Origin of the sequence: Streptomyces inhibens, from assembly GCF_003389455.1 — a bacterium.
Lineage (GTDB): Bacteria > Actinomycetota > Actinomycetes > Streptomycetales > Streptomycetaceae > Streptomyces > Streptomyces inhibens.
In genome coordinates this window covers 1-54,010 of sequence record NZ_QUAC01000049.1, presented here as the reverse complement: position 1 = coordinate 54,010, position 54,010 = coordinate 1, and the positions used below count along the sequence as shown (strand labels likewise).

The window sequence follows — 54,010 nt, the reverse complement described above, 5'->3', positions numbered from 1 at the left end:
GGCCGGCTGCGGGCCCGGCTGCGCCGGCTGCCGCGCTGGTGGCCGCTGCCGCTGTGTGCGCTGCTCGGCGCGGCCGGCGGCGCGTCGTACGGGCTGCTGGAGCCGCCTCGGTACGCCGCGACCAGCTATGTCGTGGTGGTACCCGCCAAAGGCTCCGACCCGGCCGGCGCGCTCGGCCTCACGCAGGCCTACGGCCGGGTCGCGACCGGCGGGGAGGTGCTCACCGACGCACACCAGGCCTTCGGCGTACCGATTGCCGCGCTGCGCGTCGGGGTGCGCGCGACGGCCTCGCCGGACGCCCCGGTGATCGAGATCACCGGCACCGCGCACGATCCGCGCACCTCGGCGAAGCTCGCCAACGCGGTGGCCCGCTCGCTGACCCGGACCGGCAACGACACGGCCGCCCGCACCGGCGCCGCGCTCCTGGTCCTCTCCCGCGCCTCGGCGCCGGCCGACCCGGTCTCCCCGTCCGTGCCGCTGTCCATCGGGGTGGGCGGCTGCGCGGGCGGTCTGCTGGGCGGGCTGCTGCTGCTCGTACGGCCGCGGGAGCGACAGCAGACAGGGCTTTCGGCCGGGTGCGCGGGGGTGGTCCCGGCGCCGGCACCGGCCGCCTCGGGGGCCGTACCGGCGGCCGGGGAAGCCGTGCGATGACGACCACGCTGTGCCGCGACCCGGAGCGGTGCAGGTGATTCCGGGCAGATAGGTGTGGCCGACCCGGACGTCCGTACCGCCGAGCCACTGCTGCCGCCGGTGCGGCCGACGGTGGACACGAGAGGACCGGCGGCGAGATAGCCCATCGGCGCATTCCGTCCCCCACACGGTCCATCGAAGTGAAGGCTTCCCCACCATGTCATCGTTCGATACCGATGTGCCCGTACTGCTGCTCCGCCTCGATCCCCATCCCTTTCATCACGGCACCCTCGGCGCGATCAGATCACTGGGCCGGGCGGGGATCGAGGTCCATGCCGTGGTCGAATCGGCGCGCGGTCCGGTGGGCCGGTCCCGGTATCTGCACCGGGCATACGAACTCCCGGCCGGGACGGTGGCGTACGCCCCGCTGCTCGACATGCTGCGCGATATCTCCGACGGCATCGGCAGACCGGCCGTCCTCCTTCCCCTGGACGACCGTGGCGCGATCGCCGCGGCCCGGCTCGCCGGCCGGCTGCTGGGCCGTTATCTGCTCCCCGCGCCCGGCCCGCCCGATGCCCGCGCAGCCGCTCGCCGTGCCTCAACAGCCGTGACGGCAGCGGGCCCTGACATTGACGACCGCACGATGAGAAAGAGCAGGAAACATCCATGTACGACCTGGTGGTGGTGGGCGCCGGCCCCTACGGACTCTCGATCGCCGCGCATGCGGCGGCGGCCGGACTGCGGCTACGGGTCCTGGGCCGGCCGATGGCATCGTGGCGCGACCACATGCCCGACGGCATGCTCCTCAAGTCCGAGCCCTGGTCCTCCAACCTGTCCGACCCGGCCGGCAGCCACACCCTGGCGGACTACTGCGCCGCCCACGACCTGACCGCCGAGCACGGCGTCCCGCTGCCGCTCGACACCTTCACCGCGTACGGCAGATGGTTCGGCGAGCGGGCGGTGCCCCGGATCGAGGAGGTCACCGTCACCGCCGTACGCCCGGACGACGACGGCTTCCAGGTCGAGACGGACACCGGGGAGCTGATCCCGGCCCGGAACGTCGCGCTCGCCGTCGGCGTGATGCCGTTCGTCAACCGCCCCTGGCCGCTGCTCGAACTGCCCCCGGAACTCGCCTCGCACAGCAGCGACCACCGCGATCTGCGCCGCTTCGCCGACCAGGACGTCACCGTGATCGGCTCCGGACAGGCCGCGCTGGAGACCGCGACCCTGCTGGCCGAACAGGGCGCGCGGCCCCGCGTCGTGGCCCGCGCCGACCGGCTGCACTGGAACACCGCGCCGCAGCCGCTGGAGCGCGGCTTCCTGCGCGCGCTGCGCGACCCGCACTGCGGACTGGGCACCGGCTGGCCGAACTGGGTGTGGTCGGAGATCCCCTGGGCGGTGCGCCGGCTGCCCTCGGCCACCCGGGTGCAGATCGCGGAGACCGCGCTGGGCCCGGCCGGCGCCTGGTGGCTGCGGGAGCGCTTCGAACCCACGGTGCCGGTCCTGCTGGGCCACCGGATCCGGGCCGCGGCTCCCCATGGCGAGGGGGTACGGCTCCATCTCACCCATACGGATGGCCGCACCGAGACCCTGGAATCCGACCATGTGGTGGCGGCGACCGGCTTCACACCCGACCTCGGCCGGCTGCGGCTGCTCCACCCGCGGGTGCGCACCACGCTGCGGACGGTGGGCGGCAGCCGCGCCCCCGAGCTGAGCTCCGGCTTCGAATCGTCCTGGCCCGGCCTGTTCTTCGCGGGGCTGCTGACCGCGCCGTCGTACGGCCCGTCGATGCGCTTCGTGTACGGCGCGGCCTTCACCGCGGCGCGGCTGCTGCGCGGCGTACAGCGCCGGCTCGGTGACCGGCGCGGCACCGCCACCATTCCCCGCCCGGCCAGGAACGGCGTACCGGTCGCGGCGAGCGGTCCCGCACCGGACACGACGGCCGGCGAACCCGCGCACTGACGGGGTCGCGCCCCGTCCCACGCCTGAGGGGCCGCCCCCGGGCGGCCCCTTTGCGGAATCAGGTCTGACGAGTCAGGTCTTGCAGGTCAGGTCCTACAGGTCACGCGCTCACTGGCAGCGGTCGACGGCCTCGATCGTCCGGGCCGCCTCGCCGAGCGCCGCCCGCAGCACGGCGGGGTCGGTGGCGGCGGTGCCCGCGCCCTCCGGGGACACCAGCCAGCCGGTGCCGGTCACCGGGGGCTCCACCGTGGCCCCTTCGTCGCACAGTGCGCCCAGCGCGATCCCGCGCCCGTAGGTCTGGGTGCATGCGCTGCCCGGCACGTCCCAGCCGTCCGCCGTGCCCGGGGGCACCAGAAAGCCGAGGGTGTCGCAGGCACCGTCGTGCAGGACCGGGCCGACGCCGTCCCGCAGCCGCAGGATGTCCACGGCCTCCAGCCCCTGCCGGGCGGGCACCGTGACCAGGTCACAGGGCTGTGCCACCACGACGGGTGCCCCGCCGCCCGGGACGACCTGCCCCCGCCCGCCGCCGGCCTGGCCCGCGGACCCGCTGCCGCCCCTGCTCACGCCGGTCTCCCACACGGAGAACCCCTCCTCCTGCACGCGCCACCCTTTACACCGAGTTCAACGGTCAGGCGCGTCAACAGCTACGGCGGCGTAACGCTGCAAAGGATGGCAGTTCATGGCAGATCACGCGCGAGACATCCGATTTGTAGCCAAACTGTGCGTATCGGAGCCGTCACAGCCGGTACGGTCGTCCCGCCGCACCGCCAGGAGCGGCATCGCCACAAGATGGCACGGAGAGGGCACGGAGAGGGTCCGCCATGGCGTCGCCAGCAGCAAGATCAGCGTCGTCCCGCACCGTACCCGCTCGCCCGAACATCGCCTTTCGACAGCTGCGCGGCCGGCTGTCACCCGGCGAGTTCGCGGCGGCGGTCCGACGGTCCGCCCGTGAGATCGGCGAGCAGGTCTCGTGCGACGCCCGCTATGTGGGGCGCGTCGAGTCCGGGGAGATCCGGTGTCCGAACTACGCCTACGAGCGGGTGTTCCGGCACATGTTCCCCGGGCTGACGCTGCCCGACATGGGGTTCGCGCCGCGCGAGGCGGTACGCGGACGGGGGGCGCGTACGGCGGCGGTCAGCGCCGTGCCCCTGGCAACCGACCCCGACCACCGCGATACCTGTATCCAGATCTGCGAGGAGAGCGACGTGCTGCGTCGCGCGTTCATCACCGGCGGCCCGGCGGCAGCCCTGGGCATTGCCGCCCTGCACCCCATCGAGGCCGCTGCCGCCGCCACATCCGCCCCTTTTCCGGGCCCGCGTACGCCGCCCGGTGGCCGGGCCGGTGCGGCCGAGGCCACCGCCGTCGAGCAAGCCGTCCGCCAGATCCGACTGCTGGACGACCGGCACGGCGCGGAGGGCATCTACCGCCGCGCCACCCAGCCGCTGCGCGCCGCCTACGAGCTGCTGGACTCCGATGTGCAGCGCCGCTCGGTCTCCGACCGGCTGCACGCCGGGGCGGGTGAACTCGCCATCACCGTCGGATGGCTGGCGCACGACTCGGGCCGTTTCGACGACGCCCGCTCGCACTACGCCGAGGCGCTGGCCACCGCCCGGGTCTGCGGCGATGCCGCCCTGGAGGCGCACGCCTTCTGCAATACGGCCTTTCTCGCCCGCGATGCCGGCCGGCCGCGCGAGGCGGTGCGCGCCGCGCAGGCCGCGCAGCAGGCCGCCAAACAGCTCGCCTCACCGCGGCTGTTGTCGCTGCTGGCGTTGCGGGAGGCGGGCGGCTGGGCGGGGCTTTCGGACCGGGCCGGCTGTGAGCAGGCGCTGGCCCGGGCCGAGCGGCTGTTCGCGGTCGGGCCGCGGGACGGCGACCCGGAGTGGATGACGTTCTACGGCGAGGCCGAGCTGGCGGGCCTGGAGGCGCAGTGCTGGGCGGCGTTGGGCGACGCGGAGCGGGCGGCGGACTACGCCCGCCGGGCGGTGGCTCTGCAGGATCCGCACTTCACCCGCAACATCGCCCTGTTCACCGCGGAGCTCGCGGCCGATCTGGCGGCCTCCGGTGCGCCGGAGGAGGCCGCCGTGGCCGGGATGCAGGTGCTGGCGCTGCTGGAGCAGGTCCGCTCGGCCCGTATCCGTACGATGCTCGACGGCACGGCCCGCAGGCTGCGGGCCTACCGGGACAGCGCTCCGGTCGCCGGGTTCCTGGCGCGGCACGCGGAGTCGGCGGACGCCCCGACGGCCCGTCAGCAGGCCTGAGGCGCGGCCGCCGGCGGCTCCGTCAGCCGAGGTGCCCGGTGTCGTTCCAGCGCTCAATCGCCGGCTCACCGTAGGCCCAGCCGAGCACCGACAGGGACGTCGGCTCCAGCCGGATCCGGGCGCCGAAGGAGATGTCCAGGCCCAGCCAGCGGGCGCCCAGGGCGCGCAGGATGTGGCCGTGGGCGAAGACCAGCACATCGCGGTCGGCCGACCGCGCCCAGGCGACGACCTCGTCCGCCCGCGCGGCGACCTCGGCGAGCGTCTCCCCCTCGGGCACGCCGTCGCGCCAGATGAGCCAGTCCGGCCGGCCGGCCTTGATCTCGGCCGGTGTCAGGCCCTCGTACGCGCCGTAGTCGACCTCCATCAACGCGTCCCACTCGTGCGCCCGGTCGCCGAAACCGGCCAGTTCGCAGGTCTCTTTCGCGCGCACCAGGGGGCTGGTGCGGACCTCGACGCCCGGCAGACCGTCCCAGGGGGCGCGGTGCAGCCGCTCGCCCAGCAGCTTGGCGCCGCGCCGGCCCTCGTCCAGAAGCGGGATGTCCGTACGGCCGGTGTGCCTGCCGGAAAGGGACCACTCGGTCTGCCCGTGCCTGGCCAGGAATATGCGCGCTGCCATGGGTCGTACCTCTCGCCGATTTCTCGGCTGATCGTTGCTCGATGCGGGCGGCATTGACCGCGGGCTTTCCATCATCGCGCATCGGGTCGATTTGTCCCTACCCGCCCCCGCCCCACCCCGGCTCCGGGGGGGGGCGGGCCGCCTGGATACGACTGCTGATCAGCGAGGTCAGCGAGTAGCTCCCTCCGGCCACAGCACCCGCACGGGCGTCCCAGTCCTGTGGGCATAGGCGACGACGTCCGCCGTTCCGCCGTAGCCCCACGCCGACTTTCCGTCCCAGACCGCCAGCAGCTCGTCCGCCAGACCGACCAGAGTCTCACTGCCCGCCATGTGCGCGGCGGAGTCGGAGGTGACAAGGCCGGTTTCGTGAATGTCGGCCGCCCGGCGCATCAGGCCGTCGTAGACCGGGTGATGCCAGTCCGGCAGTCCCGCTCGATACTCCGCGGCCGGGACTACCGCCTCCAGCCGCCCACCGCGCCGCAACACCACTTCCGCGAACCAGGCATCCGGGCCGTCCGCGAGACACGAGACCGCGACCAGCTCCGCCGGGTCGTACTCGCTCACCATCTCCGCGAGGAGCGCTCTCACCCGCTGCTCAACCTCGGCACTGAGCCCGCGGTGCCCTGTGATCCCCACCCGCATGTGCGCCTCTCCTACAGGTACGCGCCGTGTAGGCGCTCGTCGAAATCCCGCACTACCTTGGGCGGCGCGGCCGTGGTGAAGCACCGGCGCACGGCACGCGCTCTCTCCACGATCCGACCGGAACGGTACTGGAGCCCGGTATCCAGTGCGCGCGAGGCGAGCGCGAACGCGGCCTCGATCCGTCCGCCGGCGAGATGCCCGGCGGCGATGTCCAGCACCAACAGTGCTCGCTGCTTTGCGTGCCCGGTGGCCAGAGCGTCGACGTCATCGGACAACACCCATTCGGGGAGGCCGAGCCGGGCCCCGCAGGTGACCCGGCAGGCAGCCACTTTCCCCGGGTCGAATGTGAACACCCATGGTCACGGGGGTGGTTCCTCCGGCAGCGATTCGGCCGCCGCCCGGCTCGCGGTCAGAGCCTTGTCGGCGTCCCGCCGGTCACCTCCCGCCGCGTGGGCGAGGGCTTCGACCGAGGACAGCCATGCATCGGCCACGGCCGGGCACCGTTCGCTGAGGGCCTGCCGCGCCCGCCTGGTGAGGTTCAGAGCCTGGGCGGCGTTCCCGGCATGCGCCTCGAACTGGGCCAGGCTGCCGGTCTGGTAGGCGGTCAGGAGCGGGTCACCGGCCGCACGGGCGGCTTTGATCGCCGAGCCATACCAGGTGCGGGCGCTGCCGAAGTCCCCCATGTCCCACGACAGCCACGCGGCGAGGCTGGCAGCCTCGCTCCCGACGGCGGCGAGCAGTGTTCGCCGCTCCCGGGCAGCGTCCCGTGTCATGGTCTGGATGAGGCGCATATGCGCGTGCACAGGTTCAGCGAGGTCCCGAGATGGAGTCGAGCCGTCGAGTCTGCGATACGCGGACGTGCTCAAGCGCAGGGCGGCGGCCCGCCCCCCGGTCTCGTCCGCGGCCGCGGGCAGACCGGCCAGTGCGGGGGCCGCGGCCGCCGCCACGGCTCCACCGAGGAATTTTCGTCGGTACACGTTGTCACCGTTCAACTGACCATGTGGGCGACCGTCCGCGAGTCCCACCAACTCCGGCGGAATCCCGAGATGTGCGGACGCCGCCGTCAGGATGTCCGTGCTGTATGCGCTCGTGCCCCGCTTCTCCAGACGGGATACGGCGGACTGCGACAGACCCAACGACTCGCCTAGTTGCGTCTGCGTCATGCGTCGTTGTGTCCGAGCCAGCTCGACAACCCGTCCGTAGTCGCCTGCCCGGGATGCGTCCCGGATCGGTCCCGTCTGCCAGTTCACGGCACACCCCTCACGCTACGAGTCCTTGCGGCTTCGGGCGCCTGCCCGTACCCGCTCAGCGCATATCCGTATGCACTGGCCGCATGCGTGATGGTTACACAACGCCCAGTAACCGTTCACTGGTTGTCGGCACCAACTCGGCTTGCTTGCAACCGGGTTCGAGAGCCGCAGCAGCCCGCCCCTGCCCACCGCGTCGGGGACGGTCCGCCCACCTCCTCCGTCCCTCGACCACGACGAGGCACCTATGACCACCCACACTGCACAGCCCCTCGGACTGGGGCACTGGTCGCACCCGCTGCTCGGCCGTCTGGTGATCGACCACGCCCACGGCGACCTCATCGGAATCCTCCGGGCCATCGCCCCCGATCCCAAGGACAGCAACCCCGGGCTGGCGCTCCGGATCCCGGACGCGCCACCGGTGGCATGGCTGGCCCCGAAGGGCGGCGGCCGGGAATGGACGACGGACCCGACGGCGATCGAGGCAACGCGATGAGCACCCAACGGCCGCAGGTCGGCGATGAGGTCGAATACGGCGACGGGCACCGCGCCCTGGTGACTGACATCCGCAAAGGCCACGTGTGGCTGCGGGCGAACGGACGCCAGGAGTGGGAAGCCCCGGCCGAGGTCACACTCACCGTGGTGCGGACGCGGATCGAGCGCATCGCGGAGGGCGATCTGTGGTGAGCGGCGTACGGCACCGCAGGCACAGGCGTCCGATGTCGTACGAGCGGGCCCTCAGGAAGCCGCACGGGAACGGGTCCGCGGCACCGAAACCGGACCGACGGCAACGGCGGATCCGCGACTGGGCGCCCCGCATGTCAGTGCCGGATGCGAGACTTCCGCAGGTGAACGTTTCCCGCGACAGTCGACCCGCGTCGGCCGCCCCTCCGGGGGCGCCGCCGATGCCGACGCCGAGCCTGCGGGTGGGGGCACCTCCCAGCGTTAGCTGGGGGAGGCTCACCGAGCTGCGCGGTCCCGGTGTTCGCCCCCGCTCCCTGGACGCCCGCGCGCTCGCCGCGCTGGCCGCCAACCCCGGCTGCCGGCGCCGCGCGCTGCTGGACGGCGCGGGCATCGACAAGGGCGCGCTGGCCCAGGCGCTGGGTTCGCCCGCGGCATACGGCCAGTCGCAGTTCGCGATAGTCCGGGGCAATGCGTTCGAGGCCCGGGTCAAGGGCGACGGCGGCACGGAGCTGCTGCGGCTGCTGCACGAGCGCCTGGCGCCCGGTACCCCGCCGCCCGAGCCGGAGACGGTCGCCACCCCCGATCTGTCCGCGGCCGGTCCCGAGGGCCGGGCGGCCCGTACGGCGCTGGCGCTGCGCGAGGCGACCGCGGCCGGCGGCTGGGCGCTGCTGGACCATCCGATGCTGGCCGTCGAGGTGGCCGGCTCGCCGGCCTATGTGGAGCCGGATGCGGTGGTGGTGCATCCGGACGGCAGCTGGACGGTCGTCGAGATCAAGTCCTTCCCGATGATCGACGGTTCGGCGGACGCCGCCAAGGTGGGCGCCGCCGCGCGCCAGGCGGCGGTCTATGTGCTGGCCCTGGAGCCGGTCGCGGGTCATGTCGGCGCGCACACCGGCCGCGCGGTCCAGGTCCGCGACCGGGTGCTGCTGGTCTGCCCGAAGGACTTCTCCAACCTCCCCACGGCCGCGGCCGTCGACGTCCGCAAGCAGCTGGCCACGACCCGCCGGCAGCTGGCCCGCCTCACCCGGGTCGAGGAGATCGCCGCCACCCTGCCGGCTGAGACCACCTTCGACCTGCGGCTCACCGACGACGGGACGGCGACCCGTCCGCCCGAGGAGCTGGCGAAGGCCGTCGAGACGGTCGACGCGGCCTACGCCCCCGAATGCCTGGCCGCCTGCGAGCTGGCCTTCCACTGCCGTAAGCGGTCCCGTCAGGACGGCGCGGTGGAGGCGCTGGGGCGCGGCGTACGGGGCGAGTTGGGCGGGCTGGGCACCATCGAGGAGGTGCTGGCGGCGGCCGGCCCGGAGGGCGCGAGCGGCCTCGGGGCCGCCGATCCGGACGATCCGGCCGTGGTCGCGCTGCGCCGGGCCGCCGCGCTGCGTGCCGAGGCGCTGGCGGGCACCGCGGTGCCGCCGCAGCGGACGAAGGAGGCGGGATGTCGCTGATCGAGACGCTGGCCAGGATAGAGGCGGCGGCGGCCGGCCGCGCCCGGCCGCGGTGCACGGTCCGCCACCGCCATCTGTCCGAACGTCCGCTGGTCTTCGTCCCGTTGACGACGGCGGGCGAGGCCGGCGCCCCGCTGGGCGCGCTGGTCGGCACGGACCGCGAGAAGCCGGCGCTGCTGGCCGTTCCGCAGCCGCGCGACCGCGATCTGCGGTTCGCGTTCCTCGCCGAGCTGGCCGAGACGGTACTGCCGTATGTGGACGGCTTCGCCGACGCCATCGAGTGGGAGGAGCGCAAGGAGACCGACCCGGAGACCGGCAAGAAAGTCCCGGTGCAGGTCGAACTGTGCGCGGACGCACCGCAGTTGATCGTGCCGAGCGCCGCCGGCATCGAGTACGTACGGCTGCTGGGCCGCTCGATGCGCTTTCGGCGGACGGCCGAGCAGGAGCCGGAGGCGCCGTTTCCCGCGCCGCCGCATGTCCCGCTGCTGGGCCGCTGGCTGACCCATTTCGGCGAGCGGGCCCGGGTCCCGGGCGCCGGTCTGCTGCTGTCCATGACGGGCCTGCTGACCCGCCATTGGGCCAGTGGGCAGAGCGTGCTGGAGGACCAGCATCTGGGCGCGCTGCTGGCCTGGATCGACCCGCCGCCGGGGCTGTCGGGCCGGGAGGCGGCCGAGCGCGCGGAGTCGGCGCGTGACGCGGCCGGGCAGCTGCTCTGTCCGCCGGCCGGCCCGGCCACCGACCCGGCGTTCGACAACCGGCTGCTCGCCCCGGCGATGGCGCGTTACGACGCCGGGCTGCCGGGCGCCGAGGACGAGCTGCGCACCCTCGTCGAGGGTCAGCTGCGGCCGACCTGGGACGCCGTGTGGCAGGGCATCGATCTGCTGCGTGCGCTCCCGGTGGGCGCGCGGGTCGCCGACCGCTGGAAGCGTGACCGCTGGTCGTACACGGCGCACCGCGACCGGGTGCGCGCCGGGGAGCCGCCGCAGCCCAAGCAGGACGACGCGGTCACCGCCGCGCAGAAGCTGTCCGCGCGGGAGAGCGCGCAGGCCCAACTGGACGCCCAGGAAGCGCTGGACGACCCGTTGGTGATGGCGGGGCGCCGGCTGGCCGGCGAGGCGTTCCAGGGCACGGTCACCGATGTCGAGATGGCCATGTCCGAGGGCCGGCGTCCGATGCCGCGCCCGCTGGTCACGCTCCGCACGGCCGACCACCCCCATCTGGCCGAGGGCGCCAAGCTCTACCGCCCGTTGGCGGACGGCAGGACCCAACCCGGCGAGTTCGTGGCCCACGCGGCCGAGGAGCCGGGTGTGCTGGTGGTGCGGCTGACGGGCGGGATGGGGCGCGGGAAGACGCCGGAGCCCGGTTCGGTGCCGGAGCCGGCCGACGTGGTGTGCTGGACGCTGTTCGAGCACGCCCCGCGCGGCGGCCCGGAGCTGCCGGACCCCGAGGACATCCCCTGGACCCACGGCGGCCCGCCGCCCGCCCCCGGGGACCCGCCGCACGCCGCCCCCGACCCCGTGACCGCGGAGGACTTCCTGTGATCCGCGCCCGGCACTCGACCGCCCTGGAGAACACCGCCGTATGACGGCCACTCAGGACCCCCGGTCCACCACTAACCGGCCCTTCGACCCCGCCGCGTCGGCCGCCGCGGCGACCGACGCGATCCTGCGCGACACGCTGCACGGCACCAGGCGCGGCGTGGTCGTGGACTCCCCGCCCGGCGCCGGAAAGTCCACTCTCGTGGTCCGCGCGGCCCGCGAACTGGCCGCCGCGGGCCGCCCGTTGATGGTGGTGGCGCAGACCAACGCCCAGGTCGACGATCTCGTCCTTCGGCTCGCCGGAAAGGACCCCGAGCTGCCGGTCGGCCGGCTGCACAGCAGCGAGCCCGGCGCGTTCGACCCGGTGCTGGCCGAGCTGCCCGCGGTCCGTACGTCCGCGAAGATCGCCGATCTGGCCGGGATGGACGTCGTCGTCTCGACGGCCGCGAAATGGGCCTACACCAAGGTCGACGAGCCCTGGCGGCACGCCATCGTGGACGAGGCCTACCAAATGCGCTCCGATGCGCTGCTGAGCGTCGCCGGGCTCTTCGAGCGGGCGCTGTTCGTCGGCGACCCCGGCCAGCTGGATCCCTTCAGCGTGGTCGGCGCCGAGCAGTGGGCGGGGCTGGCGTACGACCCCTCGTCGAGCGCGGTGTCCACGCTCCTGGCCCACAATCCCGATCTGCCGCAGCACCGGCTGCCGGTCTCCTGGCGGCTGCCCGCCTCGGCCGCGCCGCTGGTCTCCGCCGCGTTCTATCCGTACACCCCGTTCCGCAGCGGCACCGGCCACGGCGACCGCCGGCTGGCGTTCGGCGTGCCGGGGGACGGCTCGGGCGTGGACCGTGTCCTGGACGAGGCCGCCGAGTCCGGCTGGGGCCTGCTGGAGCTCCCCGCCCGCCATACGCCGCGTACGGATCCGGAGGCGGTGCGTGCGGTGGCCCAGGTGGTGCGCCGGCTGCTGGACCGGGGCGGCGCCGCGACCAGCGAATCCCCGGCGTCGGCCGGCGGGACCGCCGACCCGGTGCCCCTCACGTCCGGCCGGATCGCGGTCGGCACGGCCCATCGCGATCAGGCGGCGGCCGTCCGTACCGCGCTCGCCGGCCTGGGCGTGACCGGTGTCGCGGTGGACACCGCCAACCGTCTCCAGGGCCGCGAGTTCGATGTCACGGTCGTCCTGCACCCGCTCTCCGGCCGCCCCGATGCCACCGCCTTCCACCTGGAAACCGGCCGGCTGTGCGTCCTCGCCTCCCGCCATCGCCATGCCTGCATCGTGGTGTGCCGCGCGGGCGTCGCCGACCTGCTGGACGAGCACCCTTCGACGGAGCCGGTCCGTCTGGGCGTCACGATCAAATTCCCGGACGGCTGGGAGGCCAATCACTCCGTGCTGGCGCATCTGAACGAACATCGCGTCGTATGGCGTCCGTAGTGCCGCGGCCACACGTCGCCGGTGGGCGGCGCGGCCTACGGTCGCATCATCGCCACACTCCCCCGGCCGCCCCGGGACGAACGGAGATTTCAGGCCCCCTTGCGCAGGGCGGGACAATGGAATGCGGCACACGATCTGGAGGTAGGTACATGTCCGAGCCGCGACCGGCTCCCGACCCACGTGGTACGGCGCCGAGACCACGGCGCATGAAGCCCGCGCAACTGCTCTTCGAGCCACCCGAGGCCGTTGCCGACCCCGAGCACTTCTTCGACCTGGAGTCCATAGAGGACCCGCGCGAGCTGCTCAGCCGCGCCACGGAGCTGACCTTGGCCTTCCGCGCCGCGGCCGACCGGGCCACGGAGTTCCAGGCGCTGGCCGCGGCCCAGCTGGCCGACCCCAGCCGGTTCGACCGGCTGCCGCTGGCCGTGCTCGCCGAGCAGGCCGAGTGGACCGAGGACTACGCACAGAAGATGGTCGAGTTCGGCCGCAGCCTGATGCGGAGCGGCAGCACCCTGCTGGGCGACATGGAATGACCGGTCGCCGGTCCCGTTGGCCGGACCTCATAGGCAGGACCTCGTAGGCCCGAGCGGTAGGCCCGAGCTCGTAGGCCGGATCCCACCCACCGACACATCCGCCGATTCACACCCACCTCACACGCCTCACTACGGCTCATGGTCCATGACCATGAGCCGCTGGCATATGCGAGCGGGCAAGATACCCGCCCCCGCCCGGCCCTGTCCCGGTTTCCGGCAATCAGCCAAGCCGCTGCACCTCGCATCGGTAGACCTGTCCCCATGAGCGACTGGCTGCCCGAGACCCCCCGCACCCTGGCCTTTCCCACCGCCGCATATGTCACGCTCGCGGGAGCCGAATGGCTCGCCTCCGCCAGCCCTGATCCGGACGAGATGCACGCACTGTGGGCCACCCAACCGGCCACGCCCGGCGTGCTGCCCTGCGGCTCCGCCTTCGACGTGATCAACGCCCCGGCGCTCTTCGGGCGGCGGATGGTGGACCGCTTATGGTCCGACGGCCCCGGCTCGGGTCCGGTCGCGGCGCACCGCGGCCGGATCCTGCTGTTCGCCGCGCCGGGCACGGCCCAGCGGCTGCCCGCGCTGCTCGTCTGGGAGGAGTGGGCCGCGGCCGTCCCGCCGCTGCTGTGCCACGGCAGCGGCGACGCGGTGACCGTCCCGCCGCTGCACCCCCGCCCCGGCACGGCCGACGACGCGCGCGCGAACGGCGCCCTTCCGGCGTTCGATGACCCGGTCGGCCCAGCCGTCTCCCGCTGGCTGGTGGCCCCGGACGTCCGCAACCCCTGGCTGCCCGGCCCCGACGTACTGCTGTGGGCCTGTGTCCGCGCGGCCCGCTCGGTGGCCGGTTACGAGCGCGAAGCCGCAGCTCAGCACCCTGTTTCGGTGCTCTCGTAGGGCTGCGACAAACCGATTTTTGTCCTCCCCGATCAGGATGCTAATGTTTTCCCCGTCAGCAGGCGCCGCTAGCTCAGTTGGTTAGAGCAGCTGACTCTTAATCAGCGGGTCCGGGGTTCGAGTCCCTGGCGGCGCACAGACAGTCGAAGGCCCTCACTCCGGTGGGGGCCTTCGTCATGTCCGCATTTTCCGTGCGCGTGATGTTCCGTGCGCGTGATTTCCGTGCACGTCCGGAGCCGTCAGCCGCGCCCCACCTTGACCGCCCAGTCCCCGTCGCTCGACCGCCCCTCGACCTGGATGCGTACGCCGTCCTCGCCGTCGTCCATGCTCTCCCCCACGCCCAGCGGCGCGTCCGCGAGCGGCGGGTAGACGGAGGTGCCCCAGCAGGCCGAGGTGCCGGGGTGCCCGTCGAGGACGTGTACGGGCCCCGATCCGGAGGGGGTCTCGCTGTGCACGCGATAGACCAGGACGCCTTCGGTGCACAGCGAGCGGTCGTTACCCGTGGCACCGCGTGCCTCGATGGCGAGCGCACTGTCGGGCCCGGTACGGACCACCAGGAGCCGCGGGCGGCGCTGGCCGCGGGACTCCTTCGGCGCGGACAGCGTGCGCAGCGAGTGCATGGTGGGGCCGGCCAGATCGACGCAGTCAACCTGGTTGTCGGCGATCCAGCCGAGCTTCCACTTGTGCCAGGCGAAAAAATCCGGTGCCAGGCCGAACTGGCTGCCCATGAGGTCCCAGTCGCCGACGTAGGTGTCCCAGTCACCCTTGCCGTTCTCCGGCCGGTGGTAGAGGTCCGGCAGGTCGAAGACGTGTCCGGTCTCGTGGGCGAGGACATTGCGGTCGGGCGGACTCTGCTCGAAGACGGTGACGAACCGGCGCAGATCGTGGTCGTCGGCGTGCATCGGGTGTTCGAGGTTGACGACTTTGGTCGCGTCCGAATCGACACCGGGTGCTTCCGGATCGGCGACGANGTGTTCGAGGTTGACGACTTTGGTCGCGTCCGAATCGACACCGGGTGCTTCCGGATCGGCGACGAAATAGACCACGTCGTAGCGACCGAAGTCCACCGACGGATCGGCGGCGGCCACCGCGTCCCGCAGGTAGGCCGCGCGCCGGCCGGCGTCCCAGTCGCGCTGTATGCCGTACGCGGTGGACGTACGCGGCATCCGCACCCAGGCGTGGTGGATGTGCGGGCGCAGCCGGAAGGCGCCGTAGGAGGCGCGCTGGAAGAAGCCCGAGGTGGCGGGGAAGTAGTCGCGGGAGAGCTGCTGCGGGGCGGCGAGCGGCCGGGAATCCGGGAAGGACAGGAAGATCATGACGGCGTTGATCTGGCGGTCCGGGCGCGGATAGGCGTCGTTCCAGCCGTCGACACCTTCGGAGTGGTGTGCGTCGGTGCGCCCCAGCGCGCAGGAGAGGGCGGCCTCGGAGGCGGTGGCCGGTCCGGCGACGATGGACGTCGCGATGAGGGCGCTCAGGGACGTGACGACAGCAGCCACGCGCCGCAGGCGGCGGTCCACCCCGTCAGGCGTCCGGGCGCGCGGCACATATACCTCCAGGGACGGATTCGGAGACCTCATCTACCCTGTGGCGATTTAATGCTATTCGTCCTGTTTTGAAGGTCCAGAAGAGTGACCGGCGAGTCTCAGCCGCCCCGTAACGGAAAGTCACAAACGACCAACGGGGCAATCGTCACGAACAGAGACGGACAGAAATGGCTGAAGTTCCGTCATGCGCACGGACGATCACGGCTGCGTCGCTGGATCGGCCGTCGTGCCAGCCTCTATGATCGCCACACTTTCCAGCGCGAGGTCCACCCTCCATCACGAGACAAGCGCCATGCGGGAGCGAGCAGTGAGCGGACACCCCGACAGCCCGGGCCGCATGCCCGGAGCGACGCTGCCCTCAGTGACGGAGCGTAACGTTACGACCAAAGAATCCGCCGAGACCCGGCACACCCCCAGCAGCCCCTGCGACGACGATGCCGCCTCGCTCGGCGACTATCGCGCCGCCTTCCACGCCGGGCGCCTGGCGATGGCCGTCCTCAACCGCGACGGCCTGGTCCTGGCCGCCAACCCGGCCTTCGGCGAGCTGGTCGGCACCGACCCGGACGAGCTGGTCGCGGCCACCGCCGCGGACCTCACCGACCTCGGCGCGGACCCGCGGGTGTGGACCGCCTACCGCGAGGTGCTGTGCGGCCGCAGCGACCGGCTGCGCTGCACCCGCCGCCTCAAACACCCCGAGGGGCATTCCGTATGGGTGGAAGTGACAGTCGAGCCGTTGACGCCGGAGCCGCTCAGCGGTGAGGAGCGGATGCTGCTGTCGGTCGCGGACATCAGCGACCGGCACGATCTGCTGGCCCGGCTGCGGCATCTGCAGATGCACGACCCGGTGACCCGGCTGCCCAACCGCGCGCTGTTCTTCGAGCGGCTCTCCACCGCGCTGGAGACCGCCGCATTCGAACCGTCCGGCACCGGCCGGATCGGGCTGTGCTACCTCGACCTGGACGGCTTCAAGGCCGTCAACGACACCCTCGGGCACCGCGTCGGCGACCGGCTGCTGAGCGCGGTGGCGCAGCGTCTGATGCGCTGCGCGGAGAGCGCGGCGGACCGCGGGGCGGGCCGCGGCGGGCATCTGGTGGCGCGGCTCGGCGGTGATGAATTCGCCCTTCTGGTGGAGGACTCCACCGGAACCGAGCAGCTGGCCGAGCTGGCCCAGTGCGTGCTGGACGCGTTGCAGCGCCCGTTCGACCTGGCCGGGCAGCGGCTGTCGGTGTCGGCGAGCATCGGCGTCGTGGAGCGGGCCGCCACCGGCACCACCGCGACCGGTCTGATGCAGGCCGCGGACACCACGCTGTACTGGGCCAAGGAGGACGGCAAAGCCCGCTGGACGCTCTTCGACCCGGAGCGCAACGCCCACCGGATGACCCGGCAGGCGCTGTCCAGCACGCTGCGGCCGGCCGTGGACCGCGGTGAATTCACCCTGGAGTACCAGCCCCTGGTCGGACTGGGTGACGGCCGGGCGCAGGGCGTGGAGGCGCTGGTGCGCTGGCGGCATCCGCAGTTCGGGACGCTGTCGCCGAATCGGTTCATCGCGCTGGCCGAGGAGAACGGCGCGATCGTCGAGCTGGGCCGCTGGGTCCTGGAACGGGCCTGCTACCAGGCACGCGCCTGGCAGCTGGCGCACCCCGGTGACGAGCCGCTGTTCGTCAGCGTCAATGTGGCCGTACGTCAGGTGTGGGACTCCGACCTGGTCGCGGACGTGGCCGGGATCCTCGCCGAGACCGGGCTGCCGCCGCGGCTGCTCCAGCTGGAGCTGACCGAGTCGGCGGTGATGGGCTCGGCCGGCCGGCCGCTGCAGGCGCTGCAGGCGCTCAGCGACATGGGCGTACGGATCGCCATCGACGACTTCGGCACCGGCTACTCCAACCTCGCCTACCTCAGCCGCCTTCCGGTGTCCGTGCTGAAGCTGGACGGCTCCTTCGTCCGCGGCTTCCGCTCGCAGGAGCATCCGAACCCGGCGGACGAGATGATCGTGGAAGCCCTGGTGGCGCTGGCGCACCGACTGGGTCTGACCGTCACCGCCGAGTGCGTGGAGAGCGCCGAACAGGCCGAACGCCTCCGCCGCATCGGCTGCGACACCGGCCAGGGCTGGCTCTACTCCCGCCCGGTCGCCCCCGACCGCGTCGAGGCGCTTCTCGTCGCGGGACGGCGCACCGACGGCTGAACGCCTGCGCGGCGGAAGAAATTTCCCGCCGCGACGGCGCAGCACCACCACGGCGAGGGTCCGGCGGAATCAACGACGGCAGTCAGCCAACGTACGCCGCCGCCCTAGCCTCGCGGCAGGCCGTACGCGTCCGCGATCAGCTCGTAGGACCTCAGCCGGGCCGCGCCGCCGTGCGCGTTGGCGGTGATCATCAGTTCGTCGGCGCCGGTGCGCTTGGCGAGATCGTCCAGGCCCTGGCGGACGGCGTCCGGGGTGCCGTGGACGACATTGCCGAGCCAGCTGTCGACGAAGCCCCGCTCCAACTCGTTGAAGCGGTACGCCTCGGCCTCCTCCGGGCTGGGGACCAGGCCGGGGCGGCCGGTGCGCAGCCGGACCATGGACAGCGCGCCGGTCATGACCTGGCGGCGGGCCTCGCGCTCCTCCTCGGCGGCCAGCGCCGCGACCCCGATCAGGGCGTACGGCTCGGAGAGCACCTCGGAGGGGCGGAACGACGCGCGGTAGAGGTCCAGCGCGGGAACGGTGTTGGCCGCGGAGAAGTGGTGCGCGAAGGCGAACGGCAGGCCGAGGGAGCCGGCGAGCCGGGCGCTGAAGCCGGAGGAGCCCAGCAGCCACAGGGGCGGCCGGTGCGCGGACTGGACGCCGCCGGGCGAGGTGGCCTGGACCGGGCCGGGGACCGCGTGGATCTTGGCGTACGGGTGGCCGTCGGGGAAGGAGTCGTCCAGGAAACGGGTCAACTCGGCCAGTTGCTGGGGGAATTCTTCCGCGCCCTCGGGCAGCCGGTCCGTGCGCCGCAGCGCCGCGGCGGTGGCGCCGTCCGTGCCCGGCGCGCGGCCCAGGCCCAGGTCGACCCGGCCGGGGGCCATCGCCTCCAGCGTGCCGAACTGCTCGGCGATGACCAGCGGGGCGTGGTTGGGCAGCATGACGCCGCCGGAGCCGAGGCGGATGCGCTCGGTGTGCGCAGCGAGGTGGGCGAGCAGCACCGCGGGTGAGGAGGAGGCGACGCCGGGCATGGAGTGGTGCTCGGCGACCCAGTAGCGGTGGAAGCCGCGGCGTTCGGCCGTACGGGCGATGTCGACGGCGGTGCGCACCGCATCGGAGGCGGTGTGGCCGGCGCCGACCGTCACCAGGTCGAGCACCGACAGCGGCACGGGCGCGCTGCCCCGGGCGGCGCCCCGTATCCCGTCCTTGCCGTCCTCGATCGCCTCGCCACTGCCCCGGGTCTGGTCGTCTTCGCCGCTCACGGTGCGGGTCCTCCTCGCGTCGCTGGTCTGCGAGGAGGACAACCGGAGAGAATCTCCGCTTATTCCCGGGTCAGCTCCCGGTCCGCGAGAAGAGGGTGCCCAGTTCCGGGCAGGACAGCGTGCGGTCCAGGAGCCGCAGCCCCTCCCAGGCCGTCACCTGATTGGCGGTGAGCACCGGCTTGCGCAGCTCCGCTTCGAGCGCGGGCAGATGCTCGGCGGTGTGCAGGGCGGTGTCGGGCAGCAGCACCGCTTCGGCGTCCGGATGGTCACCGGCGCGGGCGAGCGCCAGCACCTCCTCGCGGCCCCACGTGCCGACCTCGGCGGCGGTGATGATGCCGCTGCCGCGGGTCGAGACGACCTCCGTACCGGCGGACTTCAAGAACGCGTGGAAGTACTCGGCCACATCGGCGGGGTAGGTGGCGGCGATCGCGACCCGTCGGGCGCCGAGCGCCTGGATGGCATGCGCGAAGGCGAAGGACGTACTGGAGGCGGGCAGGCCGGCGGTGGCGGACAGCTCCCTGACCTGAACGCGCGCGCCCTCCCAGCCGAAGATGAAGCTGGCGCTCGTACAGGCCCATACGACGGCCTCGGCGCCGCGCTCCTTGAGCTCGGCGACGCCGGCCGCCAGCCGCGCGGCGGAGCCCATCTCCAGCAGCGCGTCGACCCGGTGGGCGTCCTCGCCGATGTCGGTGTGGACGAGCGGCAGGCGGACCGCGCCGCCCAGGAGCGTTTCGAGCCGGGGGTAGTCGTCCTCCGCGGAGTGGCCGGGGTAGAGGAAGCCGACCGATGCCATGCGGGTCTCCCTTGCGTGTACGGCTGCGGGTGCCGGGGCGTTCGTGGGTGCGGGTGCGTTCACGGGTGGTGCGGTGCGGGTGGGGAGAAGCGCTGCCGGCGAGCGGGACGACGCCGGCAGCGTTCCGGGGAGGGGTCGGGTTCGGACCGGCCTCACACCGGGGGCAGCGGTCCCGGATCCTCGGGCGGATACGGCGGCGGATCGATGCCGTCGAGCGGCTCCCCCTCCGGGGGCGCGGGAGGCCCGGCGAAGGCGGCCTCGGGGGTCACCCGCGGCCCTCCGTCACCCGGCCCTGCCGGCTCCGACCCGGTCATCGCGGCCGGGCCGCGGCGCGCCACCGGATCGAGCAGCGCCTGGTACGGGCCCACCGCCTGGACGCCGATGGCGCGCAGCGCTGCCCACATCGTGACCTGATTGGCGGACAGCACCGGCATCCGCAGCTCGGCCTCCAGCTGCGGGATGACGTCGTAGGTGGGCAGGTTGGTACAGCTGATGAAGAGTGCGTCGGCGGCGCCGACGACGGCCGCGCGGGCCATGTCGACGACGTCGCGGTAGGGCACCTTCCAGATGTGCCGGGTCAGCCCGAGGTAGGCGCGGCCGGTGACCGTGATGCCCGCCTCACCGAGATAGTCCTCCAGGGAGTCGGTGACCGATTTCGTATAGGGCGTGACCACGGCGATGCGCCGTGCGCCGATCTCGCGCAACGCTTCGATCAGCGCGCCCGATGTGGTGAGGGAGGGAACCTCCCCCGCCTGGGCCATGGCGGCGCACATGGCCCGCTCTCCCGCCACACCGCCGACGAAGCTGCCGGAGGTGCAGGCGTACGTGATGACCTGCGGTGATACCGCGCACAACGCCTGGACGGCAGCGTCCAGCGTTTCGTGCTCGCTGACCAGACGGGCCAGGTCGAGGCTGACCTCGACGGGCACGAAAGGGGTTCGGGTGAGGTGGAGGGATACATCGTCGGGCACCCAGCGCCACAGCTCGCGATCGAGCGCGAAGTCAAAAGGGGCGACAACGCCCACGCCGAGCTGTGGCTGGGGACCACCCAGAAAGGAGACGTCCATTGAAGGCCCCTAGAAACGAAGGGCTGGATTGGCCAGGCCAGTGGCCGGGGATGAGGAGCAGCCGGAGCAAGCCGGGACGTCGGGACAGAGCCGTTGTTGACACGGTAGATACGACTTCTTAGCGTGGTCAATCCTCGCATCTCAGGCATCTGTCGGCGCCCTCCTTTCAGTGAAGGGGGCTCACGTTTCAGAACGGTTTCTGGCCTATGTCCGAAAGCACCGTCCTCGTCCTTGGTTCCGACCCGCCGCCGAAGCTCGACCGGCTGACCGGCCGGGCCCGGGTGATCTTCACCGACGAGGCCTCACTGGCCGACCGACTCCCCACCGCCGACGTGCTGTTGGCCTGGGACTTCACCTCCGATGCGATCCGGGCGGCATGGCCCGAGAAGGGGCCCAAACCCCGGTGGGTGCACACCGCGAGCGCGGGCGTGGACCAGCTGCTGTGCCCCGCGCTGATCGCCGACGACACCCTGGTGACCAACGCCCGCGGCGTCTTCGAGCAGCCGATCGCCGAGTACGTCGCCGGGCTGGTGATCGCCATGGCCAAGGACCTCTACGGAAGTTGGGAGCTCCAGCGGCAGCGGCGCTGGCAGCATCGCGAGACGCTGCGGCTGGCCGGCACCCGGGCGGTCGTGGTGGGCTCCGGTCCGATCGGCCGGGCCATCGGCGCCACCCTCCTGGCACTGGGTGTCAAGGTCGATCTGGTCGGCCGCCGGGAGCGCTCGGACGACCCGCAATTCGGTCTCGTACATGCGAGTGACGCGCTGAACGGCCTGTTGCCGCACGCCGATTGGGTCGTCTGTGCCGCGCCCCTGACCGACGCCACCCGCGGCCTCTTCGACCAGGCGGCGTTCTCCCGGATGCCGTCGCGGGCCCGGTTCATCAATGTCGGGCGCGGGCCGCTGGTCGTCGAGGACGCCCTGGTCGCGGCGCTGCGCGAATGGCGGATCGCGGCGGCGGCGCTGGACGTCTTCGAGCAGGAGCCGCTGCCTGCGGACAGCCCGCTGTGGGACGTGCCGCATCTGATCGTCTCACCGCACATGAGCGGCGACACCTTGGGCTGGCGGGACGCGCTCGCCGAGCAGTTCCAGGACAACTTCGACCGGTGGGCGGCCGGCGAGCCGCTGCACAACCTCGTCGACAAGCGGCTCGGGTACGTACCGGTGCAGTGACGGCGCGCGCTGCCGGGCCACGGCGCGGCAGCTCCGCCCCCGCCCGCCGTCCCGCCCGGGGCGGCCAACGCTCGGAGGACGCATGACCACCGAACCGACCCACCTCGCCGACCTCGGCGCCACCCGCCTCACGGCCGGGTACGCGGCCGGCGAGTTCTCCCCCGTCGAGGTCACCCGGGCGGTCCTGGAGCGCGCCGAGGCCGCCCAGGCCGCCACCAACTGCTTCACCCTGATCGACGCGGACGAGGCGCTGGCGAGCGCCAAGGAGTCGGCGGAGCGCTGGCGGGCCGGGGATCCGGCCGGTCCGGTGGACGGGGTGCCGGTCACCGTCAAGGATCTGATCCTGACCCGGGGCACACCGACGCTGCGCGGTTCACGGACGGTGCGGGCCGAGGGGCCGTGGGAGGAGGACGCGCCGTCGGTGGCCCGGCTGCGGGAGTCCGGTGCGGTGTTCGTCGGCAAGACGACCACCCCGGAGTTCGGCTGGAAGGGTGTCACCGACAGTCCGCGGCACGGGGTGACGGGCAATCCGTACGACCCTGGGCGCACCGCGGGCGGCTCCAGCGGAGGCAGTGCGGCGGCGGTGGCGCTGGGCGCCGGGCCGCTGAGCCTGGGCACGGACGGCGGCGGCTCGGTCCGTATCCCGGCGTCCTTCTGCGGGATCTTCGCGCTCAAGGCGACCTACGGGCGGGTGCCGCTGTATCCGGCGAGCCCGTTCGGGACGCTGGCGCATGTCGGGCCGATGACCCGGGACGCGGCGGACGCGGCGCTGATGATGGATGTGATCGTCGGCGCGGACTGGCGGGACTGGTCGCAGCTGGGACCGGCCGCCGGTTCGTTCCGGGCGGCGCTGGCCGGTCCGGTCTCCGGGCTGCGGGTGGCCTACAGCCCGTCGCTCGGCCGGGACGTGCCGGTGGCTCCGGAGGTCGCCGCGGCGGTGCGCGGGGCCGTCGACACGCTCGCCGGGCTCGGCGCGTACGTCGAGGAGATCGACCCGGACATCGCCGACCCGGTGGAGGCGTTCCACACGCTGTGGTTCAGCGGCGCGGCGCGGGTGGTGCAGCATCTGGGCGAGGCGGACCGCGAACTGCTGGACCCGGGGCTGCGGGAGATCTGCGAGCAGGGCGCCCGTTACAGCGCGTTGGACTATCTGGCGGCGGTCGATACGCGGATGGCGCTCGGGCAGGCGATGGGCCGCTTCCACAGCGCCTACGACCTGCTGGTGACACCGACCGAGCCGATCACCGCTTTCGAGGCGGGCGCGGAGGTCCCGTCCGGATCGGGCCACACCCGCTGGACGGGCTGGACGCCGTTCACCTACCCCTTCAACCTCACCCAGCAGCCGGCCGCGACCGTGCCCTGCGGGGTGGACGGCGACGGGCTGCCGATCGGCGTCCAGCTGATCGGGGCGAGGCACGCGGACGCGCTGGTGCTGCGCGTCGCGCACGCCCTCTACGAGGCGGGGGCCGCGGAGATCCCCGCGCCCCCTGCCTCCAGGCCTTAGACCCGCCGGAAGTTGAGCGTCTCCCCCAGGGCGCCGGCCCGCCACAGGTCCTGGCAGGCGTCGGCCATCCGGTCCAGGCCGTCGACGACGCTGCCCCACACGATGCCGGGGACCCAGCCCGCGTCACCGTTGATCAGCAGATTGTTGCGCTCGTAGAACAGCGCGAGATCGACGACGGTGGCGCGGCCCTGGTGCTTGGCCTGGCTCTCGTATCCGTAGGACTTGGTACCCAATTGGGTGTCGCTGAAGGTGAAATAGCACAGATCGCCGGGGATCGGGGTGATCGTCGGGTTCTCCAGCGGCGGCTCCTCGGGAGCGAACGGCGGAACCAGGGTGTAGATCTCGTTGCGGGCGTATTTGGCGTGGTAAACGTCGCCGCCCAGCGGGAGGGCGTCCCATACGGCATTGCAGGTGATCGGCGCGCGGTCGTCGAGCAACTTGGCCGTGCAGCTCACGCCGCGCTTGTCCAGGGTGACTTCGATGAAGCGATCGGTCATGTCCCGATCGTAGGTGGGCAATACCGACGTACGGAACAACTCCGCGGCGCTTACCTCAAGGGCCGGAAACGATCGGCATATGTGTGAGGCGTTCGGGTAGCCGCGCGCCCATGGCTCCACCACAGGAGAACACCACAGTGATCAAAAGAAAATCGACAAGCGGCATCCGCCGCCGCTCGCTGCTCGCGGGGGTAGCGGCGCTCGGCGCAGCGGGTGCGGTGGGAGCGGCCACGGGGTGCTCACGGGTCGACGTCTCCGGGGCGACGGACGGCGGACATCTGCTCGACGATCTGCGCCGCAAGGGCACCGTACGCATGGGAATCGCCAGTGAGCCGCCCTATGCCTCCATCAACAGCAAGGGCGAGCTGACCGGTGAGGCGCCCGCGGTCGCCAAGACGATCTTCCGGCGGCTGGGGATCAAGAACTTCGAGCCGGTACCGGTCGAATTCGGTGCGCTGGTGCCCGGTCTGCACTCGTTCCAGTACGACGTGATCGTCGCGGGCATGTTCATCAACAAAGCGCGCTGCGCGGCGGTACTCTTCTCCGACCCGGATTACGAGAACAAGGACGCCTTCCTCGTACTCAAGGGAAACCCGAAGAAGATCAACTCGTATGCGGATATCGCCAAGGGCAATTTCCGGATGGGCTCCGGAATCGGCTATGCGGAGATCGACTACGCGGTCGGAAACGGCGTCAAGAAGAGCGCCATCCAGACGTACGGCGATCAGATCGCCGGAATGGAGGCTTTGGAGGCGGGCCGTATCGACGCCTTCGCCGGCACTGCGCTGACCATGATCGAGGCGCTGAAGACCGGCCAGCACCCCAAGGTGACGATGACCCGGCCGTTCACGCCGGAGGTCCATGGGAAACCCCAGCGGGACGGCGGCGGATACGGCTTCCGGATCGGCGAGACCAAGCTGCGCGACGCCTTCAACCGCGAGCTCCAGAAGATGAAGAAGAGCGGCGAACTCCTGCGTATCGCCCGGCCTTACGGCTTCACCAAGGAGTTCATGACCGACCTCACCGCGAAGGAGCTCTGCAAAAAGTGACCGGAGCGCTCTGGGAACTCTTCTTCAAGGGACTGTGGATCACCATCCAGCTGATGGTCTACAGCGCCGCCCTGGCCGCCGCAGTCGCCTTCGGCATCGGACTGGCCCGTACCTCGCGGTTCAAGACCGTCCGCTTCCTGTCGGGTGTGTACGTGGAATTCTTCCGCGGCACCTCGGCGCTGGTGCTGATGTTCTGGCTGTTCTTCGCGCTGCCGCTGCTGGGCTGGCAGCTCGTCGGCATCTGGGCGGGCACCCTGGCACTGGGCCTGTCCTACGGGGCGTACGGCTCCGAGATCGTCCGCGGCGCCATCCAGGCGGTGGCGCCCGCCCAGCGTGAGGCGGCCATCGCGCTGAGCTTCTCACCCTGGCAGCGGCTGCAGAAGGTGATCCTGCCGCAGGCCGTGCCCGAGATGATGCCGCCGTTCAACAACCTGCTGATCGAGCTGCTCAAGGGCACCGCGCTGGCGTCGCTGCTGTCCATCGGCGAGCTCACCTTCCAGGCCAAGCTCGCCCGGCTGTCGACCGGCCAGAGCGCCCAGGTCTACGGAATCATCCTCGTCCTGTACTTCGTGGTCGCGTTCGTGATGACCCGGATCATGCGGGTGCTGGAGCGCCGCGCCAAGGCTTCGATCGGCCGGGCGGTACCCAAGGGCGAGGGCTGGTTCTCCCGCAAGCTGCCCGTCGAGAAGCAGGGCCCCGAGGCGCTGGCCACCGGAGGAAAGCCGTGAACAACTGGTCATGGAGCTACGTCGGCGAGATCATGCCCGACCTCCTCAAAGGGCTGTGGATCACCGTCCAGGCCACGATCTACGGCTCACTGGTGGCCTTCGCGCTCGGGCTGGTGTGGGCGCTGGCCCTGCGCTCGCCGAGCCGGTGGGTGACCTGGCCGGTCAGCATCGTCGTCGAGTTCATCCGCAACACCCCGCTGCTGGTGCAGCTGTTCTTCCTGTTCTTCGTCCTGCCGGCCTGGGGGCTGACCTTCGCGCCGCTGACCACCGGTGTCATCGGCCTGGGCCTGCACTACTCGACGTACACCGCCGAGGTCTACCGCGCCGGCATCGACGGCGTCCCGCCCGGCCAGTGGGAGGCCGCCACGGCGCTGAGCCTGCCGCGCCGGCGCACCTGGACCGCGGTGATCTTGCCGCAGGCGTTCCGCCGGGTGGTGCCCGCGCTCGGCAACTACGTCATCGCGATGTTCAAGGACACGCCGCTGCTGGCCGGTATCACCGTTGCCGACATGCTCTTCCAGGCGAACAGCATCAGCGCCACCACCTTCGACTACCTGGAGCCGATCACCGTCGTCGGCATCCTCTTCGTGGTCATCTCCTACCCCACCTCTCTCCTTCTGCGAGCTCTGGAGCGTCGCCTTGTCCGCTGACAGCACCCCCTCGAAAGAAACCGCCAACCCCGGGGTGGATGGCACCGAGCTGATCCGCTTCGACAAGGTCACCAAGCGGTTCGGGTCCAACACGGTCCTCGACTCGCTGGACTTCACCGTCTCCTCGGGCAAGCACGTCACCCTCATCGGCCCGTCCGGATCCGGCAAGACCACGATTCTGCGGCTGCTGATGACGCTGCTGAAGCCGGACGAGGGCACCATCAAGGTCGGCGGCGAGTATCTGATGCACGAGGAGAAGGGCGGCAAGCTCGTACCGGCCGGGGAGAAGCACATCCGCGAGGTCCGCAAGAACATCGGCATGGTGTTCCAGCAGTTCAACCTCTTCCCGAACATGAAGGTGCTGCGGAACATCACCGAGGCCCCGGTGCACGTCCTCGGCCTGGACAAGGACGCCGCCGAGGAGCGCGCCCGCGAACTGCTGGACCTGGTGGGCCTGACCGAGCACCTCGACAAGTACCCCACCCAGCTCTCCGGCGGCCAGCAGCAGCGGGTCGCCATCGCCCGGGCGCTGGCGATGCGCCCGCAGGTGCTGCTGCTGGACGAGGTGACCTCCGCGCTCGACCCGGAGCTGGTGGCCGGAGTGCTGGACGTGCTGCGGGACATCGCGCACACCACGGACATCACGATGCTGTGCGTCACCCACGAGATGAACTTCGCCCGGGACATCTCCGACGATGTGCTGATGTTCGACGCCGGCCGGGTCATCGAATCCGGTTCCCCGGAAAAGATCTTCACGGAGCCGGAGCACGAGCGCACCCGGGAATTCCTGAGTGCGGTGCTGTGAACGCCGTGCGTATCGCGCGGTGAACGGCGCACGGTAGGCGATGGATTCGGGTGGTGTGCCCCCCTCATCGGGTCGGGGCACACCACCCTTTCCCCTTTCCGCACACCGGCACCACGGACGGCCCGCGCGGCGCTCACGACACCACCTCATGACCGGGGTGGGACAAGGGAGTTGCCGATCCCGGCCGGGTGGCCTGCTCCCGATGGACCGCTCACGGAACCGGCCAGGGAAATGGCCGGTTTCGCTCCCTCCAGAGGCGCTCCCGGGGCCCGCCCCGGGATGGCCGGGTGTCATCGGGGGCACAAAACCCCTGCGTATCCGGCTCGGTGACCTTGGCATATGCCACAGTCTCAAGCCGCAGTACAGAAAACCGAGGCCCACCTCTTTTCAGTCAAGACCCCCTCCATCGAGGGCCGTTGACCGCTATCGTGATAGCAGCCCCGTTGTCCGGGAGCGGTCGCGCATGCGTCGGCCGTGACCACCAACGACGGCCACGACGCAAGCGGTAACAACCTGCTAGGGGGACACCGTGGCGCTGAAGCCCGAGCCGACCGCGCCGTTCCATTCGGTGCAGTACGCACTTCGCGTGCTCGAAACGATCTCCAGGCACGCCGGTGGCGTGACCGATGTGCAGATCGCCCGCGAAACCAGCCTGTCCCCTGGTCAGCTCGCCCACATGCTGGCGATGCTCCGACGCGAGGGCTATGTCGAGCAGGTCTCCGACGGGGCGTATGTCGTCGGCGAATCGCTACTGCTCCTGGGATCCGGTGGCGACCGCGACCGGGCCCTGCGCGACAAGCTGCAACTCACCCTCGACCAGCTGCGCGATTCGGTCGGCGCGGCGGTCTACATCAGCCGGTACATCGACGGCGAGGTCAAGATCCTCCACTACGCCGACGGACCGCTGGCTCCCAAGGTCAACGAGTGGGCCGAATTCCACCGCACGGCACACGCCAGCGCGGTCGGCAAATGCCTGCTCGCGCAGCTCGACCACGACGGCCGCAAGGACCACCTCTCCCGCCACAAGACCGCCCGGCTCACCTCCCGGACGATCACCAACGAGAAGGTCCTGTTCCACAAGCTCGACAGCCAGCCGCCCACGGTCCCCGTCCTGGACCTCCAGGAGTACGCCGTCGGTACGGTCTGCGCGGCCGTACCGATCACCGCCGGTTCGACGGTCGGCTGCCTCGCGCTGTCCATGCCGCTCGAACACGCCCACCGCCTGCGCCAGGCCGCCGACACCCTCAACCGCAAGGCCGCGCCGGTACTGCTGTCACTGGCGATCTGACGTGGTTCCCACCGTGGTCATGAGCACCCCTCTCGACCAGGTAGTATTTCTTTCGTCAGCGCGCGCCGCTAGCTCAGTTGGTTAGAGCAGCTGACTCTTAATCAGCGGGTCCGGGGTTCGAGTCCCTGGCGGCGCACGTATAGAAGTGGGCGTTCTCGGTTCTCCGGGGGCGCCCATTTCGTTGTGCGTCGATCACTCATCGGGATCATGGGGATCATCGGTCCAGGAGATGGGCACGGCCCTGATCGCGATACAGCGCCAGGAGAGCGACCCGGTCCTCGTCGGTGAACGGGCGGTACCCGCTTCCGGCGGGAGCGGTGGTGCGGGCCGCGGAGGTGACCGGCGACCACCAGACCGGCTCCGGGCACCGGAAACCGGCCCGCCGCAGGGCCACCCGGTGCACCTTGTTCGTCGCAGTCACCGGCAGCGCCGCCACCGTCCGTACGAACCGGGGCGCCATCTTCGTACCGAGATCGGGCTGGGCGGCAAGAAAGGCCGCGAAGTCATCGGGGTCGAACACGGCACCTTCGTGGAGGGCGAGGGCCGCCATGACCTGGTCCCCGGCGACCGGATCGGGCACGGCGTACACGGCGACGCCGGCGGCCGGGGCGTAACGGGCGAGGATGTTCTCGATCATCGCGGCGGCGAGATTCTCGCTGTCGACCCGCAGCCGGTCGTCCGTACGCCCGGCGAAGTGGAAGAACCCGTCGGTGTCCCGGAAGAAAAGATCCCCGGTCCAGTACCAGCCCGCGCCGACCCGCCCCTCGGCCCGGCCGCGGGTGCGTGCCGCGGTCGCCCCGGGATTGCGCCAGTAGCCCTCGAAGGAGCTGCGGCCGCGGTTGACCAGCTCTCCTATCGCCTGCTCCCCGTTCAGCAGCCGGCCGGCCGGGTCGAGGCGGGCGCGCGGCAGCTCAGTGCCGGTCTCCGGGTCGACGACGGCGAGGTCGTCGCCGGGGGCGGGCCGTCCGACGGCGCCGGGCGGGGTGTCCGGCGTCCGCTGGATCGCGGCGCCGCCCTCGGAGGAGCCGTACCCCTCGATCAGACGGACGCCGAACCGTTCGGCGAAGCGGGCGGTGTCCACGGTCCCCGCCTCGGTGCCGAAGCCGGTGCGCAGCGGATTGTCCCGGTCGTCGGGGGCGGGCGGGGTCGCGAGCAGATACTGCACGGCCCGGCCGACGTAGGTGAAGTACGTGGCCCCGTAGCGGCGTACGTCGGGGAGGAAGACGGAGGCGGAGAAACGGCGGCGCAGCGCGAGGGCGGCGCCGCCGGCGAGCGCCGGGGCCCAGCCGGCGATCACGGCGTTGCCGTGGAACATCGGCATACAGAGGTAGTGCACATCGTCCCGCCGCACCCCGAGATACCCGACCAGCGAGTGGCCGGCGGCGGCCAGCCTGCCCTGGGAGCAGAGCGCGGCCTTGGGTGCGCCGGTGGAGCCGGAGGTGAAGTAGAGCAGCATCCGGGAGTCGGGCGTCGGCGGGCGGGCTGCGGTGGAGCCGGCCGCGATCTGGTCGGGCGGCGTGCCCTCGTACGGCGCGAGCAGCTCCTCGTACGCCGGATCGTCCACGACGAGGACCCGCTCGGGCGGGAGGGGGAGAGCCAGACCCGCCAGCAGCGGCAGGTGGGCGCGCTCGGTGATCAGCAGCGCGCAGTCGGTATGGCTGATGTCACGAGCGAGCTCCGGCCCGCGGCGGGTGGGATTGATCCCGGCCACGGCAGCCCCGGCGAGCGCCGCCGCGCTCAGCCACAGCGGATATTCCGGAACATTGTCGAGCAGTACCCCGAGATGCGGCTCCGCTCCCCGCGGCAACAGCTCCCCCAGCAACGCCGCCCGCGCGGCAGCACCGCCCGCAAGCTCATGGTGGGTGAGGGCACGGTCCCCGTACTTCGCTCCGATCCGGTGGTCGCCCCATTGGGCGCGTACGAGCTCGGCGATGGTGCCGGCATTGCTGGTGCCGTTGGCTGCCATGGCGCCGGAGAGTAGCTGACGTGGCGTCAGATTCCCAGGGCTGGCCGCCGGCCGGAGCCATTGCCGGTCTCTTGGGCCGCAAGGCGGTGAAGTCGTGGTCGTAGCAGTTGGGCGGACGGCAGGCAGGGGACGGAAGGCGAGGCCTCCCCGGGGGAAGGCGGGGAGGCCCGGCGGGAGGGGTGGTCGGCGTCGTTGCCCGGTGGAGCGGGGGCGTCAGGAGAGGTCGACGTCCGAGCAGGCGTAGAACGCGTTGTCCGTGTCGGCGATGTTCCAGACGCCCAGGATGATGTGGCGGCCGGACTTCTGGGTGGGAACGGTGCCCTGGTGCTGGACGGTCTCACCCGGCTGTGCGCCGCCCATGGGGACGGTCATGAACGGCTCGGGTTCGAGGTCGGCGCGGGTGAGCGGCTTGCTGGGGTCGTAGCCGTCCTTGGTGATGAAGTATGCGAAGTCCGTGGTGGAGTGACGTGCGGTCAGTCGCCAGGTGAAGGTGTAGCCCTGCCCCGGGGAGAGCTTGGTGCCGGGCCACTTGCCGCCGCGCGGGTCGTCCAGTTCGGCGAAGTTCTCATGTCCGCCGGAACAGATCTTGCCGTCGGCGGGGCCGGCGGCCGGGAAGCCCTTGGGGGCCTCGACGCTCTGTGGTTCGTACTGAATCGCACCGCAGTCCTTGACGGTGCCATTGGCGCAGAGCGCCTGCCGACTGGGGGGTGCGTCGCTGTAGCCGTGGCTGGAGGCGCTGCCCGTCGAGAGCAGGGAGACACCGATGACGCCGAGGCCGATCACGGCAGCGCTGAGCTTTTTGCGCATGCTTCGCTCCTGAAGAACGTGGGGGGAGTTCCGTGAGCTGTGTGACGTGAGCTGTGTGACGTGAGGTGAGGCGATGTGAGGTGAGGCGATGTGGCGACTGAGGGGGTGTGGTGAGTGAGGGGATGTGAGTGACGCGATGTGATGTGATGCGCGGTCTAGACCAACTCGCAGAGTAGTGAGAGCTGTTGGTCATGTCCAGACCAATGTCACGGTCGGTGTCGCGGTCAATGCCGCAGTCGGTGTGGCGGTCAATGTCACGGTCGATGTCGGGCCAAAGGCGAGGCTGATGTCGTGAGGGGCTGGGGGCGTCAGGCCGCCGCCGGGAGCGGGGTCGTCGTGGGGCGGGCGGCGGTCTGTACGAGGGCGGTGTAGGTGCGGCGGAGGGCGATCAGGGACTCCTGGGCCTCCCGGTAGACGGCAGCGTCCGGGCCGCCGCGGTGGGCGAGGGTGCGCACCGGCGCGCAGTGGCGGTCCATCGCGCTGAGCCAGGCCCGGTGTTGCGCCGGGAGGTGGCGTCGTACGAACTGGCGCCTACCCTCGCCCGGGCGGCGGCCGCCGATGCCCAGCACCGCGTCGGCGGCCTGGAGTACCGGCGGTTCCAGGGCGCCCTGTTCGGCGAGCGCGCCGAGCACCGCGCGCTGCTGTGACGTGGCCGGCGCGGCCGCGAGTTCCGCCGCCTCGGCGTGGAGCTGGGCGCGCAGGGCGTGCTGGACGCGGACCAGGCGGCGTAGCGCCGTCGGGGTGGAGGAGTCGTCGGGCGAGCGGCCCGCGAGGGTTTCGGCGAGCCGGAAGAGCCAGATCCCGTGCGCCTCCAGCCGGGTCGCGGCCAGCATCAACCGGTCCAGACGGCTGAGCGGTTGGCCCTCCGGCGCCCAGCGGACGATGGGGACGAGCTGTTCGGTGCGGGCGAGTTGGTCGATGGGGATGTGGCGGCGCGGTTTGCGTTCCGGGGCCCAGTTGTGGAGCGCGAGGGTGGGCAGGGCGACGAACTGGTCGTGGTCGATGCGGTGCGCGATGGCCGCCCACAGTTCGAGAAACGCCTCGTCGGCGACCTGACGTGCGGCCGGCGCCTGCGGGTCGAGGCCGCACCATCCGCACGACACCGCGATGACCGCGATACGCATGGCGGCGGCTTCCGCGTTACGGGTCGAGAGGCGGGAGACGCGCTGCCGCAGCGCGGACAACTCGTCGGCGCGATGGGCGCGTTCGACGAGGGCGACGGCGGCCTCACGGTCGGGCGCGATCGCCGCGGCGCGGGCCATGGCGTCCAGCCGGGTCCAGGTCCCGATCATGGAACGGACGGGCGGCCGCTCGGGCAGAAACCCGTGCGCGCGGGGGTCGTGGGGCGCGGGCACGGCAGGAGAGTCGGCCGCGCCGACCGGTATGCCGGCGCCGGGCGAGGCCGCGGTCGCGGCCATGGTCGCCGCCCCGGTACAGGCTGTGGCCCCACCCCCCGCGGCGGCCGCGTCCGCACCCATGGCTCTCTCCACGGTCGTAGCCGCGTCCTCAGCCGTAGCGGCAGCCGTAGCCCTGGCCACAGCTGTAGCCGTAGCCGTAGTGGCCACCGCATCTGCAGCCGCGGCCGTAGTGGCAGTCGTGATCGTCATGTTCCCCCTCAGCATTTCCCCGCGAGCAACCGGGCCAGATGGGTGTCCATGTCGAGGTAGCGCTCCTCGTGGCCGGGCGGGACGATCGCCGCGGTCTGCTCCAGCCAGGCGGTCAGCTCCGTCGCCCGCACCGACAGCTCGCAGACACTGTCGTCGGTGGACAGCTCGATGTGTACGCGACGCGCTTCGCCCGGCCGGCGGAACGGCCACACCCGTACGTCCCCCTCCCCCGCTTCGTCGTACAGCCCGCACAGCAGCAGATCGCGAGCGAACAGCCAGGTGGCGACCGTGTGCCCGCGACTGATGAAGGCGACCTCGACCTCGTACGGGCGGTCGCTGCGATAGCTGAACCGACCCGCCACCGGAACCGCTTCGTCCGGCCCGAGGAGGAGCTGCATCTCAAGGGTGCGCTTGGCTGTCGACACCATGACGATCAACCTTTCCGACGGAGGGGCGAGTCCCGGGACCCGGTCCGGGGCGCGCGTCCTGGCAGACGTTGCTGTGGAGGGTGGGGTTGCAAGAGGCGAGGGATGAGTGACGGACGCCATGGCCGACCCGCTCCTGGCTTGTTCAGTTTTTTCGCTTTGGCGCTCGCCTCTCAGCCTCTCAACCGGCAGGACATATCGCATGTTGACGGGGCAACTGATGATCTACGGCCACGGACTCGATGAACTCGATCTTCACAGAGCAATTCGGGCGAGCCGCCAGCCGAAGGTCTCAAGATCAAGGGACTTTTGACCCGTATTGGGAGACATTCGGGTGAGGTATAGGGATCCGCGCCCGAAGTGACGTGGAGTGGCAGGGATCACATGGCTCGAGTGCGTGAGCTGCGCGGTCGCGGGTACAGAGCACGTCCGGAGTTCGTGTAAAGTTCTTCAGGTCAGCGCGCGCCGCTAGCTCAGTTGGTTAGAGCAGCTGACTCTTAATCAGCGGGTCCGGGGTTCGAGTCCCTGGCGGCGCACGTAACACTGAGGCCCCTCGCCATGCGAGGGGCCTCAGTCATTGGGGCGGTCAGGCGGCCGGTCCCCCGCCGGCCTGCACCTCGGCCTGCGCGGCCTTCGTCTCCGCCGCCGGTGCGGCGAACAGGCCGCCGGTCATCCAGACGAGGAGCGGCGCGAGGGCGCCGGCCGCAGCCGTCCAGAGGCGCCATCCGCCGTCCACCGGGAGGAGCAGCGTCCCCGCGACGGCGACCGAGAGGATCATGCCGAGCAGCACGCTGATGGGCACCGTGCGCGGCCAGTGACTGCCGAGTTCGAGCAGGCGGGTCCGTCGGCCGGCGTCGACCGGGAACGGCTCGCGCTTCCGGGCGGCTGCGATCCGGGCGGCCTCGGCCCCCGGGACGCGTCCGGGCAGCTGCCAGCCGTCGTCCGCAACGAAGTCGGCGGGTGCCTTGCCCTTGGATCCGGTGGGCTTCCACAGCAGCCAGCCCTCGGTGCCGATGAGCAGCGGGGCGGCACGCTTGTGCGATGCCGCGAGGTTGAGCGGGACGTCGCCGGCCTCGGTGCGCAGGATCAGGCACTGGTAGCGGGCGGTGCTCTTCTTGGCGCTTGTCGTGGCGCCTGCCTTGTCGTCCGGTTTCCCGTCCTGCTTGTCATCACCCGGTCCGGTGTCGTCACCGGATGGCTGCTCCACATGCTCGGCCACGCCTGTCGCCGTCGCACGCAGCGCGACCCAGCTCGCGTCGACCCGGCGGGCGGCCCGGCGCGGCGCGGCGGCGATGGCCGTCCCCACGAAGAGCATCGCCATGGCGAGGATCACCCACAGGGCGGCGACGATGAGGAAGCTGCTGTGCGGCAGGGTGCGGCCGATGAGCTGCGCCTCGACCTCGGAGCGGGCCGTGGCACCGACCGCTCCCAGCTCGGGCCGCCCGGGCGTATGCGCGACGGGGAAGGTGTCACCCACTTGCCCGACGCCCCGGTGGACCTCCGTACGGAAGGTGGCGAGGACGCCCTTGCCGCCGTGGGCCGCCGGCAGCCGGACGGTGTAGTCGGCCACGGACGAGGCCCGGCTGCTGCTGCCCGCGCGCTCGGCATTGCGTACCGCGACAACCGGCAGCTCCTCGATCACATAGCCGGCCCCGGCGATCCGGCCGGCCGTGGGGCTGCGGTCCGGGGTGGCCGCGCCCAGGCTGCCGAACAGCACCAGGGCCGTGGGGACGGCGAGGGCGACGGCGGTGATCCGGGCCCAGGTCCAGCGGGATCCGTGGAGTGCGCCGGGGACGGCGGAACCCGCCCCGGCCGCCGGGGTGCGTTCCGCCTCCAGCGCCAGCTCGTACGCGCGCCGTGGCGTCACCCGGCCGGCCCGCAGGACATATCCGGTGATCGCCAGGATGCATCCGGCGAGCGCCGCGAGCGCCACCCAGGTCACGGCCGTACGGACCGGTCCCGCGCCGAGGAAGAGCCAGCCGGCGGTGAGCACGACAAGGGCCGGCAGCCCCACCACGGTCACGCCGCGGCCGAGCCGCACCGTGCCGGCGCTCATCCGAAAGCCCCGAACTTGCTTGTATCAGGCTTGTCCTTCACCTTGTCGGCGCCCTTCTCGTTCTGCTTGCCTGCGTCTTCCTGGGCATCCTTGATGTCGTTGCCGTCCTCACCCGCACCCATACCGATGGCGCCGTTGATACCGACGTCGATGCCCAGTTCGCGGGTGCCGTTGAGATTCTGCCCGTCGATCGCATGATGGGTGGCCGCGCCTCCCGCGGCACCACCGAGCCCGCCGAAGACCGCGCCGATGGCGATCTGGGTGGGGTCGTTGTCCTCGCCCTTGATCGCGTTGTTGGTGAGGTCGCCGATGACGCTGGCGCCGGATCCACCCAGGGCGCCCGATACGGCGCCCTCGACGAGGCCACCGCCGAGGCGGCCGCCGATGAGGGCTCCCGCACCGGCTCCGCCGAGCGCGCCATAGCCGGCGTTGATGGCGTTGTCGCGCCATTCCGGGCCCTTACCGCTGATCAGGCTGGTGCCGACACCGGAGGCGAATCCGCCCGCGTACTGTGTCCCCATTTCGACCAGGAAACGCTGCCATTTACCGGCGCGGGCGAAGGTCTGAATGGCGCGAAATGCCTTGGCGACCTTGCTGAGAATACTGCCGAGACGGGTGGCAGCGCGGGCCGCCTGTGCGGCGAGGCGGGCGGCATTGGCCGCAGCGGCAGCGGCGCCGAAGCCCATCGTCACGAAGGACAGGGCAATACCGACACCTACCGATACGCCAATCTCCAGATAGATCTGATGGATTTCGTCATTGATCGTCTCAATGGAGTCAGCGGCTTCGTCGAGCCCCTTGGCCGCTTTCTCGAAGACCGGGACGGTTTCGTCGACGGCCCTCTTCAAGTCGTCCCAGTGCGCCTTGAAGGCGTCGGCGGATTCTCCTCGCCAGTGTTCGCCGAGGGTGTTCTCGACCTGGGTGTCGAGAGTGCTGAACATGGTGTCGAGGTGTTCGCCCATGGTGCGCCAACCTCGGGCCGCGTCGCGCAGAACGTCGGGTCGGCCACCGGGGTTGACGATCTCGATGCCCGCTTCGTAGACCTTCTCGGCGACGCTCTCCTCGCTCACTTGCCGTCGCCCTTGAACATATCGGCCATGGCATCGTCCGCGGCGTCGGTGTTCTTGGCGTTCTCCCGCATGCCGCCACCGATGGCATCGAGGTGGCGGTGGAGATTGCCGAGGGACTTCGTCATGTGTTCGGCCAATTCGATGTAGGCAGACGTGACTTCCTCGGATTCGGTGAGCAGGCCGAATCCGTCGTGGATCTGCTCATCTCCGGTCTTGCCGGCAAATTCCTTCAGATATTGTTCCAAATCGTACGCATGGGTCTCGAAGCTCTTACCCAGCTTGTTGAGCTGTGCCTCATCGATGTACATATCGCCGGCCATGTCGCACCCGATTTTTCGACTCGCTTGTTTACATGGGAAGTCGACGGTGGACTTTACCAATACCGGTGCTTACCTTTACCAACCGAGATCCCCCACGCCCGCAAGAGCGCGCCGTACCGGCCATCGCGTCAAGTGGCGTAGGAAGTTGGTCGGTTCCGGACTGCGGCGGTCGCTCTCGGTCGCGAGTGGTGCGCGCTCCGCCATGCACCGTCCCGCATTGCACAGTCTTGTCCGTATCCCCTGTGGTTCCGTCTTGCAATCATGGGGTGGGTTCGGGACCCTGACCTGGGAAGTCGGCCGAAAAGAGGCTGGATCCCGAGATGTTGGGGATAAGGGGATGTGCCGGTTGGCGTGATGTGGACGCGGGGGGCCCGCCGCTTGGCAGGATCGCGGGGCGTTCATCATGCAACCGGAAGACGGCCGTCACCGTCTGACGGTGCGGGCGGCCGACACCAGTGAGCCCGAGTCGGTCGAGGGGGACCGAGCGCTCGGGCCATCAGCGATCGGCACGCAGTTTGCGCTGCGTGCGGGGGGGATGGACTCATGACGTCGCCGCCTGAGGGCGCCCGGCCGCAGTATCCGTACGATCCGTCCGCCACGGCGCGCCTGCGCGTGCCACGCCAGCACTGGCAGCGGCGGACCCAGCGCAAGCCGCTGCCGCGGTACGACTACGAGCACTACAGCCGGCTGGCCGGGCCGCTCACCCAGCCCGACCCGGACAAGCCCTACAAGGTCCGCTACCGCTCGCTGCTCGCCGATGAGCCGCACCGCATCCGGGCGGCGCTGCTGCTCGGCGCGGCGCCGCTGGTCTCGCTGGGGCTGCTGGCGTGGCTGCTGCAGCCCGCCCACTGGACCGAACGCGACTACCCCGCCTACGACTTCCTGCCGGTGCTGGACACCGTCATGCTGGTCTCGATCGGGCTGATCGAGTTCTTCCGGTGCATGAATGTGCTGTCCAACGCGCACGCCACGCTCGTCGCCCGCGACCCCGTCCCGGTCATACCGGAGAGCGGCACCCGCGTTGCCTTCCTCACCTCCTTCGTCCCCGGCAAGGAACCCCTGGCGATGGTGACGAAGACGCTGGAGGCGGCGGTCAAGGTGCGCCACCGCGGTCTGCTGCACGTCTGGCTGCTGGACGAGGGCGACGACCCCGAGGTCAAGGAGGTCTGCCGGCGCCTGGGCGTACACCACTTCAGCCGCAAGGGCGTACCGGAGTGGAACCAGGCCAAGGGACCGCATCGAGCCAAGACCAAGCACGGCAACTACAACGCCTGGCTGCAGGCGCACGGCGATGCCTACGACTACTTCGCGTCCGTCGACACCGACCATGTCCCGCTGCCCAACTACCTGGAGCGGATGCTCGGTTTCTTCCGCGATCCGGACGTCGGCTTTGTCATCGGCCCGCAGGTGTACGGGAATTACGACACCTTTGTCACCAAGGCCGCCGAATCGCAGCAGTTCCTCTTCCATGCGCTGATCCAGCGGGCCGGTAACCGCTATGGCGCGCCAATGTTCGTCGGCACGTCCAACGCCGTACGTATCAGCGCGCTCAAGCAGATCGGCGGGCTGTACGACTCGATCACCGAGGACATGGCGACCGGTTTTGAAATGCACCGGCACCGCAATCCGCAGACCGGGCGGAAGTGGCGTTCGGTCTATACGCCGGACGTGCTGGCGGTCGGCGAGGGGCCCACGGCCTGGACGGACTTCTTCACCCAGCAGTTGCGCTGGTCGCGCGGGACGTACGAGACGATCCTCAAGCAGTTCTGGAAGGCGCCGTTCACACTGCCGCCGGGCCGGCTCTTCAACTACACCATGATGGTGATCTTCTATCCGATGTCGGCCATGAACTGGATTCTGGCAGCACTGAGTTGTGCGCTGTTCCTGGGTCTTGGCGCCTCGGGTGTGCAGATCGATCCGGCGGTGTGGATGATGCTCTACGGAAATGCCTCGGCGCTGCAGATCGGCCTGTATGTGTGGAATCGCCGGCACAATGTCTCGCCGCATGAGCCGGAGGGTTCCGGCGGTATCGCCGGCATGGTGATGTCCGCGCTGTCGGCGCCGATTTACGCCCGGTCGCTGTTCGACGCCGTATTGCGCCGGAAGAGCAAGTTCGTGGTCACGCCGAAGGGCGACTCCTCCAGCCCGGACACGCTCTTCGGAACGTTCCGGGTGCATCTGTTCTTCCTGCTGATTTTCGGGGGCTCGCTGGGTGCCTCGTTCGTCCTGGGGCACAGCCATCCGGCGATGATCACCTGGGCCACGCTGGCGATGCTTATCACCGCCGCACCGATCATCGCCTGGCGGATGACCGTACGCGGTGAGAAGCGGAAGCGGAGGGCGGCGGCCGGTGCGGCGAGTGCGGCCGGGCGGGCGGATGGTGGTCCGCCGGGGGGCGAGGGGCCGGCGGTCGTAGCCATTGACCAGGCCGCCGGCGCGGCTGGTGACCAGGCCGCCACCGATGAGCCCGCCGCCACGGCCGGTGACCAGCCCGCCACTACGGCTACCGATGAGCCCTCCACCACGGCCGCGGACCAGCCGGCCACCACGGCCGCCGATCAACCAGCCTCCACCGAACAGACCCTGCAGATCGCCCTTGGGGGACGTCACACATGAAGTACCGTCCGAGCCGTCGCACCCGCCGAGTGGCGATAGCGACGGCGGTGGTGCTTGCGCTGGCCGGGATGAACGGGCCGGCTCTCTACGGCTTCGCCTCGGAGAAGTACCACCAGTACGAGATCAACAAGCCCGAGTACAAGGCGGCGAACGGTCACTGGGATGTCGTCGACGTCCCGGACAAGTACCGCATCAACACCATTCACGCGGCCCTGCTGCACACCGGGAAGGTGCTGCTGGTCGCCGGCTCGGGCAACAACGCCGCGAACTTCCGGGCCAAGTCGTTCCGTACGGTCCTGTGGGACCCGGAGAAGAACACCTTCAAGAACATCGACACCCCCAAGGACCTCTTCTGCTCCGGGCACACCCAGCTCCCGGACGGCAAGCTCCTGGTGGCCGGCGGCACCCAGCGCTACGAGAAGCTGGGCGGCGATGTGAAGAAGGCCGGCGGCCTCATGATCCTCTACAACGAGAATCCGGACGCGCCCAAGACGTTCCCGGCCGGCACGCTCTTCACGGGCAAGCAGAACGGCAAGACCTTCGCCTCCAAGGACCCGGTCGTGGTCCCGCGGGCGAAGAAGACCAAGGACCCGGCGACCGGCAAGGTCACCGTGGTCCACAGCGAGGCCCGGGTCTATGTCGAGGCGCTCAAGGATGGCCGCGACTACTCCACGGGCGCCCAGGACAACTACCGCATCCACGGCCTGACCGGCGCGGATGCCCGTAATTTCTACGGCATCGCGCAGAAGCTGTCCTTCGACAAGAAGGACTTCCAAGGGATCAAGGACACCTTCGAGTTCGACCCGGTCGCCGAGCGCTACGTTCCCGTCGACCCGATGAACGAGGCCCGCTGGTATCCGACGCTGACCACCTTGCAGGACGGCAAGGTCCTGTCCGTCTCCGGGCTGGACGAGATCGGGCAGGTCGTCCCCGGCAAGCAGGAGGTCTACGACCCGAAGACGAAGAAGTGGAGCTATCTGCCGAAGCAGCGCTTCTTCCCCACCTATCCGGCGCTCTTCCTCACCGACCAGGGCCGGATCTTCTACACCGGCTCCAACGCCGGCTACGGCCCGGACAACATCGGACGCACCCCCGGCATCTGGGACCTGAAGTCCAACAAGTTCCAGGTCGTGCCCGGGATGAGCGATCCGAAGATCCTGGAGACGTCGATGTCGGTGCTGCTGCCGCCCGCCCAGGATCAGCGGTACATGGTGCTGGGCGGGGGCGGGGTCGGCGAGGACCCGAGGGCCACTGACAAGACCCGGATCGTGGATCTGCACGTCCCCTCACCACGCTTCAAGGACGGGCCGCCGCTGTATGCGAAGGCCCGCTACCCGAGCAGCGTGATCATGCCGGACGACACGGTGCTGACCACGAACGGCTCCGGCGACTACCGCGGACGCAGCGACTCCAACGTCCTCAAGGCGGAGCTGTACGACCCGAAGGCCAACACCGCCCGGCAGGTGGCCGATCCGCTGGTGGGCCGCAACTACCACTCCGGTGCGCTGTTGCTGCCGGACGGCCGGGTGATGACCTTCGGCTCCGACTCCCTCTACGCCGACAAGGACAACACCAAGCCGGGCGTCTTCCAGCAGCAGATCGACCTCTACACCCCGCCCTACCTCTTCCGGAAGTCGCGTCCCGAGCTGACCGGCCCGGGCTCCAGGACGATCCCGCTCGGCGGCAGCGCGGCATACAGCTCCCCGCAGGCCTCCGCGATCAAGAAGATGCGGCTGATCCGCCCCGGCTCCTTCACCCATGTCACCAATGTCGAACAGCGGTCGATCGCGCTGGACTTCACGGTGACGAAGGGCGGGGACGGCGTGACGGTCACCCTGCCCAAGGATCCGTCGCTGGTGCCGCCGGGGTGGTACATGCTGAATGCGGTGGACGGGGCGGGCACCCCGTCGAAGGCGGTATGGGTGAAGGTGCCGGCGGAGCGGGGTTAGGGCCGGCCGGGCCCGGGGTGATCCGAAAGACACGCCCCGGCCTTCGGCCGTGACGGCACCCTGATGGTGGGTGCCGCCACGGCAGGGGCCGGCTATTTCGCGTTACGGGCCAGTTCAAGGGCGTACTTGGGCCACCAGTCCCCCGCCTTCGGGCCGCCCTTGCAGGTGCCGTCCGACTCCCCCGGGCGTTTGATCCAGAGGTAGTCATCTATCAGGGGGTCGCCGGTCTTGGCCGTCGGTGGGGTGCCCAGGGCGCGGCCGGCCGGGTTGCACCAGTTCTCCGGGTCGTCGCCGCCGGGGGCCGGCCCGTTGCCGTTACGGCTGGTGTCGATGACGAAGTGCTTGCCGCCGACGAGGGCGGACAGCCGCTTGCCGTACTTCGTGTTCTCCTGTGTCGTCTGGTAGTTGGAGATGTTGAGCGCGAAGCCGTCGGCACGGTCGATGCCGGCCCGCTTGAGCGGTTCGACCATCCGGCCCGCGTCCTTGATCCAGTGCGGATTGCCGGCGTCCAGATAGACCTTGGTGTGCGGCAGCGCCTTGAGCTTGCCGACCGCCTCCGTCAGCAGGGCGTAGCGCTCCTCGTGGAACTGCTGCGGGGTGCACTTGTCCGCGATGTGCGGCAGGGCGTCGGGCTCCAGGATGACGGTGGTGGCGCGGTCGCCGATGCCCTTGACCACACCGTCCAGCCACGCCCGGTACGCATTGCCGTCGGCGGCGCCGCCCTGGGAGTAGCTGCCGCAGTCGCGGTGCGGGATGTTGTAGAGGACCAGCAGCGCCTCACGGTCGGCCTTGGCGGCCGCTTCGGTGAAGCCCTGGGCCTGCCCCTGCGGGTCGTCGACGCCTATCCATTCGGCGACCGGCTGCGCCGCGATCTTGTTGACCAGCCGGGCGTCGCCTGCCTGGCCGTCCTCGCCGTACGTGGAGACCTGGCGGGCCGCCTTGCTGTCCGGGTTGACCCAGAACGGCGTGACAGACTTGGGGCGTTGGCCCGGCTTGGCCGGGATGCTGTCGTCGTTGCTGTCGGACGAGGAGCAACCGGCGAGCAGCAGCAGGGCCAGCGCCCCCACCGCCACTCTCGCCGACACCGCACCGGCATGCGCGGGGCGCCGCCGTCCGTCGCGGGACCCGCCCGGCGGCCCGCTCCCCGTCGTCCACGGCAGATTGCCGTACATCCACTCCCCCCTCGGAGCACGGAACTCAGCCGGCAGGAGACCACCGGCCGCATCCATCGTGGCACACCGCCCGCCTGCCGCGGCCGGCCTGTGGATAAGCCGTCCACAGGCTGCCAAGGCGCTTGACGGATGGCCGGCGTGGCGAGTCAGCCAGGCCCTGTGCGAGCGGAAGGCCCCGGGGGCGCGGCGGGGGCGGCGGGCGCAGCAGGCCGCGCAGGCGCAGCAGGCGGCGCTGCCTGATAGCTCGTCAGGTACGCGGAGACCACGACCACGGTGCCGTCACCGCCGCGCCCTTCGCGGCCGCGGCTGCCGCCCTCGCTGATCAACCGGAGTTCGGAACGGCCGGGCTCACGGGCGGCGTAGGCCTTACGGGCGTCGAAATGCGCGCGGTCGTGGAGCTGTACGTCCTCGACGACGAAGCGGACCGTGCTGCCGTCGGAGCGCTGGATCTCCACCCGCTGCCCCGGCTTGATGCCGGTCAGGGAGTGGAAGACGGTCCGTGGGGCGGGCCTGCCGGTGTCGGCGTCAGTGCCGGTGTCGGCGTCGGTGTAAGTGCCTGCGGGGGCTGCCAGCAACGCCGCGCCCGCCTCCCCCGGCTGCGGACCGCCGCCGTACCAGCCGACGAGGCCCGGGGAGGTGTCCGGGGAACTGTCCGGGGAGGTTTCCGAAGAGCTGTCCGGGGAGGTTTCCGGCGACGGGGGCAGGGGGCCGTTCTCGTCCAGGCCTCGTTCGACGATGGCGGCCGCCCGTACGCCGAGGGCGTCGATGCTGATCCGGCTGGGCTTGACGGTGGCGTTGGCGGGCACCGGGGCGTGCGCGTGCGGGGGCCCGTGACGGCCCAACGGGCGGCCGACGGCGGCGACATCACCGGTCGTGGCGAGCTGCGCGGCCACCCCGCCCGGCAGATCGCGGCCCCACAGCCACAGTCCCAGCAGCAGTAGCGCCCAGGCCACACCGGCCAGCAGGCGCCCGGGGGCGGGGCCGGTACCGGTACCGGTACCGGTACCGGTACCGGTTCTCGTCGCGGCGAGTGTGCCGTGTGTGGCGACTACGCCGCATGTGCCGTGTGTGCTGCGTGTGCTGCGTGTGTCGTGTGTGCTGCATGTGTCGTGTGTGCTGTGTGTGGCGAGTGCGCCGGCCTCGGCCGGTGCCGTGGCCCGGCCCTTCTCCTCAGCTCTCATCGACGTCGCCCTGCCGCTCGCGGCGCAGCCGCAGCCGGAGCCGCAGCAGCTGCCCCGCGATGACCAGGACGGCGCCGCCGGCCAGCACCAGCCCGACGGCCGAGGTACTGCTCAGTTCACGGCGCGGGGCGGACTCGGTGGCCGGACCGGGACGACCGTGCGGCGGCACGGCACTGGTCACGGCTCGCGGCACGGCACGCGGCACGGCACTGGGCCCCGCACTCGGCACAGCACCCGTGCCCGCTCTGCCGGATGCGGCGGCCACGGCCGGGGTGACGGAGACCGTTCCGGTGCCGGTCCCGGCGCCGCGCGCATCCCCGCCGTACGCGGGCGCCGTCGTCACCGCGCATGCCGCGACCGCGGCACAGAGAGCAAGTTGCGGTGAGCGCATGGTGAACCTCCGATAACTCCGAAGGTCCGCCCGCGCGAGCCCGGCCGCATCCGGTGCGGTCCGAGACTGCGCCGTTCGGGTGGGGCCCGGGCTCCTGGAGGTCCGCGACGCAGGGACGCGGCCACCCCGGGGCCACGGACCGGAGAGCTACCCCGGCCTCACACCAGGCCCCGGGCCCACACCGGACTCCGAGCTCACGCCAGGCCCCGGACAACCACCAGACCCCGGACTCACACCAGACCCCGCATTCACACCACGCCCCGGACTCACACCAGGTCGATGAGGTCCGCGATGGAGTCCACCACGCGGGAGGGCCGGAACGGGTGCCGCTCGACCTCCTCGGGGCGGGTCAGCCCGGTCAGCACGAGGAAGGTCTCCATGCCCGCCTCCAGGCCGGCCACCACATCGGTGTCCATCCGGTCACCGATCATCGCGGAGGTCTCGGAGTGGGCGCCGATGACATTCAGCCCGTGCCGCATCATCAGCGGGTTGGGCTTGCCGACGAAGTACGGATCGACACCCGTGGCCTTGGTGATCAGCGCGGCCACCGACCCGGTGGCGGGCAGCGCACCCTGCGGGGAGGGGCCGGTCTCGTCGGGGTTGGTCGCGATGAACCGGGCCCCGTCGTTGATCAGCCGGATCGCCTTCGTCAGCGCCTCGAAGCTGTATGTGCGGGTCTCGCCGAGGACGACGTAGTCCGGGGCGTGGTCGGTCAGCACATAGCCGATGTCGTGCAGGGCGGTGGTCAGGCCCGCCTCCCCGATGACGTACGCGGTGCCGCCCGGCCGCTGCTCGTCCAGGAACTTCGCGGTGGCCAGCGCGGACGTCCAGATCGACTGCCAGGGCACGTCCAGCCCGATCCGGCTGAGCCGGGCGTGCAGGTCACGCGGGGTGTAGATGGAGTTGTTGGTCAGCACAAGAAATGGCTTGCCCGATTCGCGCAGCCGCTCGATGAAGGCTTCCGCCCCCGGAACCGGAACGCCCTCGTGCATCAGGACGCCGTCCATGTCGGTGAGCCATGACTCGATCGGCTTGCGCTCTGCCACTGCCGGACTCCTGCCGTGCGTGATGACCAGGGGCGCCGACCGCCTCGGACACGCATCGTGGGTCACGCTGATGACCCACGCGTCGTACGTACGGCCGACGTCCCCCAGCGTAAGTCAGCCGGCCGTGACCGTGACCCCGTCGATCACCCAGTACCAGTTGTTCCCCCCGGTGTAACGGAATTGGATCCGTACGGAGCGGGCGCCCACGGGGATCTGGAGGGGGATGCGTTCTTGGCGGGCGAGGCCGTCGGTGGTGTGGGTTTTGACCGTTTGCGGGGTGCCGTTGTCGTAGGAGACCAGGACCTCGCCCTTCTGCGGGGATTCCTGGCGGTAGTGGGAGGTGTAGGTGAGGGTCGTGGGGGTGCCGGGGGTGACGGGCCAGGCGGGGGTGGTGAGAGTGGAGGCGAAGGTGCCGGTCAGGGGCTTGTCGGACCATTCGTCACCGTCGGCGACGGCGAAGATCCCCCGTGCCCGGACGTTGGACTCGCGCTGCTGGTCGGGGGCGGCCTTGGTCCAGAACTCGTCGGTGGTGAAGGACCAGCCGCGCCATTCCGTGACGCCTCCGGTGCCCATGGCGGAGTTGTCGATGGACCAACCGGGGGGTGGGGTGTGGGTGAAGCCGAGGACCGTGGAGCCGATGTCGGTTTCGTCGACGGCCCGGGAGAGTTGGGGGCGGAGGGCGTCGAAGGGGTCGGGGTAGGTCTGCTTGAGGGAGCGGCCGTCCAGGTTCCAGGACGGATCGGCGGGGATGCCGAGGTGGGCCAGGGCGGTGGCGGCGATGTCGACGATCTTCGTGTCGTAGCGGGTCGAGCCGGCGGGGATGCCGCTGCCGTTGGCGATGATGAAGGTGGAGCGCTCGGGCCGGCTGGAGCCGCCGTGGCCGCCGGCGTCGGTGTGGCCGTGGTCGGCCGTGATGAGGATCAGCCAGTCTTCGGACGGATGGGTGGGACGGGACTTCACGGCTGCGAGGATCTGGGCCACCTGGGCGTCGACGCCATGGATGGCGTCCAGGTAGGCCTGGCTCGCGGCGCCCGAGGAGTGGCCCGCGTGGTCGACGTTGTCGAGCTGGAGGAAGACCGCGTCGGGGTTGTTGTTCTTGATGCGGGCGACGGCGCGGGAGGTCGTTCCGGTGTCGTACTCGGCGGCCGGGGTGGAGTCCCGTTGGTCGACGGCGGAGGAGAAGATGGTGTCGGTGATGGGTGCCCAGGACGCCACGGCGTAGGTGCTGAGGGCGGGTCTGGCGCGCTCGATGCGGGTCAGGAAGTCGGGGTAGGCGGTGTAGTTGGCGCCGGAGAAGGAGTTGTCCTTCACTCCGTGCTTGTCGGGCCAGACGCCGGTGATGATCGTCGACCAGCCGGGGGCCGATTCCGTACGGGCCATGGGGCTCGCGTACAGGCTGGTGGGGGCCGTGAGCCCGCCGGCCATCAGGGCATCGAGGGTGGGCGCGTCGGCGTCCTTGATCCGGTCCAGCAGTCCGGCGCCGTCCAGGCCGATGACCAGGACCTTGGGGGTACGGGCCGCGGCCGCGGCGAGTCCCGCCAGCGGGCCGGCGGCGAGTGCGGCGCCGGCGGCACCGGTCGCCGTGGCCGCGATCAGGGTGCGCCGGGAGATGCCTGAAGACACAGTGCCCTCCGAGAGGTTGGGGGATGGCAGACCGGCGCCCGTGGCGCATCGGGAGCGCCACGGGCGCTGGGTCCAGACCCGTTACCATTCCGCAATCGATCGCCGGACGCCAGGGCCCTGCGGTGAACTTCTCGGTAAGGGTGGGTAGTTGGCGAGCCGGTTGGCCGGCCGGCCGGTCGTCAGCCCCCCGTAGCCGCCCTCCACGCATCGACATAGGTGTTCAGGTTCTTGTCGATGTCGTTCCAGTCCGGGTGGAAGATGTCGACGCCGTTCATGATCTTGGCGAGTTCGGTGGCGTGGGGGTCGGTGGGCTTGACGTCCTTGCGGGAGGTGAAGCCGCCGCCGACGGAGGAGACCTGGCGCTGGACGGGGGTGGAGAGGAGGTAGTCGAGGAACTTCTTGGCGTTGGCGCTGTGCGGGGCGTTCTTGACCAGGCCGGCGGCGTAGGGAAGCGCGAAGGTGGTCGGTTTGGCGCCGGGCTCGGCGGCGGGGAAGAAGATGCCCTGGTTCGGCATGGACTTCATGTTGGCGTAGTTCATCTGGACATCACCGTTGGCGACCAGGAGTTCGCCCTTGTCGGTCTTGGGGGCGAGCTGGCCGGTGGAGGAGGACGGGCCGACGTTGTTGGCCTGGAGCTTCTTGAGGAAGTTCATGGCCGGGCCCTGGCCGCCGAAGTCGTGCAGGGCCTTGATGAGGACGGCGGTGCCGTCGCCGGCGACACCTGGCGTGGAGTACTGGAGCTTGTTCTTGTACGTGGCGTCCAGCAGGTCCTGCCAGGTGGCGGGGGCCTGCTTCAGCTCCTTCTTGTTGTAGATGAAGCAGAAGTAGTTGTTGACGATCGAGGTCCATCTGCCGGCCGGGTCCTTGTCCGCGGCCGCGACCTGGTCGGAGCCCTTGGGGCGGTAGGTGTCCAGCAGGCCCTTGCCGTCGGCCTGCTGGATGAACGGCGGGAGGGTGACGATCACATCCGCCTTGGTATTGGCGCGCTCGCGGGCCAGTCGCTGGACGGCCGCGCCCGAGCCGGACTCGACGTAGTTGACCTTGATGCCGGTCTTCTTCTCGAAGTCCTTGAAGACCGTGTCGTAAAAGCCGTCGCCCTTCTCGCTCTTGAGGCCGTCGGCGCTGTAGACGGTGATCTCCTTGGCGTTGGGGTCGGCGGTGGAGGCGCCGCCGCAGGCGGTGAGCGTGGCGCCGAGGGTGAGGGCGCCACAGCAGGCGGCGAGCGGCTTGAGGAGGGGGCGGGAGGGTGACATGGCGTGGTAACTCCTAAGGGCGGCAAGGGTGTTTGGCTAGGGCCTGTCTTCAAAGTCCCGTCGTTCGCCCGTAGGGCGGGCCTCGCGGCGTCTGGTGCACTACATTCGCTGCGCTCACTCCGTCTCGGCTCTTCGATCCTTCTTCGGAAGCCGAGCGCGATCGCAAGGCGGAGGGTCGTCCCGGTACTGGGTGTACCGGGATGATCCCGACAACGCGGCATGGGGGTCCCCCCGCGTCCTTAAGGCGTGGGGGAGTGCGTGCCAGGCGTCGCGAGGCAGACGGGACTTTGAAGGCAGGCCCTAGCGGTAGGAGGCCTTGGTGCGGATGCGGGAGACGCCGAGGAGGACGAGCAGGGTGGTGGCCATCAGGGCCACCGCCAGTGCGGCGCCCGCGAAGAGGGAGCCGCGGTCGGTGGCGGCGAAGATCTGGACGGGGAGGGGCGTCCAGTCGGGGGGATAGAGCATCATCGTGGCGCTCAGCTCGCCCATGGAGAGGGCGAAGCAGAGGCCGGCGGCCGCGGTGAGGGACGGCAGCAGCAGGGGGAGTTTGACCCGCCACAGGACGTAGGCGGGGCGGGCGCCGAGGCCGGCCGCGCTCTGTTCGTACGCCGGGTCGAGACGGGCCAGTGCGGCCGTCACGGACTGATAGGCGAAGGCGGTGACCAGCACGGTGTGGGCGGTGATCACGATCTGTGGGGTGCCGTTGAGCAGGAAGGGCGGCCGGGAGAAGGCCACGAGGAGGGAGAGGCCGACGACCACGGAGGGGACGGCCACGGGGAGGAGGAAGAGGGCGTCGAGAAGGCGGCGGGTGCGACGGCCGAGTTTTTCGGCGGCGAGGGCGGCCCAGGTGCCGGCGGTGAGCGCGGCGACGCTCGCCGTCAGTGCGGTCAGGACGCTGGTGAGCAGGGCGTTCAGCGCATCGCCCTGCGCAATGTCCCGATAGTGCGCCAGGGTCGTGCCGGAGGGCAGTGCTCCGCTCCAGCTGCTCGCGAAGGACGCGGCGACGATCACCAGCAGGGGCAGCGCGAAGACGGGGACGAAGAGAAGGAAGAAGAGGGTGTGGACGGCCCGGCGGGCGGGCCTGCTATGCACCAGCACGGTGTGGCGCACCTCCTGTAAGCGAGCCGGCGCCGCCGCCGCCCGTACGAGACATCACGGTCCGGTAGAGGGCGTAGAGCGCGACGGACAGGGCGATGTTGACGACGGCGACGACGCAGGCTCCGGTGTAGTCACCGTCGAGAATCGCCTTGGTGTAGACGAGCATCGGGAGCGTGACGACGTCCTTGGCGCCGGTGAAGAGGACGATGCCGAACTCGTTGAGACAGAGGACGAGGACCAGCGCGCCGCCCGCCGCGAGTGAGGGCAGCGCCTCCGGCAGGATCACCTTCCGTACGATCCGCCACGGCCGGGCGCCCAGCGATGCGGCGGCCTCCACCTGCCCGGTCTCCACCTGCGAGAAGGCGGCGAGCAGCGGGCGCATCACGAACGGGGTGAAGTAGGTGACCTCGGCCAGCAGTACGCCCCAGGGGGTGTGCAGGAAGTCCAGCGGGCCGTGCGCGGCGCCCGTCACATCGGTCCACAGGCCGTTGGCCATGCCGACCGTGCCGTAGAGGAAGAGCAGGGCGAGGGTGATCAGGAAGGAGGGGAAGGCGAGGAAGATGTCGATGAAGCGGCTGAGCGCCTTGCCTCCGGGGAACGGGACGAAGGCGATCACGAGGGAGAGCGCCAGGCCCAGCAGGAGTGCGCCGACGGTCGCTCCTACGGCGATCAGCACGGTGGTGGTGAGGGCGTCGCGGAAGGATGCCTCGGCGAAGACCTGGGTGTAGGGGGCGGTGGAGTGGCCGCCGTCCTCGGGGGTGATGGACTGCCACACCACCAGGGCCAGGGGGTAGAGGAAGACCAGGGTGAGGGCGGCGACGGGCGGGAGGGCCCAGAGGGCCTTGGTGCGGCCCGGTTCCGTGTCAGGCATCCGGTGCCCCGTCCGCGGCGAGCCCCGCCGGGGACTCGGCCAGCACCGCCGGGGACTCGGCAAGCCCCGTCGGAGACTCGGCGAGCCCTGCCGGGATGAGGACCGCGTCCTCGGGGGCGAAGTGCAGCGTGACCTCGTCGCCGAGCGCCGGGGTTTCGCGCAGTTCGCGCACATCGGCCAGGACCCGGTGGCCGTCGACCGCCACGTACAGACGGTGGGTCGAGCCGCGCCACTGCACCTCGGTGATCCTGCCGCGCAGCGTGTTGCCGTCCACCTGCGGACTCTGCCCCAGGCCGATGAGATGCGGGCGTACGCACAGGGTTGCGGTGGCGCCCTCGGCCACCCCGTCGCCGACCGGCACGGTCAGCCTCCGGCCGGCGAAGTCGACACCGTCACCGGCACCGTCGCCGTTGCCGTTGCCGCCGCCGCCCCGGCGCACCGTCACCGGCAGCAGATTCGCCGTGCCGACGAAGGAGGCGGTGAACTCGGTGCGCGGGCGCCGGTAGAGCTGCTGCGGGGTGCCGCAATCGCGCAGCCGGGCCTTGTCCAGCACCGCGATCCGGTCGGCCAGGGTCAGCGCCTCGATCTGGTCATGGGTGACGTAGAGGATCGACACCTCGGGCAACTCGCGGTGCAGCCGGGCGAGTTCGGCGAGCATGCCGGAGCGCAGCTGGGCGTCGAGCGCGGACAGCGGTTCGTCCAGCAGCAGCACCCCGGGGCGGATGGCGAGCGCCCGGGCGATGGCGACCCGCTGCTGCTGGCCGCCGGACAGCTCCCGGGGGTGCCGCCCGGCGTAGGCGGCCATCCCGGTCATCTCCAGCGCCTCGGCGACCCGGCCGGGGATCTCGGCGCGCGGCGTCTTCTGCGCCTTGAGGCCGAAGGCGACGTTCTCGGCGACCTTCATGTGCGGGAACAGCGCGTACTGCTGGACGACCATGCCGATGCCCCGCTTATAGGGCGGCAGCCCGGTCACGTCCCGGCCGCCGATCAGCACCCGCCCCGAGGCCGGCCGGACGAACCCGGCGACCGCCCGCAGCGCGGTGGTCTTGCCGGAGCCGGACGGGCCGAGCAGGGCCATCACCTCACCCGGCTCGACGGTCAGGTCGAAGGAGTCCAGGACGGTGTGCTCGCCGCGCTTCCCGTAGGCGACGGAGACATGGTCGAAGCGGATGCCCGACGCGGGGGCCTTCGCGGAGGGGGCGACGGCCCGGGCGGGCGCCGCGGCAGCTGGGGCGGTCATCTCACACCACTCCCAGCAGCGCGGGCAGTTCGGCGACCGAACCCAGGACATGGGTGGCACCGGCGGACTCCAGCTGCTCCCTGTAGTGCGCGCCGGTGAGCACACCGGCGACGACCGAGGCGCCGGCCCGCCGCCCGGAGAGCATGTCGTACGAGGTGTCACCGGCCACCGCGATCCGCCGGACGGAGTCGGTGGCGTGGGTACGCAGCAGCGCGGTGAGGACCATGTCAGGGTAGGGGCGGCCGCGGCCGCCCGCGTCGGCCGGGCAGAGGGTGAGCGGGACCAGGTCCTGCCAGCCGAGTGCGTCGAGGATGGCGTCCTGGGTGACGCGGGCGAAGCCGGTGGACAGCACAACGGTGCGGCCGGCCGCCCGCAGCGCCTCGATCGCCTCGCGGGCGCCGGGGACGGGCGCGATCCTGCCGCCGTCGACCAGCTCCCCGTACGCCGTCTCGAAGGCGGTGTTGGCGCGCCGGGCGGCGGTCTCGTCGCCGAAGAGGTGGCGGAAGACGGAGATCTTGGACTCGCCCATGGTGGCGCGTACATAGCCGAGCTTCTCGGCGTGGTCGGCGCTGCCCGGTTCGACGCCCAGGTGGCGGGCGGCGGCGTCGAATGCCTGCTCCACCAGGCCGCCGTCGGCGACGGTGGTGCCCGCCATGTCGAGGACGACCAGTTCGATCGCGGTGTTGTCGGTCAACTCATTCACCAGCCCAGTTCGTTCGCGGTCTGTTCGGCGATCGCCGGGGAACAGGTCATGCCGCGCCCGCCGGGCCCGGTGACCAGCCAGACGCCGTCGCGGGCCTGCTGCCGGTGCACGACGCGGGAGGTGTCCGTGCACTGCGCGTACACCCCGGCCCAGCGGTGGCGGATGCGGGGCAGCGGGCGGCCCAGGATCGACTCGACGACGCCGGTCAGATGCTCGTACGGCTCCTCGACGGTGTCGAAGGCGAACGGCGTCGCGTACTCGTGGGTGTCGCCGATGGTCAGTCCGCCGTCGGCGCGCTGGACCATCAGCAGCTGCATCTTGTGCGCGGCGGCGGTCGGCGTCTGGGACTGCGCGGCGGCCATCGCCTCCAGGGCGTCGCTCGCGTAGGCCGGGTAGTAGCGGAAGCTGTCGGCGTCGGCGACGGAGGTGGTCAGCGGCTCGCCGAGCGGGTCGGTCTGCATCATCTGCAGCCGTACGCGGCGCACCGGGAGGTCGGGGATCAGCTCGCGGACCAGGCCGCCGAGCCAGGCACCGGTGCACAGGATGACGGCGTCGCCGTGGTGGAGGTCGCCGTGATCGTCGCGTACGGCGCGCTCGCCGACCACCTCACGGACCTCGCGGCCGCCGAGGTAGGTGTACCGGCCCGACTCCAACAGCTCTGCTTTCAGGGCGCGTTGGGCGACCCGGGGCTCGACGGCGGCGTCCCGCTCGCACCACAGGGCGCCGGCGAACTCGCCGCGCAGGGCGGGGTTGAGGGCGCGGGCCCGGCCGGCGTCCAGCAGCTCGTAGCCGCGGGCGGCGGCGTCGGGGCGGCGGGTGGCGGCCTCGGCGACCGCCCGCTCGGCGTCGTTCCTGACGACGGTCAGCGAGCCGATGGCGCGGAAGCCGATCCCGGGGACGCGGGCGCCGATGCCCTCCCACAGTTCGCGGGCGCGCAGCGCGGTGGCCAGCTCCTCACCGCCGGCCCGGCCGCTGACCCAGATCTGTCCGAAGTTACGGACCGAGGCGCCGCGGGCCTCGGCCTCCCGCTCGATGTGCAGGACCTCGTGGCCCCGCTCGACTGCGTGCCAGGCGTGCATGGTTCCCAGCACACCGGCTCCGACAACTATGACTCGCATGCCCCAGACGGTTGCGGCGGTGGGTGGCCCGCGGGGGGCGACTTGGCGACGCGATGGTGAACAGGGCTTCAAAGTTGGCCTAGACCCGTTATCTTCTCGTGATATTCAAGGGGTCGTGTTGCGGACCGCGGACGGCCGCCTCAGCCCGGCGTCGGCTTCCCCAAGTGGGTGGTGAACGAGAACCGGTCCCCCCGGTAGAGCGAGCGCACCCGCTCCAGCGGACGCCCCTGTGTATCCCGCGACAGACGATGGATCAGCAGCATCGGCAGCGCGCCCGGCGTACCGATCAGCAGCGCCTCGCGCGGGGTGGCCAGTACGGTCTCCAGCCGCTCGTCCGCGTCGCCGAAGCCGATGCCGAGCCGCTGGTGGAGGTAGGCGTAGAAGGACGAGTCCGGTTCGAAGTCGGCGGCCAGGTCCGGCACCCGCTCGACCGCGACATAGGTGCTCTCCAGCCCGACCCGCTCATCGTCGGCGAGCAGCACCCGCTCCATGTGCCATACGGCGTCGCCCACTTCGAGCCCCAGATCACCGGCGAGCGCCGGCGGGCACGGGAACCGGTCCAGGCCGACGAGATGCCGGCCCGGCTTGCGCCCCTGGCCGCGTACACCCTCCGTATAACTGGCCAGGGACAGCGGCTGCTCCAGCTTTGGCCCGGCGACGACCGTGCCGCGTCCGAGCCGCCGCAGCCGCCCCTCCAGGATCAGCTCACGCAGCGCCTGGCGCAGGGTCTCGCGGGAGACCTCGAAGCGCGCCGCCAGCTCGCGCTCGGTGGGCAGCACTTCGCCCCCGCCCAACTCGTCGAGCAGCGCGGCGATTTCGACCTTGGCCGCGTAGTACTTGGGAATGCGTCCGTGCTCGGGGACGCCGGACCTGATGGGTGCGCCAGGATCCTGGCCGTACGGGAACTCCACGGCGTGATCCTCGCACTACGGCGGCCGGCGCCGGGTGACCGGCCGGGCCCTGACGCGCCCTAGGAGACGCCGCGACCGGCCGTGAGGTCGGGCTGTCGCGCCCCGAACAGCGGTGCCAGCACCAGCTCCGCGGCCCCGTCCGCGACCGCTCGCGCGCCGCCCGGGGCGAGGGCCACCGGTACCGCGGCCGCGGGGCCG

48 protein-coding genes, 3 tRNA genes and 2 pseudogenes are annotated in these 54,010 nt (G+C 71.1%); 23 read left to right on the top strand and 30 right to left on the bottom strand.

Going from position 1 to position 54,010, the window contains the following annotated elements; genetic code table 11:
• Both DY245_RS07335 and DY245_RS07330 read left to right on the top strand, forming a co-directional pair.
• On the top strand, window positions 1-651 hold a 651-nt coding region (locus DY245_RS07335; protein ID WP_128504732.1), incomplete at its 5' end, for a YveK family protein.
• A gap of 645 nt (window positions 652-1,296) precedes the next feature.
• Window positions 1,297-2,592, top strand: coding sequence for an NAD(P)-binding domain-containing protein (locus DY245_RS07330; protein ID WP_128504729.1), 1,296 nt, complete (start codon window positions 1,297-1,299; stop codon window positions 2,590-2,592).
• Window positions 2,593-2,700: 108 nt separating this feature from the next.
• Here DY245_RS07330 and DY245_RS07325 read toward each other — a convergent pair whose 3' ends face one another.
• Complete coding sequence (locus DY245_RS07325) at window positions 2,701-3,192, bottom strand: hypothetical protein (RefSeq protein ID WP_244942891.1); 492 nt, start codon at window positions 3,190-3,192, stop codon at window positions 2,701-2,703.
• 221 nt (window positions 3,193-3,413) lie between these two features.
• Here DY245_RS07325 and DY245_RS07320 point away from each other — a divergent pair, with 221 nt between their 5' ends.
• Window positions 3,414-4,850 (top strand): NsdA family TPR-like regulatory protein, encoded by a 1,437-nt coding sequence (locus DY245_RS07320; RefSeq protein WP_128504727.1) that lies wholly within the window; start codon window positions 3,414-3,416, stop codon window positions 4,848-4,850.
• Between the two features lie 22 nt (window positions 4,851-4,872).
• On the opposite strand, the gene DY245_RS07315 is transcribed toward DY245_RS07320, so the two are convergent.
• The 4 genes from DY245_RS07315 to DY245_RS45945 form a co-directional block, all read right to left on the bottom strand.
• Window positions 4,873-5,466, bottom strand: coding sequence for a histidine phosphatase family protein (locus DY245_RS07315; protein WP_128504725.1), 594 nt, complete (start codon window positions 5,464-5,466; stop codon window positions 4,873-4,875).
• 168 nt (window positions 5,467-5,634) lie between these two features.
• Window positions 5,635-6,108 (bottom strand): hypothetical protein, encoded by a 474-nt coding sequence (locus DY245_RS07310; RefSeq protein WP_128504723.1) that lies wholly within the window; start codon window positions 6,106-6,108, stop codon window positions 5,635-5,637.
• An 11-nt stretch (window positions 6,109-6,119) separates the two neighbouring features.
• Window positions 6,120-6,461, bottom strand: a complete 342-nt coding sequence (locus DY245_RS45950; RefSeq protein ID WP_244942890.1) for a hypothetical protein — start codon at window positions 6,459-6,461, stop codon at window positions 6,120-6,122.
• A gap of 6 nt (window positions 6,462-6,467) precedes the next feature.
• Window positions 6,468-7,358, bottom strand: coding sequence for a helix-turn-helix domain-containing protein (locus DY245_RS45945; RefSeq protein WP_483409811.1), 891 nt, complete (start codon window positions 7,356-7,358; stop codon window positions 6,468-6,470).
• A gap of 244 nt (window positions 7,359-7,602) precedes the next feature.
• Between DY245_RS45945 and DY245_RS07300 the strand changes: the two genes are divergently transcribed.
• From DY245_RS07300 to DY245_RS07260, 8 genes are all read left to right on the top strand, one after another.
• A complete protein-coding gene (locus tag DY245_RS07300; protein WP_128504721.1) occupies window positions 7,603-7,851 on the top strand; it encodes a hypothetical protein in 249 nt (82 codons plus the stop codon).
• Complete coding sequence (locus DY245_RS07295) at window positions 7,848-8,042, top strand: hypothetical protein (protein ID WP_128504719.1); 195 nt, start codon at window positions 7,848-7,850, stop codon at window positions 8,040-8,042. The genes DY245_RS07300 and DY245_RS07295 overlap by 4 nt, the downstream gene beginning before the upstream one ends.
• A 131-nt stretch (window positions 8,043-8,173) precedes the next feature.
• Window positions 8,174-9,484, top strand: a complete 1,311-nt coding sequence (locus DY245_RS07285; RefSeq protein WP_425329354.1) for a hypothetical protein — start codon at window positions 8,174-8,176, stop codon at window positions 9,482-9,484.
• Complete coding sequence (locus tag DY245_RS07280) at window positions 9,475-11,025, top strand: hypothetical protein (RefSeq protein ID WP_128504715.1); 1,551 nt, start codon at window positions 9,475-9,477, stop codon at window positions 11,023-11,025. The genes DY245_RS07285 and DY245_RS07280 overlap by 10 nt, the downstream gene beginning before the upstream one ends.
• A 40-nt stretch (window positions 11,026-11,065) precedes the next feature.
• On the top strand, window positions 11,066-12,448 hold the full coding sequence (locus DY245_RS07275; protein ID WP_128504713.1) for an AAA family ATPase: 1,383 nt from the start codon (window positions 11,066-11,068) through the stop codon (window positions 12,446-12,448).
• 149 nt (window positions 12,449-12,597) lie between these two features.
• Window positions 12,598-12,981: a hypothetical protein gene (locus DY245_RS07270; RefSeq protein ID WP_181923559.1), complete on the top strand. Its 384-nt coding sequence runs from the start codon at window positions 12,598-12,600 to the stop codon at window positions 12,979-12,981.
• Between the two features lie 261 nt (window positions 12,982-13,242).
• Complete coding sequence (locus tag DY245_RS07265; protein ID WP_128504708.1) at window positions 13,243-13,872, top strand: bifunctional DNA primase/polymerase; 630 nt, start codon at window positions 13,243-13,245, stop codon at window positions 13,870-13,872.
• 62 nt (window positions 13,873-13,934) lie between these two features.
• Window positions 13,935-14,008, top strand: a tRNA-Lys gene (locus DY245_RS07260).
• A 103-nt stretch (window positions 14,009-14,111) separates the two neighbouring features.
• On the opposite strand, the pseudogene DY245_RS45940 reads toward DY245_RS07260, so the two are convergent.
• Together DY245_RS45940 and DY245_RS45935 are read right to left on the bottom strand one after the other, a co-directional pair.
• Window positions 14,112-14,842: pseudogene (locus DY245_RS45940) on the bottom strand (M6 family metalloprotease domain-containing protein); the annotation flags it as partial.
• A 1-nt stretch (window position 14,843) separates the two neighbouring features.
• A pseudogene (locus DY245_RS45935) lies at window positions 14,844-15,416 on the bottom strand (M6 family metalloprotease domain-containing protein); the annotation flags it as partial.
• Window positions 15,417-15,777: 361 nt separating this feature from the next.
• Between DY245_RS45935 and DY245_RS07250 the strand changes: the two are divergent.
• Window positions 15,778-17,595 carry a putative bifunctional diguanylate cyclase/phosphodiesterase gene (locus DY245_RS07250; RefSeq protein WP_128504704.1) on the top strand — a complete coding sequence of 606 codons (1,818 nt, stop codon included), beginning with the start codon at window positions 15,778-15,780 and terminating at the stop codon, window positions 17,593-17,595.
• A 104-nt stretch (window positions 17,596-17,699) separates the two neighbouring features.
• Here DY245_RS07250 and DY245_RS07245 read toward each other — a convergent pair whose 3' ends face one another.
• From DY245_RS07245 to DY245_RS07235, 3 genes are all read right to left on the bottom strand, one after another.
• The gene (locus DY245_RS07245) at window positions 17,700-18,836 is read right to left on the bottom strand and encodes an LLM class flavin-dependent oxidoreductase (RefSeq protein ID WP_128504701.1); all 1,137 of its coding nucleotides are present in this window, start codon (window positions 18,834-18,836) and stop codon (window positions 17,700-17,702) included.
• 70 nt (window positions 18,837-18,906) lie between these two features.
• Entirely contained in the window at window positions 18,907-19,629 is a 723-nt protein-coding gene (locus DY245_RS07240) for a maleate cis-trans isomerase family protein (protein WP_128504698.1), read from the bottom strand.
• A gap of 152 nt (window positions 19,630-19,781) precedes the next feature.
• Complete coding sequence (locus DY245_RS07235) at window positions 19,782-20,696, bottom strand: maleate cis-trans isomerase family protein (protein WP_128504696.1); 915 nt, start codon at window positions 20,694-20,696, stop codon at window positions 19,782-19,784.
• 206 nt (window positions 20,697-20,902) lie between these two features.
• Here DY245_RS07235 and DY245_RS07230 point away from each other — a divergent pair, with 206 nt between their 5' ends.
• Both DY245_RS07230 and DY245_RS07225 read left to right on the top strand, forming a co-directional pair.
• Window positions 20,903-21,868, top strand: coding sequence for a D-2-hydroxyacid dehydrogenase (locus DY245_RS07230; RefSeq protein ID WP_128504694.1), 966 nt, complete (start codon window positions 20,903-20,905; stop codon window positions 21,866-21,868).
• Between the two features lie 82 nt (window positions 21,869-21,950).
• Entirely contained in the window at window positions 21,951-23,372 is a 1,422-nt protein-coding gene (locus DY245_RS07225) for an amidase (RefSeq protein ID WP_128504692.1), read from the top strand.
• Here DY245_RS07225 and DY245_RS07220 read toward each other — a convergent pair.
• The gene (locus DY245_RS07220; protein WP_128504690.1) at window positions 23,369-23,869 is read right to left on the bottom strand and encodes a DUF3830 family protein; all 501 of its coding nucleotides are present in this window, start codon (window positions 23,867-23,869) and stop codon (window positions 23,369-23,371) included. The genes DY245_RS07225 and DY245_RS07220 overlap by 4 nt on opposite strands.
• 110 nt (window positions 23,870-23,979) lie before the next feature.
• Between DY245_RS07220 and ehuB the strand changes: the two genes are divergently transcribed.
• The 6 genes from ehuB (at window position 23,980) to DY245_RS07190 (ending at window position 28,525) form a co-directional block, all read left to right on the top strand.
• A complete protein-coding gene (gene ehuB, locus DY245_RS07215) occupies window positions 23,980-24,918 on the top strand; it encodes an ectoine/hydroxyectoine ABC transporter substrate-binding protein EhuB (protein WP_128504688.1) in 939 nt (312 codons plus the stop codon).
• Window positions 24,915-25,646 (top strand): ectoine/hydroxyectoine ABC transporter permease subunit EhuC, encoded by a 732-nt coding sequence (ehuC, locus tag DY245_RS07210; RefSeq protein ID WP_128504686.1) that lies wholly within the window; start codon window positions 24,915-24,917, stop codon window positions 25,644-25,646. The genes ehuB and ehuC overlap by 4 nt, the downstream gene beginning before the upstream one ends.
• 32 nt (window positions 25,647-25,678) lie before the next feature.
• Window positions 25,679-26,296: an ectoine/hydroxyectoine ABC transporter permease subunit EhuD gene (ehuD, locus tag DY245_RS07205; RefSeq protein WP_238577721.1), complete on the top strand. Its 618-nt coding sequence runs from the start codon at window positions 25,679-25,681 to the stop codon at window positions 26,294-26,296.
• Window positions 26,286-27,101 carry an ectoine/hydroxyectoine ABC transporter ATP-binding protein EhuA gene (gene ehuA, locus DY245_RS07200; protein WP_181923558.1) on the top strand — a complete coding sequence of 272 codons (816 nt, stop codon included), beginning with the start codon at window positions 26,286-26,288 and terminating at the stop codon, window positions 27,099-27,101. The genes ehuD and ehuA overlap by 11 nt, the downstream gene beginning before the upstream one ends.
• A gap of 529 nt (window positions 27,102-27,630) precedes the next feature.
• Window positions 27,631-28,389 (top strand): IclR family transcriptional regulator, encoded by a 759-nt coding sequence (locus DY245_RS07195; protein WP_128504682.1) that lies wholly within the window; start codon window positions 27,631-27,633, stop codon window positions 28,387-28,389.
• 62 nt (window positions 28,390-28,451) lie between these two features.
• A tRNA-Lys gene (locus DY245_RS07190) sits at window positions 28,452-28,525 on the top strand.
• Window positions 28,526-28,603: 78 nt separating this feature from the next.
• Here the strand turns inward: DY245_RS07190 and DY245_RS07185 are convergent.
• The 4 genes from DY245_RS07185 to DY245_RS07170 form a co-directional block, all read right to left on the bottom strand.
• Window positions 28,604-30,355 carry an AMP-binding protein gene (locus tag DY245_RS07185; RefSeq protein WP_128504680.1) on the bottom strand — a complete coding sequence of 584 codons (1,752 nt, stop codon included), beginning with the start codon at window positions 30,353-30,355 and terminating at the stop codon, window positions 28,604-28,606.
• Between the two features lie 213 nt (window positions 30,356-30,568).
• On the bottom strand, window positions 30,569-31,162 hold the full coding sequence (locus DY245_RS07180) for a lytic polysaccharide monooxygenase auxiliary activity family 9 protein (RefSeq protein WP_128504678.1): 594 nt from the start codon (window positions 31,160-31,162) through the stop codon (window positions 30,569-30,571).
• Between the two features lie 308 nt (window positions 31,163-31,470).
• Window positions 31,471-32,580 carry a hypothetical protein gene (locus DY245_RS07175; RefSeq protein WP_244942888.1) on the bottom strand — a complete coding sequence of 370 codons (1,110 nt, stop codon included), beginning with the start codon at window positions 32,578-32,580 and terminating at the stop codon, window positions 31,471-31,473.
• A 197-nt stretch (window positions 32,581-32,777) separates the two neighbouring features.
• On the bottom strand, window positions 32,778-33,197 hold the full coding sequence (locus DY245_RS07170) for an SsgA family sporulation/cell division regulator (RefSeq protein WP_244942887.1): 420 nt from the start codon (window positions 33,195-33,197) through the stop codon (window positions 32,778-32,780).
• Window positions 33,198-33,656: 459 nt separating this feature from the next.
• On the opposite strand from DY245_RS07170, the gene DY245_RS07165 reads away from it, so the two are divergent.
• Window positions 33,657-33,730, top strand: a tRNA-Lys gene (locus DY245_RS07165).
• A 50-nt stretch (window positions 33,731-33,780) separates the two neighbouring features.
• On the opposite strand, the gene DY245_RS07160 is transcribed toward DY245_RS07165, so the two are convergent.
• The 3 genes from DY245_RS07160 to DY245_RS07150 are packed head-to-tail and all read right to left on the bottom strand — an operon-like array spanning window position 33,781 to window position 36,640.
• Window positions 33,781-35,250, bottom strand: a complete 1,470-nt coding sequence (locus DY245_RS07160) for a hypothetical protein (protein ID WP_128504674.1) — start codon at window positions 35,248-35,250, stop codon at window positions 33,781-33,783.
• Window positions 35,247-36,320 carry a WXG100 family type VII secretion target gene (locus DY245_RS07155; protein WP_128504672.1) on the bottom strand — a complete coding sequence of 358 codons (1,074 nt, stop codon included), beginning with the start codon at window positions 36,318-36,320 and terminating at the stop codon, window positions 35,247-35,249. Before DY245_RS07155 ends, DY245_RS07160 begins: the two co-directional genes overlap by 4 nt.
• Window positions 36,317-36,640, bottom strand: coding sequence for a hypothetical protein (locus DY245_RS07150; RefSeq protein ID WP_128504670.1), 324 nt, complete (start codon window positions 36,638-36,640; stop codon window positions 36,317-36,319). Before DY245_RS07150 ends, DY245_RS07155 begins: the two co-directional genes overlap by 4 nt.
• 543 nt (window positions 36,641-37,183) lie before the next feature.
• On the opposite strand from DY245_RS07150, the gene DY245_RS07145 reads away from it, so the two are divergent.
• Entirely contained in the window at window positions 37,184-39,256 is a 2,073-nt protein-coding gene (locus DY245_RS07145) for a glycosyltransferase family 2 protein (RefSeq protein ID WP_128504667.1), read from the top strand.
• Window positions 39,253-41,205, top strand: a complete 1,953-nt coding sequence (glxA, locus tag DY245_RS07140) for a radical copper oxidase GlxA (protein WP_128504665.1) — start codon at window positions 39,253-39,255, stop codon at window positions 41,203-41,205. The genes DY245_RS07145 and glxA overlap by 4 nt, the downstream gene beginning before the upstream one ends.
• Window positions 41,206-41,297: 92 nt before the next feature.
• Here the strand turns inward: glxA and DY245_RS07135 are convergent, their stop codons facing one another.
• The 12 genes from DY245_RS07135 to DY245_RS07080 all read right to left on the bottom strand — a co-directional run bounded on the left by DY245_RS07135 (window position 41,298) and on the right by DY245_RS07080 (window position 53,812).
• Window positions 41,298-42,377, bottom strand: coding sequence for a glycoside hydrolase family 6 protein (locus DY245_RS07135; protein ID WP_128504663.1), 1,080 nt, complete (start codon window positions 42,375-42,377; stop codon window positions 41,298-41,300).
• 146 nt (window positions 42,378-42,523) lie between these two features.
• Complete coding sequence (locus tag DY245_RS07130; protein ID WP_244942886.1) at window positions 42,524-43,330, bottom strand: class F sortase; 807 nt, start codon at window positions 43,328-43,330, stop codon at window positions 42,524-42,526.
• A gap of 217 nt (window positions 43,331-43,547) precedes the next feature.
• A complete protein-coding gene (locus tag DY245_RS45150; RefSeq protein ID WP_220377862.1) occupies window positions 43,548-43,949 on the bottom strand; it encodes a hypothetical protein in 402 nt (133 codons plus the stop codon).
• A 266-nt stretch (window positions 43,950-44,215) separates the two neighbouring features.
• Window positions 44,216-44,995: an HAD-IIA family hydrolase gene (locus tag DY245_RS07120; protein ID WP_128504659.1), complete on the bottom strand. Its 780-nt coding sequence runs from the start codon at window positions 44,993-44,995 to the stop codon at window positions 44,216-44,218.
• A gap of 114 nt (window positions 44,996-45,109) precedes the next feature.
• A complete protein-coding gene (locus DY245_RS07115) occupies window positions 45,110-46,618 on the bottom strand; it encodes an alkaline phosphatase family protein (RefSeq protein WP_128504657.1) in 1,509 nt (502 codons plus the stop codon).
• A gap of 179 nt (window positions 46,619-46,797) precedes the next feature.
• Window positions 46,798-47,871: a 2-aminoethylphosphonate ABC transporter substrate-binding protein gene (locus DY245_RS07110; protein ID WP_128504655.1), complete on the bottom strand. Its 1,074-nt coding sequence runs from the start codon at window positions 47,869-47,871 to the stop codon at window positions 46,798-46,800.
• A 300-nt stretch (window positions 47,872-48,171) separates the two neighbouring features.
• A complete protein-coding gene (locus DY245_RS07105) occupies window positions 48,172-48,969 on the bottom strand; it encodes an ABC transporter permease (RefSeq protein ID WP_128504653.1) in 798 nt (265 codons plus the stop codon).
• Entirely contained in the window at window positions 48,956-49,840 is an 885-nt protein-coding gene (locus tag DY245_RS07100; protein ID WP_128504651.1) for a 2-aminoethylphosphonate ABC transporter permease subunit, read from the bottom strand. Before DY245_RS07100 ends, DY245_RS07105 begins: the two co-directional genes overlap by 14 nt.
• A complete protein-coding gene (locus DY245_RS07095; protein ID WP_128504649.1) occupies window positions 49,833-51,080 on the bottom strand; it encodes an ABC transporter ATP-binding protein in 1,248 nt (415 codons plus the stop codon). The genes DY245_RS07100 and DY245_RS07095 overlap by 8 nt, the downstream gene beginning before the upstream one ends.
• A gap of 1 nt (window position 51,081) precedes the next feature.
• Complete coding sequence (locus DY245_RS07090; protein ID WP_128504734.1) at window positions 51,082-51,786, bottom strand: phosphonatase-like hydrolase; 705 nt, start codon at window positions 51,784-51,786, stop codon at window positions 51,082-51,084.
• Entirely contained in the window at window positions 51,780-52,901 is a 1,122-nt protein-coding gene (locus DY245_RS07085) for a TIGR03364 family FAD-dependent oxidoreductase (RefSeq protein WP_128504647.1), read from the bottom strand. The genes DY245_RS07090 and DY245_RS07085 overlap by 7 nt, the downstream gene beginning before the upstream one ends.
• A 140-nt stretch (window positions 52,902-53,041) precedes the next feature.
• Window positions 53,042-53,812, bottom strand: coding sequence for a GntR family transcriptional regulator (locus tag DY245_RS07080; protein WP_128504645.1), 771 nt, complete (start codon window positions 53,810-53,812; stop codon window positions 53,042-53,044).
• Window positions 53,813-54,010: the final 198 nt, after the last annotated feature.

Coding starts and splice junctions, on each gene's coding strand:
- DY245_RS07180 (WP_128504678.1), bottom strand. CDS start 31,162: ATGCGCAAAAAGCTCAGCGCTGCCGTGATCGGCCTCGGCGTCATCGGT.
- ehuB (WP_128504688.1), top strand. CDS start 23,980: ATGGCTCCACCACAGGAGAACACCACAGTGATCAAAAGAAAATCGACA.
- DY245_RS07145 (WP_128504667.1), top strand. CDS start 37,184: ATGACGTCGCCGCCTGAGGGCGCCCGGCCGCAGTATCCGTACGATCCG.
- DY245_RS07230 (WP_128504694.1), top strand. CDS start 20,903: ATGTCCGAAAGCACCGTCCTCGTCCTTGGTTCCGACCCGCCGCCGAAG.
- DY245_RS07235 (WP_128504696.1), bottom strand. CDS start 20,696: ATGGACGTCTCCTTTCTGGGTGGTCCCCAGCCACAGCTCGGCGTGGGC.
- DY245_RS45150 (WP_220377862.1), bottom strand. CDS start 43,949: ATGCGCTCACCGCAACTTGCTCTCTGTGCCGCGGTCGCGGCATGCGCG.
- ehuD (WP_238577721.1), top strand. CDS start 25,679: ATGCCCGACCTCCTCAAAGGGCTGTGGATCACCGTCCAGGCCACGATC.
- DY245_RS07185 (WP_128504680.1), bottom strand. CDS start 30,355: ATGGCAGCCAACGGCACCAGCAATGCCGGCACCATCGCCGAGCTCGTA.
- DY245_RS07295 (WP_128504719.1), top strand. CDS start 7,848: ATGAGCACCCAACGGCCGCAGGTCGGCGATGAGGTCGAATACGGCGAC.
- DY245_RS07300 (WP_128504721.1), top strand. CDS start 7,603: ATGACCACCCACACTGCACAGCCCCTCGGACTGGGGCACTGGTCGCAC.
- DY245_RS07265 (WP_128504708.1), top strand. CDS start 13,243: ATGAGCGACTGGCTGCCCGAGACCCCCCGCACCCTGGCCTTTCCCACC.
- DY245_RS07160 (WP_128504674.1), bottom strand. CDS start 35,250: ATGAGCGCCGGCACGGTGCGGCTCGGCCGCGGCGTGACCGTGGTGGGG.
- DY245_RS07085 (WP_128504647.1), bottom strand. CDS start 52,901: ATGCGAGTCATAGTTGTCGGAGCCGGTGTGCTGGGAACCATGCACGCC.
- DY245_RS07280 (WP_128504715.1), top strand. CDS start 9,475: ATGTCGCTGATCGAGACGCTGGCCAGGATAGAGGCGGCGGCGGCCGGC.
- DY245_RS07100 (WP_128504651.1), bottom strand. CDS start 49,840: ATGCCTGACACGGAACCGGGCCGCACCAAGGCCCTCTGGGCCCTCCCG.
- DY245_RS07175 (WP_244942888.1), bottom strand. CDS start 32,580: ATGGCCGCGACCGCGGCCTCGCCCGGCGCCGGCATACCGGTCGGCGCG.
- DY245_RS07110 (WP_128504655.1), bottom strand. CDS start 47,871: ATGTCACCCTCCCGCCCCCTCCTCAAGCCGCTCGCCGCCTGCTGTGGC.
- DY245_RS07150 (WP_128504670.1), bottom strand. CDS start 36,640: ATGGCCGGCGATATGTACATCGATGAGGCACAGCTCAACAAGCTGGGT.
- DY245_RS07315 (WP_128504725.1), bottom strand. CDS start 5,466: ATGGCAGCGCGCATATTCCTGGCCAGGCACGGGCAGACCGAGTGGTCC.
- DY245_RS07220 (WP_128504690.1), bottom strand. CDS start 23,869: ATGACCGATCGCTTCATCGAAGTCACCCTGGACAAGCGCGGCGTGAGC.
- DY245_RS07330 (WP_128504729.1), top strand. CDS start 1,297: ATGTACGACCTGGTGGTGGTGGGCGCCGGCCCCTACGGACTCTCGATC.
- DY245_RS07320 (WP_128504727.1), top strand. CDS start 3,414: ATGGCGTCGCCAGCAGCAAGATCAGCGTCGTCCCGCACCGTACCCGCT.
- DY245_RS07225 (WP_128504692.1), top strand. CDS start 21,951: ATGACCACCGAACCGACCCACCTCGCCGACCTCGGCGCCACCCGCCTC.
- DY245_RS07310 (WP_128504723.1), bottom strand. CDS start 6,108: ATGCGGGTGGGGATCACAGGGCACCGCGGGCTCAGTGCCGAGGTTGAG.
- DY245_RS07270 (WP_181923559.1), top strand. CDS start 12,598: ATGTCCGAGCCGCGACCGGCTCCCGACCCACGTGGTACGGCGCCGAGA.
- glxA (WP_128504665.1), top strand. CDS start 39,253: ATGAAGTACCGTCCGAGCCGTCGCACCCGCCGAGTGGCGATAGCGACG.
- DY245_RS07275 (WP_128504713.1), top strand. CDS start 11,066: ATGACGGCCACTCAGGACCCCCGGTCCACCACTAACCGGCCCTTCGAC.
- DY245_RS07170 (WP_244942887.1), bottom strand. CDS start 33,197: ATGGTGTCGACAGCCAAGCGCACCCTTGAGATGCAGCTCCTCCTCGGG.
- DY245_RS07240 (WP_128504698.1), bottom strand. CDS start 19,629: ATGGCATCGGTCGGCTTCCTCTACCCCGGCCACTCCGCGGAGGACGAC.
- DY245_RS07135 (WP_128504663.1), bottom strand. CDS start 42,377: ATGTACGGCAATCTGCCGTGGACGACGGGGAGCGGGCCGCCGGGCGGG.
- DY245_RS07285 (WP_425329354.1), top strand. CDS start 8,174: ATGTCAGTGCCGGATGCGAGACTTCCGCAGGTGAACGTTTCCCGCGAC.
- DY245_RS07095 (WP_128504649.1), bottom strand. CDS start 51,080: ATGACCGCCCCAGCTGCCGCGGCGCCCGCCCGGGCCGTCGCCCCCTCC.